Below are 57,347 nucleotides of genomic sequence, written 5' to 3'. Positions count from 1 at the left end.
GACCGGCCTGGCTTCAGACCGGCCCGGCGGCCCGCCCGGCCCGTGAGTGGAGGGGCTCGGCGGCTCACCGGCCTCGGGTGCGGACGCGCCCGGCGGCCCGCCCGACTCGCGGGTGGACGGGCCCGGAGCGCGCCACGCCAGGGGCGGACGGGCCTGCCGGTCCCCCCGGCCCGCTGGTCCCCGGCCCGGGGGCGACGGGCCCGGCGTCGGAACGGCCCGGCGTCGGAACGGCCCGGCGTCGGAACGGCCCGGCGTCGGAACGGTCCGGCCTCCCGCCCCGGCGCGGGCGGGCCTGGCCCACCCGCCCACCGGGGGTCATGGGGCCCGGTCTCGGACCGGCTAGCTGGTTCGCTGGCCTCGGGGCCGCCGTCGGTCAGTGCGCGGGGGGTACCGCCACCCCCATCACCTCCCGAGCGTGGCGGCTCGGCACCATGCCCAGCCGCCACGCCTGCCAGCCCGCGTCCAGGTTCACGCCCCGCTCCAGCAGGAGCCGGTAGGCGTCGACGTACTCGTCGAGCTTCTCGTCGCGCAGCCGGTGGCCCGTGCGGGACAGCTCGGCGAGCTCTTCCTGAGCGACCGCCGTGCCGACCTCCACCCCGCCCGGGGCCGCGTACGGGAGCAGCGTGCAGCGCAGGAAGCGGGCCCAGTCCTCCCCGCGCCGGTCGCCGTACGAGACGAACAGCCCGGCCGCCTCGTCGCACAGGCCCAGCGCCTGCTGCGTCCGCGCGTTGCCCGCGTCCACCACCGCCAGCTCCAGACACGTCCACGCCTCACCGTGCGCCACCCCGATGCGCTGGAAGTCGGCCCGCGCGTCCACCAGGAGCTGACGGGCGAAGCCCGAGTTACGCAACGACCCCGTCTGCGCCGCGCGCAGGTCACGGGTCACCCGCGCCGAGTGGTGCCGGGCGCAGGCCAGCCCGTACACGTCCCGCATCCGCGAGAACATCGTGCGCGAGCGCTCCAGCTCGCGCACGGCCAGGTCCAGGTTCCCCGTCTCCTCCAGCGCCTGGCCCAGGTAGTACACCGTCCAGGCCTCGCCGCGCGCGTCCTCGTTCTCCCGGTGGCAGGCCGCCGCCCCGCGCAGCCCGTCCACCGCGGGGGACGGGTCGCCGGCCACCAGCCGGGCGCGGGCCAGCTGGGTCATCGCCCAGGCCTCGCCGCGGGCGTCGCGGGTGCGGCCGTACCGGTCGAGGGCCGCGCGCAGCTCCGACTCCGCGCGCGGCACGTCGCCCCGGCGCAGGGAGAGCTGGCCGAGCTGGAAGTGCGCCCACGCCTCGCCGTGCACGGACTCGCCCGCGCCGTGCAGGACCAGGGACTCGGTGAGCAGCTCCAGCGCATCCGCCAGCCGGCCGCGGTCGCGCTCGACCGCCGCCAGCGCGTGCATCGTCCACGCGCGGTCCGTCGCCAGCTCGGGCGGCGCCTGCAGCTCCAGCGCCTCGCGCAGCTTCGCCGCGGCCTCGGTGAGGTTGCCCTGGTGGTGGAACGTGATGCCGAGCGAGCACAGGGCGCGGGCGGCACCCGCGTCGTGGTGGGCGTCCCGGTACAGGTCGACCACCGACGCCAGCGTCGTGCGCGCCTTGTCCAGCTCGCCCAGCTGGCGGGCCGCGATGCCGGTGCGCCACTGCACCGAGCGGACCAGCAGACCCTGGTCCACCTCCTGCGCCAGTTCGCTGATCTCGCCCAGGCGGTACAGGTCGCCGCGCAGCAGGCAGTAGTCGCACAGCGCCCCGAGCAGGTTCAGCACCGCCCCCTGGTCCACGCCCTCCGTGTGCCGCAGGGTGGCCGTGATGAAGCTCGACTCGTCGTCCAGCCAGCGCAGCGCCTCGTCCAGGGACGTGAAGCCGTGCGGGCTGAAGCGGTCGGAGCGGGTCGACATGTTGCCGTCGACCAGACGCAGCACCGAGTCCGCGAGCTCGGCGTAGTTCACGATCAGGCGCTCCTGGGCCGCCGTACGCTCGGCCGGGTCCTCCTCGTCCATGAGGCGGGCCTGCGCGAAGGCGCGCACCAGGTCGTGCAGGCGGTAGCGGCTGCCGCGCACGTGGTCGATCAGGCCCGCGCGGGAGAGCGCGGTCAGCTGACGGGTCGCCTCCGCCTCGTCCGTCGCGAGCAGGGCGGCCGCCGCGGCCGCGCCCAGCGAGGCGCGGCCCGCCAGGGCGAGCCGGCGCAGCAGACGGCGCGCCGGCTCGGACTGGTCGGTGTAACTCAGCCACAGCACCCGCTCGACCGGCGCGACCGGACCGTACGCCTCCAGGTCCGCCGCGAGCCGGCGCGGTGAGCGCGGGCCCAGCGTCGAGCCCGCGACGCGCAGCGCCAGCGGCAGCCCGCCGCACAACTCCCGGATCCGCTCGGCGGACTCGGCGTCGTACGGCCCCGAACTGTCCTGCGCCGCCGCGCCCAGCAGCTCCTCGGCGCCGGCCGCGTCCAGCGCCCGCACCGGCAGCTGGTACACCTGGGCGTGGAGACCGGCGGGCAGGTCGAGCGGGTGCCGGGCGGTGACCAGGACCAGGCTGTCGGAGCGCTCGGGGACGAGCAGGCCGACCTGCCCGGGGTCGGCGGCGTCGTCCAGGACGACCGTGACCGGCACGCCCGTCAGATGCTGCTGGTACAGCTCGCTCAGCCGCTTGACCTGCTGGTCGGGCGAGGAACGCTCGCGGAACAGCAACTGCTCGCGGGGCGCGCCGAGCCGGTTGAGCAGGTGCAGCAGGGCGTCGCGGCTCGGCAGCGGCGGCTCCTCGGGGCTGCCGCCGCGCAGGTCCACCACGCACGCGCCGCGGAAGTAGTCCTTCAGGTCGTGCGCGGCACGCACCGCGAGCGCCGTACGGCCGCTGCCGGGCTCGCCGTGCAGCACCACGACCGTCGGCCGGGTCTCGGCACTCGCCCGCGAGGCCTGCACCCACTGCCGGATCCGCGCCGTCTCCGGCCGGCGACCGGCGAACGGGCCGGCCGCCTCCGGGAGCTGGCCGAAGGACTGGGCCAGTACGCTGCGGCCGCGGGCCGCCGCGCTCTTGTCCGCGCCCCGCAGCTGCGGACCCGCCTTCTTCGGGCCCGTGGAGGCGGCGCGTACGCGCTGCTGGTCGAGGAAGGGACGGATGCCGCGCACCTCCAGAGCGGTCAGCCACTGCAGCCGCAGCTGCTCCGGCCCGCCCGGCTGACTCACGGCGCCGGCGCGGTGGTGCGCGGCGGGCAGATGGGAACCGGCCACCTTCACGACCGTCGCCGCCGCGCCCGCCACGCCCACGGTGGCGCCCGCGCCCAGGGCCGTCCCCGTGCCGGTGCCGAGGGCCAGGTCGGCCGCACAGGCGGCCAGCGCGGCGACGGCGGCCACCAGCAGCGGGGTCCCCGAAGCCTCTCTGGCGTATCTCTGCGCGAAGGTGAGCCGGCCGGCCTCGGCCTCGTCCAGCGCGCGGGTGTACGTCTCGTACTCCTCGGCGGCCGTCTGCGCCATCGCGTCCAGCGCCCCGCGCGCCCGCGACAGCAGCACGCCCCCGTCGACCCGCCCGCCCGACCGCCGCACCTCCTCCTCCACGGCCCGGGCCAGCAGCCGTTCGGCCTCCGCGCGATGACTCTCCCGCATGCCACGTCCCCCTCCGGCGGCAACTCCTTTGCCTACGAGTGTCCTTCGGGCCGCGTGACAGCGCGAGAGGGCGGCGATCACTCACAGGAGGGAGTTCACGGGAGGGAGTTCACGGGAGGGAACTCACGGGAGGGAACTCACCGGAGGCGCTCGCCGGAGGGCGCTCGCGAGAGGGAGCGCCGCGCCGGGCACGCTTCCACGCGGCGCCCGAGCCCGTGGGAGAGTGGAACGGTGAACCGACTGGCCCATGAGACGTCCCCGTACCTGCTTCAGCACGCCGACAACCCCGTCGACTGGTGGCCCTGGTCGGAGGAGGCCTTCGCGGAGGCCCGCAGGACCAGCAGACCGGTGCTGCTCAGCGTCGGCTATTCGAGTTGCCACTGGTGTCATGTCATGGCTCACGAGTCGTTCGAGGACCAGGCCACCGCCGAGTTCCTGAACGAGCACTTCGTCAGCGTCAAGGTGGACCGTGAGGAGCGGCCCGATGTGGACGCCGTCTACATGGAGGCCGTGCAGGCCGCCACCGGGCAGGGCGGCTGGCCCATGACGGTGTTCCTCACGCCGGACGCCGAGCCCTTCTACTTCGGCACCTACTTCCCGCCCGAGCCCCGCCACGGCACGCCGTCGTTCCGGCAGGTGCTGGAGGGGGTGCGGGCCGCCTGGGCGGACCGGCCGGGGGAGGTGGCGGAGGTCGCCGGGAAGATCGTGCGCGACCTGGCCGGCCGGGAGATCGGCTTCGGCGGCACGCAGGCGCCCGGCGAGGCGGAGATCGCCCAGGCGCTGCTCGGCCTGACCCGGGAGTACGACGCGCAGCGCGGCGGGTTCGGCGGCGCGCCGAAGTTCCCGCCGTCCATGGTGCTGGAGTTCCTGCTGCGCCACCACGCCCGCACCGGCGCCGAGGGCGCCCTGCAGATGGCCCAGGACACCTGCGAGCGGATGGCGCGCGGCGGGATCTACGACCAGCTCGGGGGCGGCTTCGCGCGCTACGCCGTGGACCGCGACTGGGTGGTCCCGCACTTCGAGAAGATGCTGTACGACAACGCGCTGCTGTGCCGGGTCTACACCCACCTGTGGCGCGCCACCGGCTCGGAGACGGCCCGCCGGGTCGCCCTGGAGACGGCCGACTTCATGGTGCGCGAACTGCGCACCGCCGAGGGCGGGTTCGCCTCCGCGCTGGACGCGGACAGCGACGACGGCAGCGGCCGGCACGTCGAGGGCGCGTACTACGTGTGGGATCCGGCGCAGTTGCGGGAGGTGCTCGGCGACGACGACGCCGAACTCGCCGCCCGGTACTTCGGGGTGACCGAGGAGGGCACCTTCGAGCACGGCCGTTCAGTGCTGCGACTGCCGCAGCAGGAGGGCGTGTTCGACGCGGAGAGGGTGGAGTCGGTCCGCGGCCGGCTGTTCGCCGCGCGCTCCGGGCGGCCCGCCCCGGGCCGGGACGACAAGGTCGTCGCCGCCTGGAACGGTCTGGCCATCGCCGCGCTCGCCGAGACCGGCGCCTGCTTCGACCGTCCGGACCTGGTCGAGGCCGCGGCCGGCGCCGCCGATCTCCTCGTACGGCTGCATCTGGACGAGCATGGTCGGCTCACCCGCACCAGCAAGGACGGGCGGGCCGGCGCCAACGCGGGGGTTCTGGAGGACTACGCCGACGTCGCCGAGGGCTTCCTCGCGCTCGCGTCCGTCACCGGCGAGGGCGTGTGGCTGGAATTCGCCGGGCTGCTGCTCGACCACGTCCTCGCCCGCTTCGTGGACGCCGGCACGGGCGCGCTGTACGACACCGCGGACGACGCGGAGAAGCTGATCCGCCGGCCGCAGGACCCGACCGACAACGCCACGCCGTCCGGCTGGAGCGCGGCCGCGGGCGCCCTGCTGGGCTATGCCGCGCACACCGGTTCCGAGCCTCATCGGACGGCCGCGGAGCGGGCGTTGGGGGTGGTGAAGGCGCTGGGGCCGCGGGTGCCCCGGTTCATCGGCTGGGGGCTGGCCGTCGCCGAGGCGTGGCTGGACGGGCCGCGCGAGGTCGCGGTCGTCGGTCCGTCCCTGGACGACGAGGCGACGCGGACCCTGCACCGTACGGCGCTCCTGGGCACCGCCCCGGGGGCGGTCGTCGCGGTCGGGGCGGTGGACGGTGACGAGTTCCCGCTGCTCGAAGGGCGCCCGCTGATCGACGGAGGGGCCGCCGCCTACGTCTGCCGCAACTTCACCTGCGACGCCCCGACGACCGACCCTGAGCGGCTGCGCACCGCGCTGAACAGCTGAAACGGCCCAGAACGCGGCACCGCGACGCAGCCGATGCTGGAATTGCTCACTCTGGGACCCGTTGTGACGAAACGCGCTCTTCACTGAAAGGCCCTGCGCGCTTCACGGTTCCCCCCTAATCTCTGCACAGTGGCGCGAGAAGGGCAACACCTTTTCACGCCAGGGGGCTTCAGGGGTCTGGGGGGATCTTGCTTACGTCTTTACTCATCGCTGCCGTTTCGCTTGCCCTGTTCTGGATGGCGGCGTTCACCCTGTGGTGGCAGATGCACGCGTGGCGCACGCCCGAGGTGCTCGCCTCCACCCGGTTCAGCAGACCCGACGGGGACGAGCACGTCTCCTTCTCGCTGCTGCTCCCGGCGCGGCACGAGCAGGCCGTGCTGGACCACACCATCCAGCGGCTGCTGGAGTCCACGCACACCGACTTCGAGATCATCGTGATCGTCGGACACGACGATCCGGAGACCACGGCCGTCGCCGAGCGGGCGGCCGGGCGCGACCCGCGCGTGCGGGTCGTCGTGGACACCCACGAGAAGAAGAACAAGCCGAAGGCCATGAACACGGCGCTGCCGCACTGCCGCGGCGACGTCGTCGGGGTCTTCGACGCCGAGGACCAAGTCCATCCGGAGCTGCTCGCGCACGTCGACCACGCCTTCCGCACCACCGGGGCGGACGTCGTCCAGGGCGGCGTCCAGCTGATCAACTTCCACTCCAGCTGGTACAGCCTGCGCAACTGCCTGGAGTACTTCTTCTGGTTCCGCTCCCGCCTGCACCTGCACGCCCAGAAGGGGTTCATCCCGCTCGGCGGCAACACCGTCTTCGTGCGGACCGGCGTGCTCCGGGAAGCCGGCGGCTGGGACCCCGACTGCCTCGCCGAGGACTGCGACCTGGGCGTGCGCCTGTCCAGCGTCGGCAAGAAGGTCGTCGTCGCCTACGACTCCGACATGGTCACCCGGGAGGAGACCCCGGACACCCTGATGTCGCTGCTGAAGCAGCGCACCCGCTGGAACCAGGGCTTCCTCCAGGTGTACCGGAAGAAGGACTGGAAGCAGCTCCCCGGCTTCGGGCAGCGGCTGCTCGCCCGGTACACGCTCATGACGCCGTTCCTGCAGGCGTTCTCCGGCGCCGTCATCCCGCTCAACGCGGCCGTCGCGCTGTTCCTCGACGTGCCCGTCGGGATCGCGTTCCTCACCTTCCTGCCCCTGGTCACCGCGGCGGTCACATTCGTCTTCGAGGTCGTCGGACTGCATGACTTCGGCAGGCAGTACGGGCTGCGGGTCCGCTTCGTCCACTACCTCAAGCTCATCGTGGGCGGCCCGTTCTACCAGGTCCTCCTCGCCGGGGCCGCGATCCGCGCCGTCTGGCGCGAGCAACGCGGCCGCAACGACTGGGAGCTGACGACCCATGTCGGCGCGCATCTCGCCGAAGCCGAAGTGAACCGCGACCTCCGAGAGGACGTCCCCGCGTGACCTCAACCCTCCCCGCGGTGACCGCCGTCCAGGTCGCCGCGCAGCGGAAGCCTGCGCCGGAAACCGGTCCGGCCGGCCGGACGAGCCCGCCGCGGCGGCTGCGTTCCTCCCGGCCCGACCTCCTGCTGTGCGGCGCGCTCCTCGTCGCGATCCTCGTCGTGCAGGGCTGGAACATCGCCGCCTACCCGGCCCTCAGCGACGACGAGGGCACCTACCTCGCCCAGGCCTGGGCGGTCCAGCAGGGCCGGGGGCTCGCCCACTACACCTACTGGTACGACCACCCGCCGCTGGGCTGGATCCAGATCGCCCTGCTGACCTGGATCCCGTCGCTGGTCAGCCCCGGCGCGATGACCGTGGCCGGCATGCGCGGCGCGATGCTGGTGATCAGCGCGGTCAGCGCCGTCCTCGTCTACGTCGTCGCCCGCCGCCTGTCGCTGCCGCGCTGGGCCGCCGGGCTCGCGATGGCGCTGTTCGGGCTCTCGCCGCTGTCGGTGGTCCTGCAGCGGGAGATCTTCCTCGACAACATCGCGGTGATGTGGACGTTGCTCGCGTTCGCCCTCGCCGCCTCCCCGAGCCGCCACCTGTGGCACCACTTCGGCGCGGGACTGGCGGCCGCCACGGCCGTCCTCACCAAGGAGACGATGCTCCTCGTCCTGCCGGCCGTGCTGCTGACCATGTGGCGGCACAGCCACCGCGACACCCGCAAGTTCGCCCTCACCGGCGCCGTCACCGCCTGCGCGCTGATCGGCCTCTCCTACCCCCTCTTCGCCCTGCTCAAGGGCGAGCTGATCCCCGGCGACGGGCACGTCTCGCTGCTCGAAGGCCTCAACTACCAGATGACCAGGCCCGGTTCGGGATTCATCCTGAACCCCGGCTCCGGCTCGTACGGGGTGCTGCACTCGTGGCTGTACTACGACCGCGTGCTGATCGTCGGCGGCCTCGCGGGAGCCCTGCTGCTCCTGGTCACCTGGCGGTGGTCGGTCACCGCCCGGGCGCTGGCCGGACCGTCGCTCGCGGTGGCGGTCCTGGCCCTGGTCGCCCTGCGTCCGACCGGCTACCTGCCCGCGATGTACGTCATCCAGGCCCTGCCCTTCCTGGCCCTGGTGCTCGCCGGAGGCGCCGCCTCCGTCGCCCACGCCGTGCTGCGCAGACGCCGTTCGGCGGGCGAGAGCCGGTACGTCACCGGCGGCCGGTACGCGCTCGCCGCCGTCCTCGCCGTCGCCGCCGGCTCCTACGTCGTGCCGCGCTGGTACGACGGCGACCGCACCGCCGTCACCACCGACGCCAACGCCTCCTACCGGGCCGCCTCGCACTGGCTGGCCACCGAGGTCGAGGACCCGCAGGACACCCGCGTCCTCGTCGACGACGCCCTCTGGCTGGACCTGGTGCACCAGGGCTACCGGCCCGGGCTCGGCGTCATCTGGTTCTACAAGGCCGACCTCGACCCGGCCGTGACGAAGACGATGCCGCGCGGCTGGCGGGACCTCGACTACGTCGTCGCCTCCCCGACCGTGCGGCGGGACGCGGTCGACCTGCCCAACGTCAAGGCCGCCATCGAGCACTCGACGCCGGTCGCCACCTTCGGCACCGGGCCCGACCGCATCGAGATCCGGCAGATCCAGACGACCTCCGGAGGCGTCCGATGACCCCCGAGTACACCGCCCCCGGAGAACTGCACGACCCCGCCGCGCGGGCCGTCGAGGTCCCCGAACCCGGCGCCGTCACCATCGTCGTACCGACGTTCAACGAGTCGGCGAACGTCCGCCGGCTGCTGCACCAGATCACCGAGTCGGTGCCGTCCCGGCTGCCCTGCGAGGTGGTCTTCGTCGACGACTCCACCGACGACACCCCGCAGGTCATCCGCGAGGCGGCCGAGGACTGCCCGTTCCCGGTGACCGTCCTGCACCGGGAGGAACCGGTCGGCGGGCTCGGCGGCGCGGTCGTCGAGGGCATGAAGGCGGCCGGGTCGGACTGGATCGTCGTCATGGACGGCGACTGCCAGCACCCGCCGTCCCTGGTGCCGGAGCTGGTGGCCACCGGCGAACGGGCGAACGCCGGCCTGGTGGTCGCCTCCCGCTACCTCAAGGGCGGCAGCCGGGCCGGGCTGGCCGGCGGCTACCGGGTGGCCGTCTCGCGCGGCGCCACCTGGCTGGCCAAGGCCCTCTTCCCGCGCAGGCTGCGCGGCATCAGCGACCCGATGAGCGGCTTCTTCGCCGTCCGGCGCGGCGACATCGCCGCGGGCGCCCTCAAGCCCCTCGGCTACAAGATCCTCCTGGAGCTGGCGGTCCGCAGCCGTCCGCGCGCGGTCACCGAGGTGCCGTTCGTCTTCCAGGACCGGTTCGCCGGTGAGTCCAAGTCGACGGCGCGGGAGGGTTTCCGCTTCCTGCGCCACCTGATCGGCCTGCGCACCGCCTCACCTCTCGCCCGGATGCTGGCGTTCGGCCTGATCGGCGCGAGCGGCTTCGTGCCGAACCTGCTCGGCCTGTGGGCCCTGACCCAGGCCGGGATGCACTACGTGCCGGCGGAGATCCTCGCCAACCAGTTCGGCGTCGCCTGGAACTTCCTGCTCATCGAGCACCTGCTGTTCCGCGACCGCCGCCGGCACCGCAGCGGGTGGGACCGCGTCGGCCGGTTCGCGCTGCTCGCCAACGCCGACCTGGTGCTGCGCATCCCGCTGATCGCGGTGCTGGTCCACCGGTTCGGGCTGGGCGCGCTGCCCGCCACCGCGCTCGCGCTGGTGACGACGTTCGTCCTGCGCTTCATGGGCACCGAAGCGCTCGTCTACCTCCCGCGCAGGAAGCCGCGTGCCGGGAAGGACAGCAGCCGCACCGCAGCAAGGAGAGCCGTGTGAACAAGCGCCGAAGAAGGACCGCACTGGTCGGGGTGGGGGCCCTGACCGCCGGTCTCCTCCTCACCTCGCCCCAGTCCGCCCAGGCCGCCAACCTGGTCAAGAACCCCGGCTTCGAGACGGCCGGCACCGACGGGATGCCGTACTGCTGGGAGAAGTCCGGCTGGGGCGACAACGACTTCACGTTCGAGACGACGACGGACGCGCACAGCGGCTCGGCGGCCATGAAGGTGTCGCTGACCCGCCGGGCCGACGGCGACCGCAAGGCGCTGATCACCGAGTCGGCGGAGTGCGCGCCGGTGGTGACCGCGGGCAAGCAGTACGACCTCGGGCTCTGGTACAAGACGACCACGCCCGACGCCAACGTCACCCTCTTCCGGCACGACACCACCGCCGGCTGGCAGTACTGGACCGACCTCAAGACGCTGGAGATGCAGTCGGCCTGGACCCAGGCCACCGTCCGCACGCCCGAGGTTCCGGCCGGCACCGACCGCATCACCTGGGGCGTGTCCGTCTACGGCACCGGCTCGGCGACCACCGACGACTACACCATGGAGCAGGTCCCCGACACCCTCCCGCCGGCGACCTGCACCGCCACCGCCGACGAGTGCGCCAACGGCCGCTGGGACGTGCTGCCGACGCAGAACCCGGTGCGCTCCATGCACTCCGTCGTGCTCAACAACGGCAAGGTGCTGCTGATCGCGGGCTCCGGCAACAGCGAGGAGAACTTCGCCGCGGGCACCTTCACGTCGGCGGTCTACAACCCGGCCGACGGCAGCTACAAGATCATCCCCACGCCGAAGGACATGTTCTGCGCCGGGCACGTCCAGCTGCAGGACGGCCGGGTGCTGGTGATGAGCGGCAACAAGGCGTTCCCGGCGGCGGACGGCTCGCACGGCTACGAGGGCTTCAAGGACTCGTACGTCTTCGACCCGGTCACCGAGACCTACAGCAAGACCAACGACCTCAACGACGGCCACTGGTACCCGTCGGCGACCGAGCTCGGCAACGGCGACGTCATCTCCTTCGGCGGCCTGCGCGAGGACTCGACCGGCTCGGTGACCGCCGAGTACTGGTCCGACGCGCAGCAGAAGTGGCTGCCGCTGTGGCAGGTCAACCAGACCTGGTCGTACTGGGGCCTGTACCCGTCGATGATCCTCATGCAGGACGGCCGCCTGTTCTACTCGGGCAGCCACGTCTTCGGCAACAACATCCCGGGCACCGGCAGCGCCATCTACGACTACGCCGCCAACACCATCACGCAGGTCCCCGGCCTGCAGAACAAGGACCAGCGCGACCAGTCGGCGAGCGTGCTGCTGCCGCCCGCGCAGGACCAGAAGGTGCTCACCCTGGGCGGCGGCAACATCGACTCCAACCCGGACGCGAACCGGCTCACCGACGTCATCGACCTCAAGCAGGCCGACCCGTCCTACGTCGCCGGCCCGCCGATCCCGCAGGGCACGGTCGACCTGGGCGCAGGCAAGGTCGCCGAGACCGGCGGCCAGGGCAAGATGTACGTCTCCGCCGTGCTGCTGCCCGACGGCAAGGTGCTGGAGACCGGCGGCGCGCTGCACAACCGCGCCGATCCGGTCTACGAGTCCTCGATCTACGACCCTGCGACCAACACCTTCGACCCGGTGACCGCCGACCCCCAGGCGCGCGGCTACCACTCGTCCGCGTTCCTGCTGCCCGACGGCCGCGTGATGGCCACCGGCGACAACCCGGGCAACGGCACCTGGAACCACAACGTGTCGATCTACACGCCGCCCTACCTGCTCAAGGGCACGCGGCCGGCCATCACCTCGGTGATCGACACCGAGTGGAACTACGGCGACACCCAGCGGATCACGGTCGACCGGCCCATCGCCAAGGCCGAGTTGATCCGCCCGGCCGCCGTCACCCACTCCTCCGACCCCAACCAGCGGTTCGTGGACCTGCCGCTGTCGGTGGACGGAAACAACGTCGATCTGAACGTCACGAGCAACCCCAACCTGGCCCCGCCCGGCTGGTACATGCTCTTCGCGGTCGACGCCAACGGGGTGCCGTCGGTGGCCAAGTGGGTGCACCTGCAAGGCCCGCAGGCGCTGAGCGCGACCGACGCCTCCGCGCACGTCCACTCCTTCGCCGACTCGCTGTCGGGCAAGGTCGCCGGGCCCGGCACGAAGCGCGCCTCGCAGAAGGTCAGCGCCTTCGTCGCGGGCTGCGACCGGCACTACGGCTCGGTCAACGTGTGCGTGCCGACCGCCTTCCCGCCCGGGGTGAGGAAGTCGGCGGCCGCGCGGTGCGACTGGCTGAAGAAGAACGACTACGGCCGGCTGAAGCTCAACGGCCGCGACGACCCGCTCGGCCTGGACCGGAACAAGGACGGGACGGCCTGCGGAAAGGGCGACGTGAAGAAGAAGAGGTGACCTACGGGCTGACCCCGGGCCGGTTCGGGCCGGTTCGGGTCAGCCCGCGAATTCGGCGAGGGCGCGCTCCACGATGGCCACCAGCTGGTCGTGGTGCGCGCCCTGCCAGTACGCGCGCCCGCAGTCCAGGCACTGCGCGAAGACGTCGTACGTCCGCTGCGTGCCGCCCTCCAGCTGATGCGCCACCTCGTCCTTGCGGGCCTCCCGCAGCAGCCCGTTGCAGGCGGTGCACCGGGTCCAGGGCCGCAGTTCGGGCCGGAACCGGTCCAGGACGTCCCGGAGCTGGTCCTCGGGCCGGGTGCTGTAGACGTACGCGCCGGCCCACAGTTCGCGGCGGCGCAGCAGGCCCCGGTCGCGGCTGAGCATGACCCGCTGTTCGGCGGCCGAGCGGGCGGCGAGGGCGGGGTCGCCGATGTCGGTCGACTCGTAGGCGGTGTCCACGCCGAGCAGGCGCAGACGGCGGGCGAGGGTGCCGAGGTGGACGTCGAGCAGGAAGCGCAGGGGCGCGCCGGGCACCTGCTGGGGGCGCTCGACGGGCCGGACCGAGACGCGGTCGCCGGCCGCGGGGACGTACGAGGGCGGCACCTCAAGGCCGTTCACCCACAGCGACCCGACCTCGGTCAGCGGGACGCCGGCCGACTCCACGACGTGGCCGAGGGAGGAGACGCCGTCGGTGGTCAGGGCGGTGGCGGCGCCGCGGCGGCCGTGCGGGACGAACAGGGCCAGGCCGGGGGCGAATTCGACGTGGATCTCGGGACCGTTCACCCGGTCAGGATGTCATGGGAGAAGGGTCCGGTCTCAGGGCTTTTCGGTGGGCAGGCCGTGCTCCAGGACGTCCAGGGCGCGGTGCACGAGGTCCCCGAGGTCGCCCGTGAAGTCGTGCTCCGCCCAGTACATGTTGACCTCCATGAGGCCGCCGATGAGGGACATCGCGTAGACGCGGACCTCGAGGCTGTCCGGGTCCAGGCCGAAGCGCTCGGCTATGGCCCCGCGCATCAGGCGCGCGGTCTGCGACATGCTCTCGAAGATCCGGGAGCGGACGGCGGGGACCCGGACCCCGAGCTGCGCCCGCATCCGGACCACCTCGGGACTCTCCTGCACGAGCAGGTCCAGCGCCTTGTCCATGCTGTGCCGCACCGAATCGATCCACGGCTCGTCGGCGGGCCGTGCGCGCAGCTCCTCCAGCATCACCGGGTCGTACTCGTCCGTGAGGACGATGTCCTCCTTGCCCGGGAAGTACCGGAGGACGGTCGACGGCGACACCTCGGCCCGCTCGGCGATCTGGTCGATCGTCGTGGCGTCGTAGCCCTGCTCCCCGATCAGTTCGAAGGTCGCGGTGCGGATCGCCTCCCGGGTCTTGATCTTCTTGCGTTCGCGCAGGCTCAGCCGCGGGCGGTCGGAGGGGGAGAGGGGGGAGGGTGCGGCCGTCATGGGCCTCATTGTCGGGCATCGGCGGGCTGAACGGCTTGTCCGGGGCCTGCGGCTCGGCCCCGGTGGTGTGCGGCTCGGCCCTGTCGGCCTGCGGCTCGGCTCCGGTGGCGGGCGGCTCGGTTCCGTCGGCGTGCGGCTCGGCTCCGGTGGCGTGCGGCTCGGTTCCGTCGGCGTGCGGCTCGGCTCCGGCGGCACGTGTGCCGGGGAGCAGCGCGCCGGCCAGCAGCGACGCGACGAGCGCGGCGATGCCGCACACCGGCAGTACCAGGCCCATGCCGTGGACGTACGCGTCGTTCGCTGAGGCCGTGAGGCCGGCCGAGTGCGTCCGGCCGGCGACGATGTGCGCGGCGACCACCGATTCCCGGGCGGCGCCGGCGGCGGACGCGGGCACCAGGTGACGTCGAGCCGGTCGCGGATGGCGCCGGAGAGCAGGCTGCCGAGCGCACCGCCGACCTGGAGCAGCGTCATCAGCAGCCTCGCCCCTCCCCCACTGCCTCAAGGGCGTGGGCGGCGTCCGGCCCGGGCGCACGGAAAACGGCCACGGCTCGAAAGCCGTGGCCGTGCGGTGGGGAAGGGGGCCGGTCAGATGTGGGTGTACGCCACCAGTGAGATGCCGACGTAGTGCACGACGAACGCGGCGAGCGTCAGGGTGTGGAACACCTCGTGGAAGCCGAACCAGCGCGGGGAGGGGTTCGGCCGCTTGATGCCGTAGATCACGCCGCCCGCGCTGTAGAGGAGGCCGCCGACGACCACCAGGACCAGGACGGCGATGCCGCCGGTGCGCATGAAGTCGGGCAGGAAGAAGACGGCCGCCCAGCCCATCGCGATGTAGCAGGGCGTGTACAGCCAGCGCGGGGCGCCGACCCAGAGGACCCGGAAGAGGATGCCGGCGGCCGCCGCGGCCCAGATGCCCCACAGCAGCCACTGCCCCTTCGCGCCGGGCAGGAGCAGCAGGGTCAGCGGGGTGTAGGTGCCGGCGATGATCAGGAAGATGTTGGCGTGGTCCAGCCGGCGCAGGATGCCGTCCATGCGGGGGCTCCAGTTCCCCCGGTGGTACAGCGCGCTCACGCCGAACAGCAGGCAGGCGGTGAGGGCGTAGATCCCGCAGGCGATGCGGCCCCTGGCCGAGTCGGCGAGGGCCGTGAGTGTCAGGCCGGCGACCAGTGCGGCCGGGAACATGCCCAGGTGCAGCCAGCCGCGCAGCTTCGGCTTGAGCGGCTCGGTGAGGTGCTGGGCGTGCTGCTTGATCTGGCGGGGCACGGAGTGCGCGGCGGGACCACGGCCGTCGGCCGGCGAGTCCGTGGCCGCGTCGGGGACGGACGCAGTCATACCGGCCATCGTACCTACGCAACCGTAAGTTGTGGGGCGGGCCCGCTCGTTGACCGGGCCGGGAGTCGCCATCGTCTCATGCGGCCCGGTGCGCGTTACGCAAAGAAACCTTCAGGCGAACGCTACGTACATGCAAATAAACGCGGTGAACACGAATCGGACGTGGCAATCCTCACTCCGCTCACCTGTGAGGTCCTCTGGACATATGGGCGGTATGATCGGATGATCAAATGAGTGCGGTCGGCACCGGATGAGCGCTGAAGATCCAGCCGTGAAGCATCCGGGTCGCAGCCCCCACGGGGCCTCCAACAAAAAAATCCCTCATTTAGGAGCAATCGTGGCGCGCGACATCGCGGCTCCCCCCGTCGTCCCCACCAACCACCAGGAACTGATCTCATGGGTGAACGAGATCACCGAACTGACCCAGCCGGACAGCGTGGTCTGGTGTGACGGATCCGAGGCCGAGTACGAGAGGTTGTGCGAGGAGCTCGTAGCGAAGGGCACCTTCAGGAAACTCGACCCGATCAAGCGCCCCAACTCCTACTACGCCGCCTCCGACCCGACCGACGTCGCGCGCGTCGAGGACCGGACCTTCATCTGCTCCGAGCAGGAGCAGGACGCGGGCCCGACCAACCACTGGAAGGCCCCGGCGGAGATGCGGGAGATATTCCAGGGCGAGAACGGCCTGTTCCGCGGCTCGATGCGGGGCCGCACGATGTACGTCGTCCCGTTCTGCATGGGACCGCTCGGCTCGGACCTGTCCGCCATCGGCGTCGAGATCACCGACTCCGCCTACGTCGCCGTGTCGATGCGCACGATGACGCGCATGGGGCAGCCGGTCCTGGACGAGCTGGGCTCCGACGGCTTCTTCGTGAAGGCCGTCCACTCCCTCGGCGCCCCGCTCGAGGAGGGCGAGCAGGACGTTCCGTGGCCCTGCAACCAGACCAAGTACATCTCCCACTTCCCCGAGACCCGCGAGATCTGGTCCTACGGCTCCGGCTACGGCGGCAACGCCCTGCTCGGCAAGAAGTGCTACGCCCTGCGCATCGCCTCCGTCATGGCGCGCGACGAGGGCTGGCTGGCCGAGCACATGCTCATCCTGAAGCTGACCCCGCCCACCGGTGAGTCCAAGTACGTCGCCGCCGCCTTCCCGAGCGCCTGCGGCAAGACCAACCTCGCCATGCTGGAGCCCACGGTCTCCGGCTGGACGGTCGAGACGATCGGCGACGACATCGCCTGGATGCGCTTCGGCGAGGACGGCCGCCTGTACGCCATCAACCCCGAGGCCGGCTTCTTCGGCGTCGCTCCCGGCACCGGCGAGCACACCAACGCCAACGCGATGAAGACCCTGTGGGGCAACTCCGTCTTCACCAACGTCGCCCTCACCGACGACGGCGACGTGTGGTGGGAGGGCATGACCCAGGAGACCCCGGCCCACCTCACGGACTGGAAGGGCCGCGACTGGACCCCGGACTCCGCCGAGCCCGCCGCACACCCCAACGCCCGCTTCACCGTCCCGGCCGCCCAGTGCCCGATCATCGCGCCCGAGTGGGAGGACCCCAAGGGCGTGCCGATCTCGGCGATCCTCTTCGGCGGCCGCCGCGCCAGCGCCGTGCCGCTGGTGACCGAGTCCTTCGACTGGAACCACGGCGTGTTCCTCGGCGCCAACGTGGCGAGCGAGAAGACCGCCGCCGCCGAGGGCAAGGTCGGCGAGCTGCGCCGCGACCCCTTCGCCATGCTCCCCTTCTGCGGCTACAACATGGGCGACTACATGGCCCACTGGATCAACGTGGCCAAGGACAAGGACCAGTCCAAGCTGCCGAAGATCTACTACGTCAACTGGTTCCGCAAGAACGACGAGGGCAAGTTCGTCTGGCCCGGCTTCGGCGAGAACAGCCGCGTCCTGAAGTGGATCGTGGAGCGCCTGGACGGCAAGGCAGACGGCGTCGAGACCCCGATCGGCGTCCTGCCGACGAGGCAGGCCCTCGACACGAACGGCCTGGACCTGTCGGAGTCCGAGCTGGACTTCCTGCTCACGGTCGACAAGGAGGTCTGGCGCGAGGAGGCGTCCCTGGTGCCCGGGCACCTGAACACCTTCGGCGACCACACGCCCAAGGAGCTGTGGGACCAGTACCACGCCCTGGTGGAGCGCCTGGGCTGAGCCCGGGCACCGAACTCCGCGGCCGGTCCGATCTGCCCTGACCAGTGATCGTCACGGCCGGCCGCGGTGACAAGCCGGCGAGGTCCCGCACAACGGCGTGAGGGGCCCTGGGCCTGTCGTCCCGCCCCCCGTCCGCCCCGACGGGAGCACAGGTGACGGCAGGCCTTCGCCTGTCTGTGCACCTTGTCCAGGAGGGTGAGCGGGTGTTCCAGAAGGCGACCAGTCCTCGATATCAAGGGAATGGGGTCGCAGCCATGGCGGAATTTCTCCGCGAATCCCGATCGTCATGGTGCCGTGCGCAGGGTTCAGCGGCGACCATTTCTGTCGCGCCGGCCGCTGGTGAAGCCCTTGGCCTACGGGGCGGTGGGGTCATGGCAGCCGTGCGGTGGATATCGCGGGCGGTCCGGAGCCCGTTGCCCGGGGTGAGTCGGAGATCACCGATTCCCACCGCACCTGCCTGGGAGCCGGAGCTCCGCTACTTCCCCGGGGGGACGGCGAAACGGGTGACAGGTGTAACCGTAATGGCCCAAAAAATGGGCGGATATTCTGCTGATCGGGTGATTTTCACACGCGACACGAATCGACCGTCAGCCCTTCCTTCGCAATAGTCAATATGACATTTGCAGGCGAGGGGCAGGACGGGCGAGTGCGTCGAAAAAATGGAGCGCGCGCCCGTTTTCTTGTCCTCTCCCAATCAGTGAGGAAGGTCGTCTTGAGTCGTAGAACGAGTCGAACAGCGCGCCTGAAGTCCGCCACCCTGGTGTCGGCCGGCGCGGCCGCGGTGGCGCTCAGCGTCGTCCCGAGTACCACGGCGATCGCTGACGCGATGCACAACCCCGGCGACGGCATGGTCCTGAGGCAACTGGGCACGCACGACGTGCCCAGGGCGGCCATCGCCGACGCGATCCACCGGGCCGGCGCGGAAGGCATGGCGACGGTGCACATCCAGGGCTTCGAGCCCTTCGGCCACCAGGGTCCGCAAGGCCCGCAAGGCCCGCAAGGCCCGCAGGGAGCCCAGGGAGCCCAGGGAGCCCAGGGTGCGCAGGGAGCCCAGGGTGCGCAGGGAGCCCAGGGCGCTCAGGGCGCTCAGGGTGCGCAGGGCGCTCAGGGTGCGCAGGGAGCCCAGGGTCAGGGCGCTCAGGGTGCGCAGGGTGCGCAGGGAGCCCAGGGCGCTCAGGGTGCGCAGGGAGCCCAGGGCGCCCAAGGAGCTCAGGGAGCCCAAGGTGCTCAGGGAGCTCAGGGAGCTCAGGGAGCCCAAGGTGCTCAGGGCGCTCAGGGAGCCCAGGGCGCGCAGGGTTCCGTGAGCGGCACCTACGTCAGAACCAACACCGGCCCCGGCACGGCAACCGCGAAGTGCGACGCCGGTGACTTCGCCACCGGCGGCGGGTACCTCGTCGCCGCCAACGGAGCCGCGTCCGAGAACTTCCCGAGCGGCGGTACGCCGCCCACCCAGTGGACCGCCACCGCCCCCGGCGGCCAGTCGGTCGTGGCCTACGTGGTCTGCGCCGACGCGACACCGTAGCCCCGTCCGAGGGTGCCCCGAGACCTCGGGCTCGGGGCACCCTCGGTGTTCCGCCCCGGTACTAGACCGAACTAGACCAGCAGCGGGCCGCCGCAGCGCTCGGCGCCGTCCTTCACCGCGATGAGGTTGGCGACCACGTAAGAGATGTTCTTCTCGCGGTGCCACTCGGACGGGAAGCAGGTGGTCAGCCGCGAGCTCTGGAACCTGGCCTCCAGGTCCGGCACGAACGCGCGGTACTGGTCGTCGGTGTAGTACCAGAACGAGTTCTCGTTGTAGTACGCGACATGACTCGGGTCCTGGTGCGCGCCGCGGCCGTCGGTGCTGGGGGTCGTGGTGAGGAGCATGCCGCCGGGTGCCAGCAGCCGGTACAGCTCGTTGATCAACGGCACCTTCGCGGGCACATGCTCCAGGAAGTTCACGGCCCGCACCAGGCCGACGGAGCTGTCCGGCAGGTCCAGTCTGTCCGGCAGGGCCGCCACGATGTCGACGCCCTCACCCGGCAGCTTGTCCACCCCCACGTAACCGGGCGGCTTGCGGCGGGCCGCGCCGAGGTCCAGGGCGATCAGCCCTCTGCGGTAGGTCCAGGCGAGGGCATTGGCCTCGATGTACTTGTCGTACAGCGCGACCGTCTCGCGCTGGATGTGCGCGTTGATCTCCGGATCGCGCTGGGTGTTCTCGGGATGCATCCGCTGGAGGTAGAGGCAGCGGGGGACGTGGTGGAAGTCGCCGACGTGGAACAGGCGGCACATCAGGTCCTGGTCGTCCAGGACGGTACGGGTGGCGTCGTACCCCCCGGCCTCGTCGTAGGCGTCCTTGCGGAAGGCCCGGACGTGGTTCGGCGCGTACCAGATGTACGAGACGTTGTGCGGGGTCGGGGCCATGGACCTGACCTGGAGCAGTTCGCGGCCGTCGACCCGGACATCCTCGTAGTGCCAGCCGTGCGTCTCGTTGAAACGGCTGTCGTCCCGCTTCCCGTCCTCGGTGATCTGCGCGGTGTTGCTGTAGACCAGGGCGGCCTCGGGGTGCTCGTCGAACGCCGTGCCGAGCTCGGCCAGGCACGCCTTCGCCAGCAGGTCGTCATGGTCGAGTTCGACCAGGATCTCACCGCGGGCCAGTTCACAGGCCCGGCGTTTCGCTGCTCCGACACCGACCGCATCGTCCGCGATCTCCACCCGGACCCGGTCGTCCGGACGCTCCGGGCGCCACCGGGCGCCGTTGTTCAGCAGGACGATCCACTCCCAGTCCGGACAGGTCTGCGCCTGCAGGGTCGTGAGGCACTCGTCGAGGAAACGGGGCCGGTGGCTGGGGGTGAAGACGGAGAATCTCGGGGTGGCGGTCGACGTCATCTGCTGCTCCCTGCTTGCTGGAAGGCTCTCAGGAGGCCGGCGCCGAGAAGACCGTGGGCGTGCCGACGGGGCCGGAGCCGAACCACCGTCACTTCGGCAGACGTTACGAGGGCCGCCGGGCGGCACAGCCGTTCGGCAGGCTGTTGTGGCGCGCAGACCACTCGAATGCCCGCGTCGGAGTGGAGCGGCAGCGGGACGCCGTGGCGGCGGCACTGTCGTGAAGTGATGGCGCCCGGTCCGCGCGTCGCTGCGGGTGCACGCGGACCGGGGCCGTCCGGGGGAGCCCTCGGGGGGCTCAGCGGGACGCGAGTTCGCGCGGCTCCAGGGCCGCCGCGTGGGCGTCCATCTGCTCGGCGGCCAGGATCGCGGCCCCCGTGTCGGCGCGGGAGGCCGCCACGACCAGGGCGCGGCCGGCCAGGGCGTGCGCCCGCCGGTGCAGGGCGGTGGGGTCGGCGCCGGCGGGCGCCGCGGACGTGCGGGCCGGCGGCCGTCCGCCGCGCAGCCGGGCCACCTGGCCGGCGACCCGCTCGGCCGCCTCGTCCCAGGCGGAGCAGGGGCTCAGCGCCCGCAGTTCGTCCGTGACGGCGAGCAGGGCCGCCAGATGGCCGGCGAGCTGGATGTCCAGCTCCTCCTCGCGGGAGCGGTGGGGGAAGTCGGTGTTCGCGTTCGTGTTCCTGCCGGCCATCGCGCTGTGGACGGACCGACTGGACGGAGCAGTGCGGATCGGTTCGTACATGGATAGCCTCCTGTGCGGGGACAGGAAGCCATCCTAGCTTAGATTTCGTCTAAAGTGGCGCCGTTCGGGAAACAGGGCCGTTCGTCCTCTTGCGCGGCCTCAGGGCTGGCTGTAGCCGTCCAGGAAGGTGCCGATCCGGCCCACCGCGTCCCGCAGGTCACCCACCGTGGGCAGGGTCACGACCCGGAAGTGGTCCGGCTCCGGCCAGTTGAACCCGGTGCCCTGGACGACCATGATCTTCTCCTGGCGCAGCAGGTCCAGCACCATCCGCCGGTCGTCCTTGATCTTGAACACCTTGGGGTCGAGGCGCGGGAAGAGGTACAGCGCGCCCTTGGGCCGCACGCAGCTCACCCCCGGGATCTGCGTCAGCAGCTCGTACGCCGTGTCCCGCTGCTCCTTCAGCCGTCCGCCCGGCAGCACCAGGTCGTTGATCGTCTGGCGCCCGCTGAGGGCGGCCACGACCCCGTGCTGGCCCGGCATGTTCGCGCACAGGCGCATGTTCGCCAGGATCGTCAGGCCCTCGATGTAGGACTCGGCGTGCGCGCGCGGACCGGAGATCGCCATCCAGCCGACCCGGTAGCCGGCCACCCGGTACGCCTTGGACATGCCGTTGAAGGTGAGCGTGAGCAGGTCCGGGGCGATCTTCGCGGTGGGCGTGTGGGTGGCGCCGTCGTACAGGATCTTGTCGTAGATCTCGTCCGAGCAGACCAGCAGGTTGTGGCGGCGGGCGATGTCCGTCAGGCCCTTGAGCATCGCCTCTTCGTAGACCGCGCCGGTCGGGTTGTTCGGGTTGATGATGACGATCGCCTTGGTGCGGTCGGTGACCTTCCGCTCCACGTCGGCGAGGTCGGGCATCCAGTCGGACTGCTCGTCGCAGCGGTAGTGCACGGCCGTGCCGCCGGCGAGCGAGACCGCGGCCGTCCACAGCGGGTAGTCGGGCGCGGGTACGAGCACCTCGTCGCCGTCGTCCAGCAGGCCCTGCATCGCCATCACGATCAGCTCGGAGACGCCGTTGCCGATGAAGACGTGCTCGACGTCCGTCTCGATGCCCAGGGTCTGGTTGTGCATGACGACCGCGCGGCGGGCCGCCAGCAGACCCTTGGCGTCGCCGTAGCCGTGGGCCGTGGAGACGTTGCGGAGGATGTCCTCCAGGATCTCCGGCGGGCACTCGAAGCCGAACGCGGCCGGGTTGCCCGTGTTGAGCTTGAGGATGCGGTGGCCGGCCGCCTCCAGGCGCATCGCCTCCTCGAGAACCGGGCCCCGGATCTCGTAACAGACGTTGGCGAGCTTGGTCGACTGGATCACCTGCATGACAGGGAGCTTAGGGCCCGGTAACGCTCTTTGGGCCGTGTTTTCCGCCACGTGAGACGCGGTGGTTTGTACGGTTATCGTCTACGGCTGTCCCGTGGGCCCCACCTGTCCCTACAATGCGCGGCCATGTCCTGGCACCCTCAGCACGTAAACGGGGCGCACGGCGCACAAGCCGCGAACGGCGCGACCGGTGCGCACGGCGGCGACGGCGCGTATCCGGCCATGGACGAGCCCCAGGTGCCGCCGAACGTGTACCAGCCGATCCCTCGTTCGACCCCCCGCTACGAGGAGTACGCCGATCCGGCGGCCGCCCACGGCTGGCAGAACGCGTTCGACCGGACGGCCGAGCTGCCCGTGATCGCCGCCCCGGCGGACGCGTATCCGCCGGACGGGTATCCGCCGGACGGTCACTCGGCCGACGCGTATCCGCCGGACGGGTACGCGGCCGGTCCGGGCGTGCTCGAGCAGTACGAGCAGTGCGTGGGCTACGGCGACCCGGCGCGGCCCGATGGGCACGCGGAGGACGACGGGCCGGCGGTCGTCGGCCGCTCGCGGCGGCACGGACGGCCGACGCGCCGGGTCCCGGTCGCCGTGGGCGGAGCGTGCGTGCTGCTCATCGCCGTCGTCGCCGGCCTCCTCGGCTCCGGCTCGGGCTCGGGCTCGGGCGGCGGACCGCGGCCGGGGACGCAGGGCCAGGAGGAGGGGGCGAAGAAGAAGGACGGGGTGTCCGTCGCGCCCGCCTCGCCGCCGTCCGGCGGTGCCGAATCGCCCGGCTCCGGCGACGCGCACCCGTCCGCGAGTCCGTCGCCCACCGTCGCCACGGAGAAGCCCGCCTCCCCGACCGCCACCGCGGGCGGCGGCGACACCGCGGCCCCCACCACGGCGCCCGCGACCACTCCCGCCGCCACCACGACCGAGCCGGCCCGGGGCAACGGCGGCAAGCCGGGCCGAGGCAGAGGGGCAACCAAGGGCCCCAGGTGAGCCCCCTCCCAGCCACCGCCCGTCCCTCCGTCCGGCCCCACCCCGGAGCCGGCCCGCCGGTGCTTGAGCCGGCCCGCCCGCCCCGACCGGCCCGCCCGCCCCGACCGGCCCGCCCGCCCCGAGCGGCCCGGTCGCCCCGAGCGGGCCGCCCGCCCCGAGCGGCCCGGTCGCCCCGGCGGCAGGTCTGCGCCGAGCCGCCGGCACCGCCCGAACGGCCCGGTGGTCCCGATGGCGGGCCTGTGCGGGTTGGGTGCGGCCGCCCGAGCGGGCTGTCCGTTCCGAGCCGGCGTGTCGGTCCCTCGCGGAGGTCAGCGGCCTGACCGGGGCGCTGTGCCGGGCGGCTGCGTCTGACCGTGGCCCGGTCAACGGTGACGGTCCTGCTGGGCTGCCGCTCGCGCTGTTCGGGCTCGCGCTGTTCGGGCTCGCGCTGTTCGGGCTTGCGCTGTTCGGGCTTGCGCTGTTCGGGCTCGCGCCGCATGGGTGCTGTGTCGGAGGAGTTGTCGCGGCGGCCGGCGCGGAACGGCGCGGTGGGGCGACGATCATTCCGGCCGTGACGCCGAGTTCGTCGAGCGGCTGCAAGCCCTGGGCTCGCGCGTGCGGCGGGCCCCCACCGGGAGCGGGCCGAGCCGGTGCTGGACCCCGACCGGGGGGACCCGCTGGTCTCCGGCCGCCTGCGGCGCGGACTCGACCGGGACGCGGGCGTCAAGGGCCTGGATGACCGGCGCGGCGCGAGCGGTACCTCGGGCCGGCAGCGTCTTTTTCCAGCCGCGTCTCCATGAGCCGCGAGGCGCTGCCGCACCCGTACGTCGTCGACGCGCTGGGCGCGGCGGGGGCGCCGTAGATCCCGCCTGGCCCGGGCGGCCGCCGGGCATCCGGGTGCCGCCCCGAGCGCTCCGAGTGCCGCCCCGGGCGTCGGTGTCGCGGCCGGAAACACCTCCTTGCCCATCCACCCCTCTCCCATCACAATGCACATGACAATTTCGCGGGCGGCCGGAGGATCTCCGGTCGCCCCGTCGCAAGAGGGGACCCCACATGAAGAAGCCTCTCGGCGCCGCGCTCTTCGCCCTGGTGATCGCCGGGGCGGGTGCGGCACCCGCGGTCGCGGCACCGGCGCCCACCGAGCGCGCCGCCGCGCCCACCCTCCAGGCCGTCAACTTCGCCGGCACCGTGTCGCTCAGCAACTGCTCCGGCTCGGTCATCCGCTTCCCGAACTCCGCGGACACCGACCCGGCGCTCGTGCTCACCAACGGCCACTGCCTGGAGACCGGGTTCCCGGCGCCCGGCGAGGTCATCGTCGACCAGGCGTCCAGCCGCAGCTTCGGCCTGCTCAACGCCTCGGCCACCCGGGTCGGCACGCTGCGCGCCAGCAAGGTCGCGTACTCGACGATGACCGACACGGACGTCACGATCTACCAGCTCACCACCACGTACGCGCAGATCAAGAGCACGTACGGGATCAGCCCGCTGACGCTGAACGACACCCACCCGGTCGCCGGCACCGCCATCACGGTCGTCTCCGGCTACTGGAAGAAGACCTACGCCTGCAACATCGACGGCTTCGTCTACCGCCTCAAGGAGGGCGACTGGACCTGGAAGGACTCCGTCCGCTACACCTCCGCCTGCAACACCATCGGCGGCACGTCCGGATCGCCCGTCGTCGACAACGCCACCGGCAAGGTCGTCGCCGTCAACAACACCGGCAACGAGGACGGCCAGACCTGCACCGTGAACAACCCCTGCGAGGTCGACGCGAGCGGCAACGTGACCGTCCGTCAGGGCATCAACTACGCCGAGGAGACCTACCAGATCCCGGCCTGCTTCGGCGCCGGCAACAAGCTCAACCTGAGCGCGAGCGGGTGCACGCTGCCCAAGCCGTAGCGCGTCGACGGCGGGCGGTCACACCGGAGTCCGGCGGACCGCCCGCCCCGCGAGCACGTCCGTGCGCCGGCCGTCCTCGATCACGAACCGCCCGTCGACCAGCACGTACGGAATGCCCGTCGGCAGCCTGCGCGGCTCCTCGAAGGTCGCGCCCGCCGCCACCGTCCGCGGGTCGAACAGGACCAGGTCGGCCCGGAACCCCTCGCGGACCAGCCCCCGGTCCGGCAGCCGCAGCCGGGCCGCCGGGCGCGAGGTGAGGTGGGCCACGCACTCCTCCAGCGACAGCAGGCCCAACTCGCGTACGTAGTGGCCCAGATACCGGGGGAAGGTGCCGTGGGCGCGCGGGTGCGGCCGGGCGCCGTGCAGGACGCCGTCGGAGCCGCCGGTGTGCGCGCGGTGGCGCAGGACGGCCCGCACGTTCTCCTCGTGGCCGACGTGCAGCAGGACCGTCGTGCCGAGGCCGTCCTCCAGCAGCAGGCGGCGGGCGGTCGCCCAGGGGGCCTCGCCGCGCGCGTCCGCCGACTGCCGCACCGTGCGGCCCACGTGGTCCGCCAGCCGAGGGTCGCGCACCCCGGAGACCTCGACCGTGTCCCAGTCGACGGGCACCCCGTGGCAGCCGTCCGAGCCGACGTCCTCCAGCTGGTGCCGGATGCGCTCGGCCGTCTCCCCGTCCGCCAGCCGCTTCAGGGTCTCCCGCGGACCGCCCACGCCCGCCCAGCCCGGCAGCAGCGCCGCGAGGGTCGTGCAGCCCGGGGTGTAGGGGTAGCTGTCGAGGCTGATGTCGGCCCCGGCGTCCAGCGCCGCGTCCAGCAGGGCCAGCAGCTCGGGCGCCCGGGCCTCGTTGACGCCGAAGTTCATGGTGGCGTGCGCCAGGTGCAGCGGGCAGCCCGCCTCCCGGGCCACGGCCACCATCTCCGCGTACGCCTCCAGCGCGCCCGCCCCGTAGGAGCGGTGGTGCGGGCAGAAGTAGCCGCCGTGGAACGCCACCACCCGGCACAGCTCGGTCAGTTCGGCGTCGCTCGCGTACCCGCCGGGCGGGTAGGTCAGCCCCGACGACATGCCGACCGCGCCCTGCTCCAGGCCCTCCGCGACCAGTCGCCGCATCCGGTCCAGCTCCTCCGGCGTGGCCTCGCGGTCCTCCCAGCCGACGGCGAGCGCGCGCACCGTCCCCTGCGGAACCAGGTAGGCGGCGTTGACGGCGATCCCGCGGTCGAGGCGGTCCAGGTACTCGCCGACGGAGCGCCAGTCGAAGTCGACGTCGTCGCCGTGGCCGTTCCAGCCGGCGATCGCGTCGCGCACCTCGGCGAGCGTGCGGTCGTCGACGGGCGCGTACGACAGCCCGTCCTGGCCGATCACCTCCAGGGTCACGCCCTGCGCGGCCTTGGCGCTGTGGTCGGGGCCGCGCAGCAGGGCGAGGTCGCTGTGCGCGTGCATGTCGATGAAGCCGGGGGAGAGGACCAGGCCCTCCGCGTCCAGTTCCCGCACGGCCTCGGGGCGCTGGCAGCCGGCGGCCGCGGCCTCCTTGACGATCGACACGATCCTGCCGTCGTCGATCACCACGTCCGCGCGGTACGACGGTTCACCGCTGCCGTCCACCACATCCGCGTCCCGCACGACGAGGTCCTCCACCGTCGGCTCCCTCCCCGGACTCCTCGCAAGACTCCCCGCACGCCTCAGAAGAACGTACGGATGTACTCGACGACCGTGCCGTCCGCCTCGGCCACCGGGATCAGCGGCCACTTGTCGAACGACGTGCACGGGTGGGACAGGCCCAGGCCCAGCCAGTCCCCGACCTCGAGGTCCGCCTCGGCGGTCGTGCGCAGCCAGGCGTGCTGGTCGGACAGCGCGGTCACCGAGATCCCGGCGGCCGGGCGCTCGGTCCCGTCCCGGCGTACCACCTGGGCGACGGGCAGGTCGAGGTCGTGGGCGGCGTCGCGCTTGCCCGCGTTGACGAACGCCTCGTCGGGGGTGGGGCGCGAGACGACCTGCGCCCACAGGCGGAACGCCGGCTCCAGCGCGCCCTCCCCGGGCACCCGGTTGAACGGGGTGAGCCTGCGGTAGTGGCCGTCGTCGTGCGAGACGTACGCCCCCGAGCGCAGCAGCTTCAGCACCGGCGAGGACAGTCCGGGGATCTCCGCGAACACCTCGGCCACCGCGTCGAACCAGGCGCTGCCGCCCGCGCTGACGACGATCTCGTCGCGCCCGGCGAAGCGCCCGGCCCGGTCGAAGCCGACGGCGAGCGCGACCAGCCGCCGCAGCCACGCGCGCACCCGCTCCGGGTCGGCCCGCCGCACCTCGCCCTCGTACCCGGCGACCCCGGCCAGCCGCAGGGTCCGCGTCGCCGCCACCGCGTCGGCCACGGCCGCGCACTCCGCCTCCGTCCGCACGCCGGTGCGCGCACCGGCGCCGGCCGCCAGCTCGACCACCACCTCCAGCGGGCGGGCCGCCCCGCGCAGGGCGGCGTCCATCAGCTCCACCCCGCGCACGGAGTCGACGTAGCAGATCAGCCGGAAGTCCGGGTCGGCGTCCTGTTCGGCCGCGATCCAGCGCAGGGCGGCCGGGTCGACGACCTCGTTGGCGAGGAAGACCCGCCGCACGCCGAACGCCCGCGCCACGCGCACCTGGTGCGGCACCGCCAGCGTGATGCCCCACGCGCCGCGCTCGGTCTGCCGGTGGAACAGCTGGGGCGCCATCGACGTCTTGCCGTGCGGGGCGAAGGCGAGGCCGTGGCGGGCCGCGTACGCCTCCATCAGCGCCAGGTTGTGCTCCAGACGCTCGGCGGACAGGGCGAGCACGGGTGTGGTGAAACCGCCGGTGAACAGGTTGCGGCGCTGGGCGGCCAGCTCGCCGACGGTCAGGCCGTCGGCGTCCGGCGGGAGGCCCTTGAAGCGGTGGTCGACGCGCTCCCCGGCCAGGCGCGCGAGCGCTTCGGAGGGACTGCCGGCGGTCATGGAGCCTCCCTGATCGGTCGCCACCCGGACCTGGACGGCGCTCGAAACGCTGCTGTCGGGCGCCGGGTTCGCGGTGACGGCGGTGCTGAGCGGTGTTCGTGTAGGCGTCTGATAACGAAGTCGGGGCTGGCTGTCCCCGGCACAGGATCGTCGACCATACTGCCCGCTGTGGAGCAGCGCATAGGTTCGAGCAGCCAGCCCCTGAAGGGCGAGCCCGTGACGGGCGCCGGGTTCGACCCGGCCTTCATCCCCGGGCTCACCTCGCCCGCGACCGGCGAGCCGGAGAAGGCCGAGGACCGGGACGCCGTCGCCGAGGCCGACACCGAGTCCGTCGAGGACACGGCGGAGCCCGAGGCGTCCCAGGCGTCCGTGGAGTCCGATGCGGCCGAGCAGGAGGCCGCCGGCGGAGAGGACACCGCGGACGACGACGAGCCCGCCGACGGCCCCGTCTTCGAGGCCGCCGACCGCCGGGCCCGGATCGTCGCCGACCGCAAGGGAGTCCGCCTCGTCCTGGACGACCAGGAGTGCGAGTTCCGCTGGGACGAGATCGGCGCGGTGGAGACCACGGTCCCCCGCTTCGGCAAGCGGCTCACCATCACGGTGCACACCCCTGACCGGCGCTGGTACCCGATCGAGATCGAGGCGCCGGCCAGGAGCCGTTTCAAGGAGTGGGACGAGCAGCTGGACGCGGTCCTCGACGCCTACTTCGAAGAGGACGCCGAGTAGACGCCGGGCGGGCGCCGGGCGACCGAGCAGCCGGGTGCCCGACTAGCCGCAGTACTGCGCCTGTTTGCCGATCGACCGGTACATGCAGTCGGCGTTCTCCAGCAGTTGCAGCACCGCGTCCCGGTTGCGTGACGTCTCCCGCTCGATCACCTCGTCGGGCGGGTAGAAGCCGCCGCCGGAGGACGACGTGGGGTACATTTCGAAGGTGTACGAGAAGATCCTGTGCACGCCCCACAGGTAGTCGTCGATGGACCCGTCGGTGATGTACAGGTCGCTGGACTGCTCGGCGGTGTACCCGTTGCTGGCGGCCATCTTCTGCCCGACCGCCTTGAAGGCGTTGTAGTCGTCCGCCGTCATCCCGGTCGCGGTGTCGGAGTACGTGTACCCGAACGGCCACAGCACCAGCTCGCTGTAGGTGTGGAAGTCGATCCCCGCGGTGATCTGCTGCTTGCCTCCGACGACCCGGCTGCGTACGAAGTCGGCGACCACCTTCACCTCGGGCGCCGACTCGGCGGCGGCGCCCCGGTACGTCTCCGACGACGTCGAACCCGAAGAGCCGCCGCAGCAGCCCCACTTGTAGTTCCAGTTCCGGTTCAGGTCCGTGCCGACGTAGGAGGAACCGGAGTTGGGCTGGCGGTTCTTGCGCCAGGAGCGGTAGGAACCCGTCGCGATGTCGTACTCGCCGCCGTCCGGGTTGAGGTCCGGGACGATCCAGATCTCCCGGTTGTTCACCATGTCCGTGATCCGCGAGTCGCTGCCGTAGCCCGCCCCGAGTTCGCGCAGCAGGTACAGCGCCATCTCCACGGTCAGGTGCTCGCGCGCGTGCTGGTGGAAGGTGAACAGCACCTCGGGCTCGTTCTCGTCGGTGGCCACGTTGTCGCTGACCTTGATGGCGACGATGTCCCGTCCCTGGTACGACGTGCCGATCACCCGCCGGCTCATGATGGCCGGGTAGGCCGCGAGCCGCTGGTCGATCTCGGCGTTCGTCTCGGCGTAGTTGTGGTACTTCGAGTCGGCCGAGGGGAAGTCGTACAGCCGCGCCTCGCCCTGGGACCTGTCCGGAACGGCGCCCACGGGCGCGACGTCGTACCCTGCCGCCCGCAGCGTGCGGATCTGGTCGGACCGCCCGGAGACGACCACCGTCTCCTCGTCCGCCTCGTCGACGGTCACGCCGGCCGCCGCGATGGCGGTGCGGGTGACCGGCGTGCTGTGGTCGACGTGGATCTCGTACTGGCGGACGTCGTCGGCCGAAGGGGCCCTGCGGTGCGCGCTGTCGGCGGTCGCCGAGACGGGTGCGGCGAGGGCGAGGGCCAGCAGGCCGGCGAGTGCGGCGGTGCGTCTGCCGCCGCGGGCGCCGGTGCCTCGTACACGTAGTCGCATGACATCTCCTTGGTTCTCCGGGGAGTCCGGGGTCGCCGGACGTGGGGAGTGGAGCCGGGGGGTGGTTCAGCGACGTGCTGTGCGGGTGGCGCCATCGTCAATGAATGGCATGGACAGGTCAATAGGGGGCCAAGGGGTGGTGCGGCGGACCCCGCGCGATCCGGCCGTGCCTCGCACGCCCTCTTGCCCGGCCGCCCGCTTTGAGCTTTCTTGACCTTCATGGCGGACACCACGGGAAACACCGAGGAGACCCGGACGGCCGGCGCCCCCGCCCCCGTCCCCCGCGCGTCGCGCTGGAGGCACATCGGCCCGGGCATCGTCGTCGCCGCGACCGGGGTCGGCGCCGGTGACCTGGTGGCCACGCTGATCGCCGGCAGCAACTTCGGCTACACGCTGCTGTGGGCGGCGGTCGTCGGCTGCCTGGTGAAGATCTCCCTCGCCGAGGCGGCGGGCCGCTGGCACCTGTCGACCGGCCGCACCCTCTTCGACGGCTGGGCGAGCCTGGGCCGCTGGACGACGTACTTCTTCGCCGTCTACGCCGTGGTCTGGGGCTTCGTCTACGGCGCGGCGGCGATGTCGTCCAGCGCGCTGCCGCTGCAGGCGCTGTTCCCGGGCGTGACGGACCTGAAGTGGTGGGCGGTCGGCTGCGGGCTGGTGGGCCTGGTCTTCGTCTGGTTCAACAAGTACGCCGTGTTCGAGAAGGTCATGACGGTCCTGGTGGGCGTCATGTTCCTGGTGACGGTGTACCTGGCGGTCAGGGTCGCCCCGAACCTGGCCGACGCCTTCGCGGGCCTGCTGCCGGTCCTGCCGGACGAGAAGGACTCCGTCCTGAACACCCTCGGCCTGATCGGCGGCGTGGGCGGCACCATCACGCTCGCCGCGTACGGCTACTGGGTCAACGCCAAGGGGTGGACCGACACCGGCTGGATGAAGGTCATGCGGCTGGACAACCGCGTCGCCTACGCCACCACGGGCGTCTTCGTCGTCGCCATGCTGTTCGTCGGGGCGGAGCTGCTGCACTCCGCGCACGTGGCCGTCGCGAGCGGCGACAAGGGCCTGATCCAGCTCGGCGACATCCTCGCGGCCGAATACGGCACCGCGACGGCCAAGTTCTTCCTGATCGGCTTCTTCGCCACCTCCTTCACGTCGCTGATCGGCGTCTGGCACGGGGTCAGCCTGATGTTCGCGGACTTCGTCGCGCGCTCCCGCGGGACGGGCACGGCGAGCGGCGAGCAGGTCGCCTCCGGTGCCCGCGAGCGCTCCTGGCCGTTCCGCGCCTACCTGCTGTGGCTCACCTTCCCGCCGATCGTGCTGCTCTTCCAGGGCCAGCCCTTCCGCCTGGTCATCCTCTACGGCGTCCTGGGCGCGGCCTTCCTGCCGTTCCTGGCGCTGACCCTGATGTGGCTGCTCAACTCCTCCCGCACACCGCGGCAGTGGCGCAACGGCCCGCTGAGCAACGCCGCGCTGGCCGTCGCGGGGCTGCTGTTCCTGGTCCTGTGCGGTAAGCAGATCTGGGACCAGCCGTGGTCGGAGTTCTTCTAGTCCCTCCGGCCCGTCGGCTCGCCACATCAGGGTCACGGACTCCGGTGTCTCCGACCGGACTTACGGCAGCGCGTGCACGTGCGGGCCCACCGCGCCGGACCACGCGTTCCCGCTCGCCGCGTCCCAGTTCGTCGACCACGTCATCGCGCCCCGCAGGCCGGGATACGCCTTCGACGGCTTGAAGGAACCGCAGTTGGTCAGCTTCGTCAGGCAGTCCAGGGCGTTGTTCACCACCGTCGGCGACACGTACCCGCTGCCCGCGCCGCGCGTGGAGGCGGGCAGGCCGAGACCCACCTGGGACGGGGCGAGACCGCCCTCGAGCTGGATGCAGGCCAGCGCGGTGAGGAAGTCCACCGAGCCCTGGCCGTAGACCTTGCCGTCGCAGCCGAGCATCGAACCGCTGTTGTAGTACTGCATGTTGACGACCGTGAGGATGTCCTTGACGTTCAGCGCCGTCTGGAAGTACGCGTTGGACGTCGACTGCATGTCGATCGTCTGCGGGGCCATCGTGAGGATCAGCGACGGACCCGCCTTCGCCGACAGCGCCCTGAGCGCCTGCGTCATGTAGGTGGCGTCGAGCCCGTTCTCCAGGTCGATGTCCACGCCGTCGAAGCCGTAGGTCCGCATCAGCGAGTACACCGAGTCCGCGAAGTTCGCCGCCGACGTCGCGTCGCGCACCGAGACCGTGCCGTTCTGGCCGCCCACGGACACCACGACCTTCTTGCCGGCCGCCTGCTTGGCCTTGATGTCCGCCTTGAACTGGTCGACCGTGTACCCGCCGAGCCCGGCCGAGTCCAGGGTGAAGGTCACGGCGCCCGGCGTCGTCGTGGCGTCCGCGAAGGCCACCGCGATGATGTCGTACTGGGACGGCACGTCCGAGATCTTCTGGACGGTCGCGCCGTTGTCGAAGTTCTGCCAGTAGCCCGTGACCGCGTGCGCGGGCAGGGTGCCGCCGCCGGTGCCGGTCGACGCCGCCGTCGTCCCGGTGACCGCGCCGGACTTGGCCGACTCGCCCGCCGCGTTGGTCGCGGTGACCTGGAAGGAGTACGAGGTGGCGGCCGCCAGGCCGGTCACCGTCGCCGACGTGCCGGTCACCGCCGTCACCTTCGTGCCGTCCCGGTAGACGTTGTACCCGGTCGCGCCCGACACGGCGTTCCAGGCCAGGGAGACGGAGGAGGACGTGGTCCCGGAGACCGCGAGGCCGCCCGGCGCCGCCGGGACCGTCGGTGCCGGGTCGCTGCCGCCGCCCCCGTCCGGGCCGTACACCGACACGTCGTCCGCGTAGTAGGCCGCCTGCCCGTACCAGCCGTGCGTGTACACCGTGACCGAGGTGGTCGACGAGCCCGTGGTGAAGGTCGTGGACAGCTGCTTCCAGCTCGTGGAGTCCGGCGTCCACGTCGACACGTCCGTGCTGCCGGTGCCGGTGACGCCCAGGTAGGCGTACCCGCCCTGGACCCAGGCGCTCAGTGTGTACGTCGTGCCCGGCCGCACGGCCACCGTCTGGGCGCACCGGGCGTTGTCCAGCCCGGCCGGCGTCGCCTTGAGCGCGGCGGAGCCGCCGTGGACCGGCGAGGAGACGGTGGTTCCGCTCCCCGCCGAACAGGTCCAGTCGCTCAGGCCGGACTCGAACCCGGAGTTCCTGGCGTTGTTCACGTCCGCTGCGGACGCCTGGCCGGTGCCGGCGAGGCACAGGGCGAGGGCGGCTGTGACGGCTCCTGACCAGAGCCGTGGCGATCGTACCGATCCGATGTATGGGGACATGACAACAAGTTGGTCCAGACCAATCGGCCTGTCAATAGGTCCAGACCAAATCCCTCGCCCCTGGCGGTGCCGGTGGCGGCGGTGCCCTGCCCGGGATGGCAAGGGTCCGGGATGGCGAGGGTCCGGGATGGCGAGGGTCCGGGATGGCAAGGGTCCGGGAAGGCAAGGGGCCGGGGTGGCAAGGGTCCGGGGTGGCAAGGGTCCGGGGCGGAAGTGCCCGGCCCCGAAGTCGCGTGGGCCCGCCGCGTGAGCCCACCGCATGGGCCCGGGGGCCCAAAAGCGGACCCAAATTCGAGACCCGACGGGGCGAGGGGACCGGCGAGATGCTCAACGTGCCCTGGTTTGACATGCCTTGTGAAAGGACAGTTGCCCGTCAGCTACGGAATCGCTGTTCTCCGGCCACGGAGGCGTGGATACAGTGCTGAGGTAGTCACGCAGTGAAGTCATCTCGGTGTACCGGCGTAACCCCGGTGGATCGACAGGCGTAACACGGGGAGCTGCGCGTGCCAACTGCCATTGCCGTGACCAGTGCCGACATGGCGCTGCCACCGCAGGACGAACGGACCCTGCCCGCCGTCGTCCTGGATGACCTGGACCGGCAGCCGCTGGAGCAGGCGCTGGCCGGGATGCAGGGCCTGATCGACCAGCACGGGCACGTCGTCGTCGTGTGCTCGCAGGCCGTCTCCCGCGGCGTGGAGCGACGGCTGCACACGATCCGCTCCCTCCTCGAGAGCGACCGCATCGCCCTGTTCCGGCCCGACCTGCCGCCGCTCGGACTCGCGGTCCTGGCACGCCAGTTACGGCAGCTGGCGTCCTGCGACCTCAGCCCCGGCGTGCTCGCCTCGGCCGGCCGGCTGCTCACCCACTACATCCACGCCGGGGCGCTGCTCGGTTCCGTCGCCCGGCTCGACCGCGTCCCCGTCGGTCTGAAGTCGCACGCCAAGTCCTGGGTGCCGGGCAGCCAGTTCGGCGTGCTGGCCCATCCGGAGCCGCAGCTGGTGAAGATCGGCCCCGGAGCCACCCTGTCCGGACCGGAGTTCGGCACCTGGATGCTCGTCGCCAAGGGCCAGCTCCAGTCCGACTGGGTCGCCGGAACCCTCGCCAAGGACTGGAACGTCCAGGGACTCAGGGAGACCGCCGCGCCGGCCGAGTCCGCGGTCTGGTGGGGGACCGGCAAGCTGATCGAGTTCGCCGCCTACCTGCCCGACCTGTCGGTGCTGTACCAGCTGGTCACGTCGGTGCGGCAGAGCACCTGCCACTGGTGCGGGATCGACGTCATCGGCGACCGGTGCGTCTTCTGCTCCGCCACATCGCCGTACCACGAGCACCAGATCCCCGCCGGGTGAGGTCTGAACACGGGTGCGCCGCACGGGACTCGCGTCCCGCCCGTCCGCTCCCGGACCGGCCGCTCACACCCCGCACGTCATTCGATTCCGCTCGACCGATATCCCCGATGAGGTTGTACGGTTCATGAACTCCCGTCAGCGCCGCGGCGTGCTACTCCTGCTCCTGTCGGTCGTCTGCGCCCTCGGCGCGTTCGCCGGTGTCCTGTCCGTCATCAGCGACGTGAAGTCCAAGGTCGGCCCCGAGGTCACGGCCTACCAGGTCAAGTCCGAGGTGGCGCCCTACACCCAGTTGAACACGGGCCAGTTCGAGAAGATCAAGATGCCCGAACGCTGGCTGTCCGACACCGCGGTCACCGACCTGCGCGACATCCGGGGCAAGATCGCCGTGACGACCCTGCGCGCGGGATCCCTGCTCCAGCGGGACATGATCGTGGACCAGCCCGCCCTGCAGCCGGGGCAGCAGGAGGTCGCCATCATGATCGACGCGGCGACCGGTGTGGCGGGGAAGATCACGCCCGGTTCGACGGTCAACGTGTACGCCACCTTCGCGGGCGAGCGGGACGGTGACCCCGCGCAGTCCAAGATCATCGTAACGAACGCCAAGGTCCTGGACGTCGGCCGGATCACCGCGCTCGATCCCACCGAGAGCAGCAAGAACCGGCAGCCCACCGACGCCGTCCCGATCACCTTCGCGCTCTCCACCCTCGACGCCCAGCGCATCACCTACGCCGAGTCGTTCGCCCAGCGGGTCCGGCTCGCCCTGGTCGCGCCGGGCAGCGACACGACGGTCCCCGACCGGGACCGCACGTACCAGCTCGCGAAGGACAAGTGAGAGGCCCGCATGCCCACGAGGATCCTCCCGGCAGCCGGCGACGCGGACGCCGTCCGGTCCATCACGACCCTGCTCAGCCAGCTCCCGGACGCCGAGCCGGTGGCCCCGGTCGTCGACTCCACCCAGCTCGTCGACACCCTCGCCCGGCTGGCCGCCGAGTCGATCGACGAACTGCCCGAGGTCGTGGTCGTGCACGAGCGGATCGGCCCCGTCCCGGCCCTCGAGCTCATCCGCGAAGTGGCGCTGCGCTTCCCCGCGGTGGGCGTCATCCTGGTCACCTCCGACGCCAGCCCCGGCCTGTTCCAGGCGGCGATGGACTACGGCGCGCGCGGCCTGGTCGCCCTCCCGCTCAGCTACGAGGAACTGGCGAGCCGGGTGCAGGCGGTGGCCCAGTGGTCGGTCGGCGTACGGCGCCATCTGGGCAGCGCCGGCGAGGTGTTCACCGGCGTCGGCGGCACGGTCGTCACCGTCAGCGGCGCCAAGGGCGGCGTCGGGGCGACGCTCGTGGCGATCCAGCTGGCGCTCGCCGCGCAGGCGTCCGGACGCGGCACCGTGCTGGTGGACATGGATCTGCAGACCGGGGACGTGGCGTCGTACCTGGACGTGCAGTTCCGCCGGTCGGTGGTGGACCTGGCCGCCATCACCGACATCTCGCCGCGGGTGCTGGCGGACGCCGTCTTCCGCCACGACACGGGCGTCGCGCTGCTGCTCGCCCCCGGCGAGGGCGAACGCGGCGAGGAGGTCACCGACCGGGCCGCCCGCCAGATCGTCAGCGCCCTGCGCTCCCGCTACGAGGTCGTCGTCATCGACTGCGGCGCCCAACTGGGCGGCGCCGGCGCGGCCGCGGTGGAGATGGCAGACCGGGCCCTGCTCGTGACGACCCCGGACGTGGTCGCCGTCCGCGGCGCCAAGCGGACGGTGCGGATGTGGGACCGGCTGCAGATCCGCAAGGCGGAGGAGACGACGGTGGTCGTCAACCGGCACACCCGCGCCACGGAGATCCAGCCGCCGCTCATCCAGAAGATCACCGGCACGGCGGTCGCCGGGATCGCGATCCCCGCCAACTTCAAGGAACTCCAGGGCGCGGTGGACGCGGGCCGCATCCACGAGCTGGACAGCAAGGGCGCGGTCAAGCAGGCACTGTGGGGCCTGGCCGGCGAACTGGGCCTGGTCAAGCCCGCGGAGGGCGCCCAGCGGGGCGGACGGCTGCGGGGCGACCGGGGGTCGGTGAGCTTCCGGCGCCGCAGGGAGGCAGGGGGATGAGAATGCGGACGGATCCGCGGAGAAGGGGCGCAGCGGGCGGGGCGGACAGAACGGGCGGAGTGAAGGGCTGCGGAAAGGACGGCGGCCAGGTCACCATCGAGTTCCTCGGCATGACGCCGACGATCGTGATCACGCTGGTGGTGCTGTGGCAGCTCGTGCTGGTGGGGTACACGTGGACGCTCGCGGGGAATGCTGCCGACGAAGCGGTACGGGCGGGGACCGCGGCCGAGGGGGACATGCAGGCCAGGTGCGCCGAGGCGGGCCTGAAGGACCTGTCGGGCGCGTGGCAGGGGGGTGCGGACGTGCGGTGCGGCGCCGGGGGCGGCTATGTCACCGCGGATGTCCGTATCGAGGTCCCCATCCTCTTTCCGGGCACGGTCAGCTTCCCGTTCACCGTGAAGGGGCACGCGGGCGCGGTCGAGGAGGCGACGCACTGAGATGCCGTACCGGTCCACGAGAACGCCGCGCCGCCGCACCATCCGCGACCGCGGCCAAGTCGCTCTCGAATACCTGGGCTTCCTGCCCGTACTGCTCATCGTCGGCATGGCGGTCGTGCAGCTCGGTCTGATCGCCTACACCGCCCAGCAGGCGGGGACGGCCGCGCGGGCGGGGGCGCGCAGCGCCTCCCTGGACCGGGGTGCCGACGCGGCCTGCGACCAGGCCGTCAGCGGTTTCCTGGCCGACGACACCAGCTGCGCGTCCGCCTTCGGCGGCGACGAGGTCACCGTCACCGCCACCGTGCACATCCCGTCGATCGTCCCCGGCTGGGACTTCGGCCCGGCCCACAAGACCGCCACCATGCCGCTCGACCACTGAACGAGGACAGCGCGAGGAGCACCGGACCATGAGCCTGCGGGCACGCATCAACTCCCCCGAGGAGAACGGCCACCGGGGCGAGGACGGCCACCTCGTCGCCTCCTACCGGGCCAAGCTGCTGGAGGAGATCGACCTCGCGGAGATGTCGTCGCTGGCCGCGGCGGAGCGCCGCGCCCGCCTGGAGCGCGTCCTCGGGCACATCATCAGCCGCGAGGGCCCGGTGCTGTCGACGGTCGAGCGCTCGCAGCTGATCCGCAGGGTGGTCGACGAGGCGCTCGGCCTCGGCATCCTGGAGCCGCTGCTGGAGGACGCGTCGATCACCGAGATCATGGTGAACGGGCCCGACGCGATCTTCGTCGAGCGCGGCGGCCGGGTCGAGCAGCTCCCGCTGCGCTTCCCCTCCCACGACCAGCTGATGCAGACGATCGAGCGCATCGTCTCCACCGTCAACCGCCGGGTGGACGAGTCCAACCCGATGGTGGACGCGCGCCTGCCGTCCGGCGAGCGCGTCAACGTGATCATCCCGCCGCTGTCCCTGACCGGCGCGACGCTCACCATCCGCCGCTTCCCCCGCTCGTTCACGCTCCAGGAGATGATCGGCTTCGGTTCGCTGGACGAGCACATGCTGTACCTGCTGGCGGGCCTGGTGCAGGCGAAGTTCAACGTGATCGTCTCCGGCGCGACCGGCACCGGAAAGACGACGCTGCTCAACGCCCTCTCCGGCCTGATCCCCGAGGGCGAGCGCATCATCACCATCGAGGACTCCGCCGAGCTCCAGCTCCAGCAGGCCCACGTCATCCGCCTGGAGTCCCGCCCGCCGAACGTCGAGGGCAAGGGCCAGGTCACCATCCGCGACCTGGTCCGCAACTCGCTGCGGATGCGCCCCGACCGCATCGTCGTCGGCGAGGTCCGCGGCGGCGAGTCCCTGGACATGCTCCAGGCGATGTCGACCGGCCACGACGGCTCCCTCGCCACCGTCCACGCCAACAGCGCCGAGGACGCCCTGATGCGCATGAAGACGCTGGCGTCGATGTCGGAGGTGGAGATCCCCTTCGAGGCGCTGCACGACCAGATCAACAGCGCCGTCGACGTGATCATCCAGCTGACCCGTTTCGCCGACGGCGCCCGCCGCATCACCGAGATCGCGATCCTCGACAGCCAGGGCAGCGACCCGTACCGCCTGGCGACGGTCGCCCGCTTCAACGCCCGGCCCATGGCCGCCGACGGCCGCATCTACGGCGCGTTCGAGTACTACCCGCTGCCGCGCCGCACCGCCGACCGCCTCTACATGGCGAGCCAGCCCATCCCCCAGGCCTTCGGCGTCGCCCAGTCCGCAGACCAGCTAGCCACCCGAGAAGCCAGGTAGGACCGACCGATGGATCTGCACACGCTCATCACGCTCACCACCGGCATCACCCTGCTGACCTGCGTCCTGGCAGTCCTGGGCCTGCACGCCTACGCCACCGGCAAGGCGCAGCGCCAGGCGCTCGTCGACCGCCTGTCGGCGACGGGCCAGATCCCGGTGGCCGGCCGGCGTCGCCATTTCCCCGGCCTGGACCGCCGCCTGCGCCGCACCAAGCTGGGCAGGAAGCTGGAACTGCGCCTGGCGGCCACCGGCCTGGACGTCACCCCGGGCGAGTTCTTCGCCGCCATGCTCGCCCTGGTGGCCGGCCTGTGGCTGGTCGGCCAGGCCGCCCTGGCGCCCTTCTTCGGCCCGCTCGCCGGGCTGCTCGGCATCTGGCTGGCGGTCCAGTTCCTCAACTGGCAGCGCCAGAAGCGCATCGAGAAGTTCATCAACCAGCTCCCGGAGATGTCCCGCATCCTGGCCAACGCCACCCAGGCCGGACTGGCGCTGCGCACCGCGATCGGCATGGCCGCCGAGGAGCTGGAGGCCCCGGCCGGCGAGGAACTCGGCAAGGTGGCGAACCAGTTGGCCCTCGGCGCGTCCATGGACGACGCCCTCGGCGAGATGGCGGACCGGCTCCCCTCCCGCGAACTGGTCGTCCTGGTCACCACGCTGGTCCTGTCGAACCGGGCGGGCGGCCAGGTCGTCAGCGCCCTGCGCAACCTCACCGAGACGCTGGAGGAGCGCAAGGAGACCCGCCGTGAGGTCCGCACCCAGCTCTCCCAGGTGAACATGACGTCGTACGCCGTTCCGGTCCTGGGCATCGGCTCGTTGTTCCTCATGAACGGCGTCAAGGACGGAGCACTGGACCGCATGACAGGCTCACCGGTCGGCCAGGGCGCGGTGATCGTCGCCTTCGCGCTCTACGCCGTCGGCTTCGTCCTCATCCGCCGCCTGTCCCGCATCGACGTCTGAGACCCGGAGGGAGGACGACCATGGCACTTCTGCTCGCACTGGTGACGGGCCTCAGCGTGTACGGCGTCTTCGCCGGCATCCGCATGTACCGCGCGGACGCCAAGCTCCCCGGCGACCTGGCCCTGGCGCTGGAGGTGGGCGCCACGCGCACCGGCGCGGTCGACTCGGTGGTGGACCGCCTCGGCATGCGCTACGCGCCCGCGATCCTGCGCCTGATGGGCCCCAAGATGGTCGCCAAGTACCGCCGCAAGATCGACCTGGCGGGCAACCCGGGCGGCCTGACCATCGACCGCTACGCCGCCCGCCGCGCGGTCTACGGCTTCCTGGGCGGCGTCGGCGGCCTGGTGTTCCTGATGAAGGGCAACTTCATCCTGGCCGTCGTCCTGTTCGCCTTCGGCGCGTTCTGGACGGAGGTCGGCATCTGGTCCGCGATCCGCATCCGCAAGGACGTCATCGAGCGGACGCTGCCGGACTTCCTGGACGTGCTGGCGGTCGTGGTCAGCGCGGGCCTCGGCTTCCGCCAGGCCCTGGACCGCGTCGCCGCCAAGTACGAGGGCCCGTGGGCCGACGAACTGCGCATCACCCTGCGCCAGATGGATCTGGGCATGAGCCGCCGCCAGGCGTTCGCGGAACTGCGCCGGCGCAACGAGTCCGAGCAGGTCGCCATGTTCGTGACGGCACTCCAGCAGGGCGAGGAACTGGGCGCGCCGATCGTGGACACCCTGGTGGCCCTGGCGAAGGACATGCGGCGCACGGACGCGCAGAACGCCCGCCGCAAGGCGGCCCGCGCGGTCCCCAAGGCCACCATGATGATCACGACCTTCATGGTCCCGGCCACCATGATCCTCCTCGGCGCCGGCCTGATCCTCGGCTCCGGCACGGACTTCGGCTCGATCACGGGCAAGTAGACGGCGGGCGGGTGTACTGGCGATGACGACGACGAAGGAACGCCTCGGGATCCGGCGGCGCCGCCCGCAGACGCCGGAGATCACCACCCCTCCGGCGGGCACGGTCCTCCCCGCCCACGTCCGCACGGGCGCCCCCGACATCCCGGTGACATCGGTGACCCCGGCACTGCCGCCGGCACTGCCTCCGGGGTGGGAGCGGGCGGACGGGGCTCGGGCGGGGGGCGCGGGGGCGGTGGACGTGCCGGGCGTGGCCATGCCGGCGAATGACTCGGAGCCCGTCGGGGCCGTGGTTCCGGCGCAGCCGGGGGCTCCGCAGCCAGGACTGCCGCGGCCCGGGTCGCCGCGGTCGAAGTCGCCGCATGAGCAGCGCCTGGCGGCGGGCGACGGGCCTGAGCGGACGGCCCCGTCGGCCCCGGCGTCCCCGACGCCCCCCTCGCCGCGAGCGGAAGCAGCCCGCCCCGACCGGTCCCCGCAGACTCCGCCCGCCGCTCCGGCCGCTTCCGCCGCTTCCGCCGCTCCCGCCGCTCCGGCCGCTCCCGCCGCTTCCACCCCTCCCGCCGCTCCCGCCGCTTCCGCCCTCACGCCCGCCGATCCGGCCTCGGTCACCATCCCCATCCAGATCAACGCCCTCCAGGCGATGTGCCGCCAGGTCTTCGGCTTCCGCCTCGCCATGATCGCCCTGGCCGCCCCCTCCGCGCTGCTCAACGCCTCCCCGGGCCTGGCGACCCGTCTGGTGGGCGCGGCGGTGGTCGTCACGTTCATGGGCTCCTACGTCCTGTTCCGCGACTGGGAGCGCTTCGGCCCGCTGCTCCTGCGCCACCCCACCCTCCTGGCGGTGGACACCCTCTTCGGCTCGCTGCTGCTGATCTCCGCGGGCCCCGACACCACCCTGGCCTACGTCAGCGTCTGCACCCCCCTCCTCGCCGGCATCGTCTACGGCTGGCGGGGCGCGGCCGTCTTCGCCTCCCTCCAGTCCCTGATCCTCCTGCTGGTCCACCAGACCGCGAAGGACCTGCACACCAGCCCAGCCGAGTCCCTGCTGCTGCCCGGCCTCTGCATCGTCGCGGGCGCGGTCGGCTCGGCCCTGCGCAACCTGCTGCTCCGCTTCGGCGCCGCCACCCAGGCGCTGACCGCGGTACAGGCGCGGCTGGCGGTCACGGAGGCGGTGAGCGCCGAACGCGCCCGGCTGGCGAGGGAGATGCACGACTCGGTGGCCAAGACCCTGCACGGCGTGGCACTGGCCGCAGACGGCCTGGCCGGCTCCGCGGGCGCCGCCCGCATGGACCCGCAACTGGTCAGGCAGCAGGCCGAACTGGTCGCCCGCTCGGCCCGCCGCGCCGCAGCCGAGTCCCGCGAACTCCTCGCGGACCTGCGCCGCGAGTCGGACCCCGGCCAGGGCACCGACGTACTGGTGGAACTGGCCGCCCGCACCCGCGACTTCAGCGCCCGCACCGGCCTGACCGCCGACTACCGGCCGACCGGCGAGCACGCGGTGCCGCCGATCCCCCCGGCGGTGGCCCGCCAGCTCCTGACCATCGCCTCGGAGGCCATGGAGAACGCCCACCGCCACGCGGACCCGACCCGGGTCGACGTACGCGCCGGCGTGCACGGCGACCTGCTGCGCATCAGCGTGTACGACGACGGCCGCGGCCTGCCCCCCGGCACGAACCTCGAACAACTCCGCAGGGCCGGGCACTTCGGCCTGGTCGGCATGGTCGAGCGGGCCGCCTCGGTGGGCGCCCGCATCCGCATCGGCCGCGGCGGACACCCCCGGGGCACGGAAGTCCGCCTGGAGCTGCCGCTGGCAGCCGTCGCGACAGCAAACACATGAGGCAAAAGCCCCTGACCCGCCGTCACCCCCGAACCCCCGACGACACGAGAGGAGGCCGCCCGATGCCGGACCCGACGACACCGCCCCCCGGCCCTCCGCAGCCGCCGCCCCACCCGTTCGACGGCTTCCCGTCCCCTCCGCCCCCCGCGCCGCTCAGGGTCGTGGTCGCGGACGACAACCCCGTGGTGCGCGCGGGTCTGACGGCCCTCCTGTCCGGCCGCGAGGACATCACCGTGGTCGCGGAGGCCGCGGACGGCCGCCAGGCCTGGGATGCGGCCCAGCAGCACCGTCCCGACGTCGTCCTCCTGGACGTCCGCATGCCCGGCGTGGACGGCATCTCGGCGCTTCCGTACCTGGTGCGGATCGCCCCGGTGGTGATGCTGACCTACAGCCGCGAGTCGGAGATCGTCCAGGAGGCCCTGCGCCGCGGCGCGGGTGGCTACCTGGTGCACGGCGAGTTCACGGCGGACCAACTGGTCTCGGCGGTAAGGGACATCAAGGAAGGGCGGGCCCACTTCACGCCGACGGCGGCGGGAGCACTGCTGGACCAACTGCGGCGGGACGCGAGCCCGAGCACGACACCGCTGCCCGAGGGTTTGGGCGGTGCGGATGCTACTGCATACGCCGGGCCCGCAGCCCCCTCTGTTCACCCGTCAGCCCAACGCCCTTACCCGCTTGGCAACTTCTCGCCCGCCAACGCTACCTCTCCGGCTATTTCTTCAGAAAACCTTTCGCAACTGCAACCGGATGTGGGACAGTCGTCGTCAGCATGGATGAACGGCCGACCGGCCGCTGCTGACAGGTCGCGGTACCAACTGAGCACGAGGGAGGCGGAGATCATGGACCTCATCGCGTCCGGCATGAACAACCAGCAGATCGCCGCCACCTGCTTCATCAGCGAGAAGACGGTCAAGAACCACATCAACCGCATCTTCGCCAAGCTCCACAGCACCAGCCGTTCCGAGGCCGCCGCCAAGTGGCTCGGCACGGCGCCGGGTTCGGGCCGAGGGGTGGGGTGAGGCGTGATGACGTCACGGGGGAGCGTCTGGGTCTCGCGTTGGGCCCGGGATTGGGCCCTGGGACCCTCCGACGGACGGGAAGTCCAGCCGTACGGTTCTCGTGTCGCAAGCGGCACCGGCGGGGAGGAAGCCGGTTACGTCCACGACCCAGAGACGCAGCCGTCGGCCGGTGCCCGGCCGGCCGTACCGGGAGGGGAACACCATGAGCAACTGGATCAACACCACCGTCGCGTACCTGCAGACCCGCGCCGCCCGCAACGACAAGGGCCAGACGGCCGTGGAGTACCTGGGCATCATCGCGGTGGTCGTGGCGATCGTGCTGGCCATCACGGGTACGGACATCGGGCAGTCGATCTTCGACGCGATCAAGAACAAGATCACAGAGGTCACCGGCGGCTGATGCGGCCCCGCAAGTACGGCGACGCAGGGCAGGCCTTCCCCATCTACATCACGGTGGTGGCGGGCCTGCTCTTTCTCGCGTTCGCCTACCTTGCGGTCGGCCAGGCCGCGGCAACCCGGAACGGGGCCCAGACGGCAGCCGACGCGGCTGCCCTCGCGGCGGCGCAGGACCTTCGGGACAAGCTCGCCGGCAAATGGGTGGAGGACGTACTCGACCCGACGAAGTGGCAGGACGTCTTCGACGGGAACGTGACAGGGCTCGAGCCGTCGTGCTGGCGAGCCGACGCACTCGCCGCACATAACGGCGCCCATGTCGAGAGGTGTGCTCCCAAAGGCCCGTTGGGCTACACGGTCGCCGTCAAGACCGACAAGCCGGTGGGGGACACCATCGTGCCCGGTACGGAGGACCAGTACGCGACTGCCTCCGCCATCGCCGTGATCGAACCCCTTTGCACGTTCCAGCTCCCCGGCGAGGGTGCCGAGAAGGACACGTTGCCGAAATTGACGTGCAAGAGCGGGGAGTGGGACCTGAAACCGGATGATCTCACCGACCTGCCGGAACCCCAGGACCTCTTCGATGTCCATCTGGCCGACCAATAAGCGCACGACGAGCGATGAAGGAAGCAGAGGCATGAGCGTTCGGTTCACTACGAAGGCCCGCAGGGGAGTGGTCGCGCTGACCGTTGCGGCCGGTCTGGCCCTCGGTGTAGCCGGTTGCGGCGGTGGGGGTGACGACGAGAAGCCGGAAGCTTCGGCTTCCGCATCCAAGACCGACGGGTCCAATCCGAGCGCTCAGGAAGGCCAGTCGGAGGCTCCCTTGGCCGAACTCAAAGGCCCGCAGAGTCTGCTGCTTCAGATCACCACCGCCAAACGGGATGCCGGTGGGTTCGTGACGATCAACGGCAATCTGAAGAACGACGGATCAAGCACCATCAACGTGCCTTCCAACCTGAGCGGCAACGAGACCGAGATCATTCGCAACGGCAGGTCACTCGGGGGCGCCACGCTGGTGGATTCCAAGGGCAAGAAGCGCTACTACGTTCTACGGGACACGGACGGACGTCCGTTGACCACCACGAACTTCCCTGCGCTGAAGGCCGGGGAAACCATTCCGGTGTTCATGCAGTTCCCCTCTCCGCCCACAGACACCTCTGAGGTCGGCTTCCAACTGCCTGGCTTCGCCACAGCCACCATCACGATCTCCGGGTGAGGCCCGCGATGACCGTCACCCGAACCGCGAACCGAACCGCCCCCCGCCTTGCCGTGACCCTCACCGCGGCATCCCTCATGCTCGCCGCCAACATCGTCGGCGCCGTTGGGGCCCGTGCCGACGACAACCCCAGCGTCCCGCCGGGCACCGAACCCTCCGCCTCCGCACCCGTCAAGGTCGACCCGAACGACCCCGACCTCAAGCTCCCCGAGGGCGCCACCCTCGCCGAGCCCAAGGTGCTGGACATCAAGTCGGTCGTGGAGGACGAGAGCGGCGACGAACGGCGCGAGGACACCAACAGCGACGTGAAGTTCGCGCTGCAGGCGGAGGTCCTGTTCGGCAAGGACAGCGCCAGACTCAGCGCCGACGCCAAGTCCCGCATCGCCGCGATCGCCGACGAGATCAAGAACCAGAACGCGACGAAGATCCGCGTCTTCGGCTTCACGGACAACCTGGGCTCGTCCGCGCACGGCGACGTCCTGTCCCGGCAGCGCGCCAACGCCGTACAGGAGGTCCTGGACGACGAGCTGAACGACCCCGGCATCACCTTCGAGGTTCGTGGCTACGGCGAACAGTATCCGATCGCCGACAACTCGACGGAGGCCGGCCGCAAGAAGAACCGCCGAGTGGAGGTGTCCTTCCCCCGCTCGGACGGCTGAGCGAGCCGAACTCCTGACGCCCAGGCCCGTCCCGTCCCGACCCGAAGGATCAACGACGGGGACGGGCCGACGGCTGCTCGGCTGCTCGGCTGCTCAAGGGACCGTGCTGACGCCGCCGACGATGGAATCCGCCGGCTTCGGGGTCTTCACGGCACCGCCCCTCCCGTCACTTCCCGCGTCGATACGCCATCCACGCCAGCACGGCACCCGCGGCCACCGCCAGCAGAACCCTGCGGTTGTCCCGCGCCGCCCGCGCCCCCTCGGCCGCCTTCTGACGCACCGGCTCGGGCGCCTTCTCCTGGAGGAGGTGTCCGGCCTGGACGGCCTTGGCGCGGGCCTGCTCGGCCGCCTGGAGCGCCTTGTCCTTCACCGGTTCGGGCAGCCGTTCCTGCACCTGGTGCGCGACGTCGGACGCCTTGGCCCGCAACTCCCCGGCCTTGGCGGCGGCCTGCGCCTTGACGTCGGCCGCTCTCTCCTGGGCCTGCGCCCTGACGTCGGCGGCCTTCTCCTGAGCCCGCGCCTTGACGTCGGTCCTGGCCGCCAGCGCCTCGACCGTCTGCCCGAGTTCCTTGCGGGTCTCCTCGACCTGCTCGCGCAGTTCCTCCGTGCTGGACGCGGTCTGCTCGTCGTGAGGCGGCTGGGTCATCGCTGTGCACGCTCCTTGATCTCGGTCATGTCGGACTTCACGCCGGCGATGGCTTGTTCGGGGGCCGGTGGCGCGCCCTCGCGGATCTGCTTCCTCCCGCTCAGTGCCATGAGCCCGGTGATCAGCCCCAGCACAGCCGTGACGATCAGTGCCGCGGCCCACACCGGCAACGGCACCGCGAGCGCGGCGACGGCGGTGGCCACGAGGGCCTGCAGAGTCAGGAAGCCGACGACGCCGGCGCCGCCGAACAGCCCGCCGCCCTTCCCGTACCGTTTGCCCTTCTCCTTCATCTCCGCCTGCGCCAGCCTCAGTTCGCCGCGCACCAGTTCAGTCAGCTGGTGAGCTGCCCGCTGCACCAGTTCGCTGACCGGTTCCGCGCCGGAACCGTCCGGTTCCCCGCCGCGAGGAACGGAGTGCGGTTGCGTACTCGACACGACGATCACCTCCCGTCTTCCTGTTCCTGTTCCTGCTCCTGTTCCTTCTTCTGTTCGCGTTCCTGGTCCTGCCGGCCGGGCGGGGTCCGTGACCGGCCGCCGTCCGATCCGATGGGGGCGCGAGTACCCCGTCACTGGGATAGCGCCGCTCTGCACCCGCTGCACGGCCACCAACGCGGCCGGCACCGCGCACAGGACGCCGGCCGACGGCCACGACGGAGCGACGTGGACGGCACCCGCGCCGCCAGTGCCTGCGTCACACGGCGGTCTGTCTCGTACATCTCAGCCGACCAGCCCATGACGTGCAGGTATCCGCCAGATCACCGGTCACACCCACGACCCGGAGCACGGCGTCGGCGCGGTCGCCGGAACCGTGCGGCCCACGCGGCGGCATTGGGCGCCGATTTGGGCCCACGGGCCCATGCGGCCCAGCCGCCCCCTCCCTACCGTCGACCCATGTCGTGGACCGGCGGCGGGGGAGCGGCGGGGATCCGGGTGACGCTGTCCGCGAGTACGTGAACACCCCCCCGAGCCGCCGGAGTTGACGAGGGGGAGGACATGTCGTCGATCGGGGGACTGCCGGAAGGCGGGGCGGCTGTGTGGCCGTCGGGGGAGCCGGGGAGCGGGCGCCGGAGCATGCCCGCACCGTTGTCGGCCGCCCTCGTCATCGTCCACGCCCTGTTCGCGATCACGATCGTCGGCGGCCTGGGCCTGCTGCTCACCGCGGCCTCCTACGACGCCTTCGACGGCGGCGTCCTGGCCCTGCTCGTCTACGCCGCCGCGCCCGGCGCCCTCGGCTGGTGGCTGGCCCGGCGCAGCTGGGAGGGCGGGCCGCGGGTCCGGCGCGGCCTGATCGCCGTACAGGTCTGGCTGATCCTCACCGGCCTCGCCAACCTCGTCGCCGGATCTGCCCGCGGTGGCGTGCAACTCCTCCTGCCGGCCCTCGTTCTCGTCTTCCTGCTCCGCGGGGAGAGCCGCCAGTGGTACGAGACCCCCGGTCTGGAGCGCGCCGAACGCCGCCCCTTCTCCCTGGCCCGCATGATCCGCTGGCGCCGCGACGAGGGACAGACGGCGGTGGAGTACGCCGGCCTCGTCGCCATCGTCGCCGCGATCATCGTCGCGCTGCTGGTCAGCGGCCTCGGCACCCAGATATACGGCGGCATCCGCGCGAAGGTCTGTGAGGTCACGGGCTCGGCCTGCCCGGCGCCTTCCGGCGGCGGCGGCACGGACGTCCGGGCGGGGGACGACACCGGCAACCCCCAGAAGACCACCGGCGGCACGACGGAAGGCACCAACGGAAGCAACACCGGCACCACGGCCGGCACCGGAAACGACGACCCCACGGACGACGGCAACGACAACGAGCAGAACGCCGACGAGAAGAAGAACGACAACAAGCAGCCCGACGACGAGGAAAAGAAGGAGGAAAAGAAGGAGGAAAAGAAGGACGACGGCTGCTTCAGCGGCTTCGGCGCCTTCCTGAGCTGCGCCGGCGACCAGGTCAAACAGGTCGGCCAGGGCCTCTTCGTCGACGGCGTCTGGGGCGACCTCACCGGCATCTGGGACATGGTCCGCCACCCCGGCGACACCCTTGGCGGCCTCGCCGACTACGGCAAGCAGCTCGGCGACGACTGGCTGAAGAACTCCGAGGGCGCCTCCGGCAAGTGGTCCGAGGGCGACTACCTCGGCGCCCTCTGGGACTGGGGCGGAGCGTCCCTGAAGACCGGCGGCACGGTCCTGTACGACATGTTCATCGGCGACGACGTGGCCGACCAGTGGAACAAGGGCAACAAGACCCGCGCCGTCACGACCGTCATCTGGAACGTCGGCTCCCTCTTCATCCCCGGCTACGACATCGGCAAGGTCGCCGAGAAGGTCGGAGTGCTCGGCAAGCTCGGCAAGCTGGGCCGGCTCGCGGAGAAGGCGGGTGAGGCGGCGGAGGACGCGAAGCGTGCCGCGAAGGCGGGCGACGTCGAGGGCGCCGAGAAGGCGGCGAAGAAGGCCGACGAGGCCGCGGACGAGGCCGAGCGCAAGGCGCGCGAGTCCGGCTGCACCATCGCCGCACCGGCCCGCAGGGTGCCGTACGCGGGCGGACCCGGCACCGGCACGACCGTGCTCGCCTCCGGCCGCGCGGGCTCCCCGTACGTCGTCCTCGCCGAGGAAGGCTGCGACGAGGAGGCCAGGCAGCAGGCCCAGGAGGCCCGCAAGCAGGCCGACGAGGCCGAGCAGGCCGCCGAGGACGCCGCGGGGAAGAACAGGCCGGCGAACGAGTGGAAGGCGCGGGACGACATCCCCGGACCGGCCCGAGGCAAGACCCTCAAGTTCCCGAACAAGCGTCACACCGTCAGCGGAGCGGCGGGCGGCCAGGTCAAGGAGCGCAACACCATCATCCTGCGGGGCAACGAGGACTTGGTCCGCTCCGACATCGAGGGCATCGCCAACGGCCGCGCCACCCTGTCGGCCGACGGCAACACGTATGAGATCAACGGCCGTACGTACGAGGTGGAGGGCAACGGCACGGTCTTCCCCAAGTCCGGCCCCGGCCTGGTCGAACTGGACCGCATCGAGTACGCCGCGCTGAAGGAGATCGCCCGGAACAAGGGCGACCTGAGCAAGTCGCAGCAATTGCAGCGCGACCCCAAGTTCGTCAACAATCCCGCGAAGGTCCAGAAGGCCAAGGAGATCTACGACGGGACGTACAAATGATCGCGAACCTCTTCACCGTCGCGGACGGCGACCCGGCACGTCTCCGGCGAGCCCTGGCGGACCTGCTCGGGCTCCCGGAGGGGTCGGTCGACGTGGCCGACGCGGACGGTGACCAGGAAGGACGGCACTGGGAGGCGCCGGTGCTGTGCACGTACCGCCGGCTGCCCCCGGGCGACCTCGCGCTCGAACTGGACTTAAACGTCACTGTCACCGTGGCCGACGAGACGGCCGGCGACCTGACGGAGCCACGACTGGCGCACGGCCTCGCGGCCGGCCTGGACGGCTCCGTCCTGTACCCGGCCGACCCCGAGGACCTCGATCTGCCGAGCGCCTACTGGGTCGCCGTGCCGGACGGGCGCGCGGTCCGCTGCCGCCTGGAGGCCGTCGACACGGAGGCCGCCGCCGGCACGGCGTACCGGGTCGACGCGGTGGAGGAACAGGTGCCGGACCTGCCACGCGCACCGGTCGAGTTCCTGCCGGAGGTCCTGGACAGGGAACCCGTCCCCACACCCGTGGCCGACGCCTTCCTCACCGGGTACCCGAGGGGTACGACGGAGAGCGTGGAAGGGCGTGTCCACTACAGCCTGCGCGTGTGGGAGAGGCTGGTCCGCCGCCTCGAGGCCGACTGGAACCCCTCGGGGCGTTACCGCGAGGACCTCTTCCAAAGGGATCTGGAGGCCCGGGACGAACTGGGCCGACTGCTTCCCGAGATCGACGAGGCACACGTGGACGCCCTGCGCTCAGCGGTGACACTCCTGGACCGGACCTTCCGGGACCACACCGAGCCCACGCCCACCGAGAACCCCGAACGCTGGTGGCGGCACAGACGCCCAAGCCACACCCCCTGGCGCACCGACGACGAACAACCGGCCGGCTGACCCCGCACTTCCCACCACGCACCTCACACTGCTCCCTCCTCCACCTCGACCCGCACGCCGACCCGGAGCCCCCACTCGGCCATCACCCCGGCCTCGGCCTCCAGCACGTGCCGTGAACGCAGCCGGGGCAACCCCAGCCGCCCCGGCCTCATGGTGCGCACCGCGATGACCCGCAGGCTGCGGTCCAGGTAGGCGACGTCGATGGGGATGCGCATGCGGAAGGTGTGCACGCCGCTGGCGGGCGACAGCAGGATCGCCCCGTCGACGGAGTCCCGCCCCAACAACCCCTTGGTACGGGCCCGATAGGAGGTGGCGATCTCCAGAGGCACGGCGAGCGAGGCCCCCACGCCGCCCTCCCGGTGCACGACCAGCCTGCCCCGCCCGTCCCGCCAACGCCGCCCCACCCCAGGCCCCCTCCCGCCACCACCACGTCCGCCACCACGTCCGCCGACCGAACCTATCCGCCCCGTCCGCGCCCGAATAGGCCCCGCATGGGCCCCCGGACCCATGCGCTGCCGACTGCCGTGCCCGTAGTGTCCCCGCCGTGCGCGTACTCCTGATCGTCGCGGCCGCCCTCTGGGGAGCGGGCACGGGTCTCGTACTGCCCCGCGCCGCCCACCGCTTCTCCGTCGAACCGGACGAGCCCTGGAACTCCCGCTGCCCCGCCGGTCACCCGATCACCGGCGCGTACGGCGGCTGGCTGGGCCGGGCGACCTGCCCCACCCTCGAACCGAACGGCCCCTGCGGCGCGTACGGCCCGCGCACCCTCACGACGTCCACGACGACAGCACTGGTCTCCGCGGCGCTGGCCAGCGCGTCGGGCCCCCACCCGGAGACGGCGGTCTGGCTCCTGCTCACCCCGGTGGCGATCCTGCTCGCCCTGATCGACATCCGGGTTCACCGCCTCCCCGACGTCCTGACACTGTCGCTGGCCGCCACGACCACGCTCCTCCTGGCCGTCGCGGCCCCGCTCCCCGCCGCGGCAGGCTCCTGGCCTACGGCCCTCCTCGGCGGCCTCGCCCTGTGCGCCGCCTACTTCGTCCTCTTCCTCATCAACCCGTCCGGCATGGGCTTCGGCGACGTCAAACTCGCCCTCCCCCTCGGCGCGGCCCTCGGCTGGTACGGCTGGCCGACCCTCCTGACCGGCGCCCTCACAGGCCTCCTCTACGGCGCCCTGTACGGCGCGGCCATGCTCGCGACCCGCCGAGCGACCCGCAAGTCCGCAATCCCCCTGGGCCCGTTCATGCTGACCGGCACGCTGACGGGACTGGTGCTCGGAGCGGTCACAGCGACGTGAAACCCTTTGCGGGTTCGTGAACGGAACGCTCACCTCCCCTGCCACGCCATACCGCGTGTTACGTAACCGTTACTGCTCAAGTGGGCGTTCGAACCGCCGATTTGCTCTCATACGCTCTATCGGTTGACAAGTCTCACGCTGGTGTCACTTCTTGTGCGCCGATAGCGTTGGTTCGCTCGAGAGAAGCCTCGCCTCACCGGGAGCCGACTGTGAACCGCCGCCCAACCCTGCTCGCAGCGATCGCTCTGACCGCCGCTGCGGCCCTGTCGTTGTCCGCGTGCGGGAGCGACGACAGCTCCAAGAACAAGACCAACGACAAGATCGCGGGAGCCGACACGGGAGACAAGGCATCCGCTTCCCCGAGTGGGTCCGCCACGCCGGCGGCTGGTCGACCGAAGATCGAACTTCCGTCGGACTTGAAACTGGTCTTCGAGGACACGGAGACCGGCGACCCGGTCAAGGACGCGGTGCTCGCCGACAGTGCGGAACGCATGCGTGCCGTCGATGCCGCCATTACAGGGACGGACCCCAAAGGCAGCGCACTCGCTTACTACAACACCGGTAAGGCATTGGGGGCTGCGCTCTCCTGGGTCGATCAGTTCAAGGAGGCCGGTGCGACGATCACCGGTGAAGCCCGTTACTACGACCGTGCCGTGACGCTCAAGAGCAAAACGTCCGCCGTTCTCACCTTCTGTGCCGACGAGAGCAAGGGCTACAGCAAGGACAAGAAGACGAACAAGATCGCCAAGACCCCGGCGACGAAGAACAGTTACGTGCTGTACAACACCAGGCTGGACAAGAACGCCGAGGGTGTCTGGCAGACGTCGCAGATCATCTCCGCGCGAGGGGCTGCTCAGTGCCAGCCGTAACGAGAATCATGGTCGGCGCCGTCCTTGTGGCGGGCGTGACGGTGCTCGCCTCAGGCCCGGCGGCTTGGGCCGACTTCGTGCCCGGAGGCAAGGGAACCGGTTCCGAGACCCAGGTCGGGGGCGGGCGGACCGGTCAGGAGGTCACCGCGACGGCAGGCGCTGTCGTCTTCGACCGTTCCAAGAACGGCTCGGGTCAGTCGGCAGGGCCAGTGACGTCCGCGACGACCTGGACCCCACCCGCTTGCTACTACGCGCCGAAGTACACGCCGGAGGAACTCGAGGCGTACCTGAAGCCGATCTGGGAGGCCGGTTCGACGGGCTACGAGTGGGACGCGAAACAGCGCGACCACTACGTCGAGGGTCATCCTTACAAGGACTTCAACAAGGAGAAGGCCGGTAAGGGCTATTGGTGGGACTCCTACGTCACGCCCGGCCGCGAGGGCGACCTCGCGTCACTCGACTGCACCAAGCCCATCTTCTGGGTGGACGACAACGACGACCCGCCGGCCGACATCCCCCAGGCGGTGACCCCGGAAGTCCTCGCGCAGCTCGCCTACGCGGAGGTCCGTGTCCCTTCCACGAAGGTGGACCTGGCCCCGCAGAACACCACGAAGGTGAATCTCCCGACGTGGGCGTGGCTGGACGCGGCGAAGTTCAAGCCGGTGTCCGTCACCGCTGGCGTCCCGCTGCTCGGCATCTCCGCCACCACCACCGCCGAGCCGGTGTCCGTGAAGATCGACCCGGGCACGGAGGACGCCGTCACCTTCCCGGCCTCCGGCGTGTGCGGGATACACGACGGCCGTATCGGCGAGCCCTATGCCAAGGGCAAGGCCGACGAGATCCCGCCCTGCGGGGTGAGGTACCTGCGCTCCTCGGGCGACGGTTCATACCCGCTCAAGGCCACCGTCACCTGGAAGATCCACTGGACGGGCTCCGGCGGTGCGGGCGGCGACCTTCCCGACTGCACCTTCGGCGCGACGCAGGACGTCGTCGTCCAGGAGATCCAGGCCGTCAACCGCTGACGCAGAACGTGAAGCCGGGCAAGACATGAACAGGGGCCACACGTGGCTGAACGGCTCAGAGTCGACGGAACCGAGCTGGAGAGGTTCTTCAAGGATCTGAAAAAGGCGAAGAACTCCTTCGTCGCCCTGCAGAAGGTGCTGCACGACTCGGGCGTCAGCGGGCTCGGCACGGATGACCTCGACAAGGCCTGCGACGGATTCCAGAAAGACTGGCATTACGGGGCCAAGGAGATCGCTGAGCAGATCGAGGAACTCACGGACATCACGAAGAAGGCCAGGAACGACTTCCGCGAGGTGGACATCGCCTTGGAGAAGGCCTTGGAAAAGGCGAGACGGAAAGGCGGGGAGAAGTGACAGAGCCCGCCGCGGACGCCGACCGGCCACAGGGGTTGAAGTCTGACCCGGGCGTGACAAACCCGTACCCGCATCTCGGCTTCAATCCGGCCCCCGGCAGCACCGACTTGGTACGGGACATCCACCACAGGCTGACGGGCTGTGCGAAGGAGATGGAGAAAGCCCACTCCAAAGTGACCGCACTGATGGACGGAAGTTACTGGGAGGGGGATGCGGCGGTAGCGTTCCGTGATCAGCTCGAGGGTGGCCCCTTGCCGCTCAACCTGAAAAACGGCGCTCACTCCGTCAGAAAGGCCGCCAAGCAACTGCAGCTCTGGGTAATCGAGTTGGAGGAATTCCAGCGACGGGCGAAGAAGCTGGACGGTGAGGCCAAGCACGCGCGAGAGGCGCTGGAACGGGCTCGGGGGCGCGCGGTCAAGGGCGAGAACCAGGCCGACGACGCCGCCGACTCGGCGCTCACCAGAGCCAACGCCGCGGCGGCGACGGCACAGGAGGACTTGAACGACGTACTCCGTCGTGCACGCGCCCTCGCGACCGAGCATGAGGACGCGGCCCGCAAGAGAGCACGGCACATCGGCGACGCCACGCACAAGCTTGCGCCGCACGAGCCGAACGCCTGGGACAAGTTGACCAATTGGGCGGCGGACAACCTGCCGGACATCCTCAGCGCGTGTGCGGCCGTGCTCGGCGTGATCGCCCTGCTGGGCCTCACCGTTGTCGCGCCATGGGTGTTGTTCCTTGCGGCCGGCCTGCTGAGCGGAGCGGCCTTCAGCCTTCGCGTCACCGACCCGGAGTCCATGTCCTCTCTGAAAGACGGTTTCCTTCACGGCGAGTTGGATGCCGAGTTCTGGAGCAACACGCTCGGGGTCGCGGGGGACTTTCTGGGGATGCTGCCTGGGCTGGGAGCGGTACTCAAAGGCGGTTACCTGGGTTTCCGCGCCATCGGGGAGTCCGGCGAGTTGCTCTCCCTCGCAGGACAGGCCGACGAGGTGCTGACTTTCAATCAGAAGCTCGCGAGACTCGGAACCAACGCGATGACATCGGGGAGGACGGTGGGGAGTTCGATCAGGACGGAGGCCGCCGCGACCGAAGGCGCGGTGAACATTCTGGCCAAGCCCTGGGTGTTCGGCGGCCGGCTCGCACCGGCGGTCGAGGCGGTCGACAAACCGGCGACTTACCTGGGGGCCGGCACAGCCGCCTACGGCGTCGTCAGCAGCGCAGTGGACAGCCTCGACAGTGATACGGCCACGACTGCCACCAACCTCCTCGACGGGCCCAGAACTCTCGGCGTCGACATCCCGGCGACGCTGGGTGTCCTGCACTTCTTCGTCGTCGGAGCAGGTGAAGCGTCATGAGCAGCGCCTCATATGTGATCGACGTCTCGGCCCGGAGCCAGGACGCCGATGTCTGGTTCGCATTGCCCCCGGGCTTTGTTCCGCTCCCGCTGCGAGAACTGGCGGAGGCCGAAGACAGCTCTGGCAAGGCGGGTTCAGGGAGTACCCCGGGTCTCCTGCCGGCCGCGCTGCCCGACGCCATGGCCCGGCGACAGTCGCCGACGGATCTCGGTCCGGTCCTCCGGCTGGCTCAGCTGTTCCTGGAGGCCGGCACTGTGCTCTGCTGCCTTGGAGTGCACGCGGACGACGAGGGGGACGGCAGGATGCTGCTGTCCCTGTTCACCCTTGCGTCACGACCCAGCGACTGGGCCCCGCGCAGTGTCCTCGCCGCTCGCGCCGCCGCCGGCGCGCAGGATGCCGAGCACATCGAGACACTCGATCTGCCGTGTGGTCCGGGTTCGCTCGTGCAGCGCCGCCTGTCTGTGCCACCGGAGAACGGAAAAGGCACCCAGCGCGAGCTGCTCCAGGCCACGGCCTATGTTCCGTGCCCCGACGGTCGGCGGATCGCGATCCTCGCGCTGGCCACGACAGCAGTGAATCGAGCACGTCACTACCGCGCCCTTCTCGAGGACGTCGTCCGCACTGTCAGCTTCGACAACCCACTCCGAGACGTATTCGACGACGCATCCGGCAAGGATTGACATGCCCCCCACCCACCACGCCACGGCATGGGACGACCCGGCGACTCGGCGTGCCTGGGCGAGACTTCTTACCGGGACCGCCCTCGGTCAGATCCTTTGGCCTGCCGCTTGGGCGGGCCTCCTGGCGTGGTACGTAGGCATGTCGATCACGTGGACCCTCTGGCTCTTCTTCGTCCCGATGGCCTACACGTTCTACCGGACGTTCCTCCAGTGGGCTTACTGGAGAGGGGCGTTTCGCGCGCGGCGCCTCCTGCGTCAGTACCCCTGGCAGGTCCACGAGGCCCTGGAAAGCGGCATCGGCAACATCCCGGGTGTACGCAGTGGTTACGCCTGGCTGAAGTTCCCCGACCCCGGAACGCCGGGTGATCAGGTGACGATGGTCATGCACTCTCACGTGCGTTCCGTCTGGTGGGGTGGACGTCTTGGCAAGCGCGCCAAACCCGAGCGCAAGGCAGAGGTACGGGAGGTCCTCTTCGCCGGCGACCCACGCTCCGCCGGTGTGATCGCCGTCCCGGGCCCACGCCACCTCTATGTGATCCACCAGCGCCCGAGCCGCAACCCGGGCATGCCCACCGAAGCCAGCGGGGACGGACCGGACCGCAGTGAGCGGCCCACGGACAGCAGCTCGGCCCACCACCGGGGAAGTGAGTCATGAGGAAGATCGTGTTGATGATGTCCGTCTCCCTCGACGGCTACTTCGAGGGGCCCGGGCACGACATCTCCTGGCACCGCGTCGACGACGAGGTGCACCGGCACCTCAACGACACCGTCCGGCGGTTCGGGGGGCTGCTCAGCGGGCGGCGGACCTATGAGCTCATGGCCGGTTACTGGCCCACCGCCGACGCCGATCCGGACGCCCCCGCGGCGATCGTCGAGTTCGCCGGGATCTG

51 protein-coding genes and 1 pseudogene (1 of these 52 cut by a window edge) are annotated in these 57,347 nt (G+C 71.3%); 36 read left to right on the top strand and 16 right to left on the bottom strand.

The window, feature by feature from the left end; genetic code table 11:
• Positions 1–373: 373 nt before the first annotated feature.
• Complete coding sequence (locus AB0G63_RS01170) at positions 374–3,574, bottom strand: tetratricopeptide repeat protein (RefSeq protein WP_360742230.1); 3,201 nt, start codon at positions 3,572–3,574, stop codon at positions 374–376.
• Between the two features lie 231 nt (positions 3,575–3,805).
• On the opposite strand from AB0G63_RS01170, the gene AB0G63_RS01165 reads away from it, so the two are divergent.
• From AB0G63_RS01165 to AB0G63_RS01145, 5 genes are all read left to right on the top strand, one after another.
• Positions 3,806–5,836 carry a thioredoxin domain-containing protein gene (locus tag AB0G63_RS01165; RefSeq protein ID WP_360742227.1) on the top strand — a complete coding sequence of 677 codons (2,031 nt, stop codon included), beginning with the start codon at positions 3,806–3,808 and terminating at the stop codon, positions 5,834–5,836.
• A gap of 188 nt (positions 5,837–6,024) precedes the next feature.
• Positions 6,025–7,302 (top strand): glycosyltransferase, encoded by a 1,278-nt coding sequence (locus AB0G63_RS01160; RefSeq protein ID WP_360742224.1) that lies wholly within the window; start codon positions 6,025–6,027, stop codon positions 7,300–7,302.
• On the top strand, positions 7,299–8,948 hold the full coding sequence (locus AB0G63_RS01155; protein WP_360742221.1) for a phospholipid carrier-dependent glycosyltransferase: 1,650 nt from the start codon (positions 7,299–7,301) through the stop codon (positions 8,946–8,948). The genes AB0G63_RS01160 and AB0G63_RS01155 overlap by 4 nt, the downstream gene beginning before the upstream one ends.
• Positions 8,945–10,153, top strand: coding sequence for a glycosyltransferase family 2 protein (locus AB0G63_RS01150; protein ID WP_360742218.1), 1,209 nt, complete (start codon positions 8,945–8,947; stop codon positions 10,151–10,153). The genes AB0G63_RS01155 and AB0G63_RS01150 overlap by 4 nt, the downstream gene beginning before the upstream one ends.
• Entirely contained in the window at positions 10,150–12,558 is a 2,409-nt protein-coding gene (locus AB0G63_RS01145) for a galactose oxidase early set domain-containing protein (protein WP_360742215.1), read from the top strand. The genes AB0G63_RS01150 and AB0G63_RS01145 overlap by 4 nt, the downstream gene beginning before the upstream one ends.
• A gap of 39 nt (positions 12,559–12,597) precedes the next feature.
• Here AB0G63_RS01145 and AB0G63_RS01140 read toward each other — a convergent pair whose 3' ends face one another.
• Complete coding sequence (locus AB0G63_RS01140; RefSeq protein ID WP_360742212.1) at positions 12,598–13,323, bottom strand: Mut7-C RNAse domain-containing protein; 726 nt, start codon at positions 13,321–13,323, stop codon at positions 12,598–12,600.
• Between the two features lie 33 nt (positions 13,324–13,356).
• Positions 13,357–13,998: a TetR family transcriptional regulator gene (locus AB0G63_RS01135; protein ID WP_360742209.1), complete on the bottom strand. Its 642-nt coding sequence runs from the start codon at positions 13,996–13,998 to the stop codon at positions 13,357–13,359.
• Here AB0G63_RS01135 and AB0G63_RS01130 point away from each other — a divergent pair.
• Positions 13,988–14,290, top strand: coding sequence for a hypothetical protein (locus AB0G63_RS01130; protein ID WP_360742206.1), 303 nt, complete (start codon positions 13,988–13,990; stop codon positions 14,288–14,290). The genes AB0G63_RS01135 and AB0G63_RS01130 overlap by 11 nt on opposite strands.
• Here the strand turns inward: AB0G63_RS01130 and AB0G63_RS01125 are convergent.
• Positions 14,186–14,484: pseudogene (locus tag AB0G63_RS01125) on the bottom strand (MFS transporter); the annotation flags it as partial. The gene AB0G63_RS01130 and the pseudogene AB0G63_RS01125 overlap by 105 nt on opposite strands.
• Positions 14,485–14,571: 87 nt before the next feature.
• Complete coding sequence (locus AB0G63_RS01120) at positions 14,572–15,318, bottom strand: hemolysin III family protein (RefSeq protein WP_360742203.1); 747 nt, start codon at positions 15,316–15,318, stop codon at positions 14,572–14,574.
• A 337-nt stretch (positions 15,319–15,655) separates the two neighbouring features.
• On the opposite strand from AB0G63_RS01120, the gene AB0G63_RS01115 reads away from it, so the two are divergent.
• Positions 15,656–17,479 (top strand): phosphoenolpyruvate carboxykinase (GTP), encoded by a 1,824-nt coding sequence (locus tag AB0G63_RS01115; RefSeq protein ID WP_360742200.1) that lies wholly within the window; start codon positions 15,656–15,658, stop codon positions 17,477–17,479.
• Positions 17,480–18,173: 694 nt separating this feature from the next.
• Here the strand turns inward: AB0G63_RS01115 and AB0G63_RS01110 are convergent.
• A complete protein-coding gene (locus AB0G63_RS01110) occupies positions 18,174–18,683 on the bottom strand; it encodes a hypothetical protein (RefSeq protein WP_360742197.1) in 510 nt (169 codons plus the stop codon).
• Positions 18,684–18,779: 96 nt separating this feature from the next.
• Between AB0G63_RS01110 and AB0G63_RS01105 the strand changes: the two genes are divergently transcribed.
• Positions 18,780–19,001 carry a hypothetical protein gene (locus AB0G63_RS01105; protein WP_360742194.1) on the top strand — a complete coding sequence of 74 codons (222 nt, stop codon included), beginning with the start codon at positions 18,780–18,782 and terminating at the stop codon, positions 18,999–19,001.
• A 71-nt stretch (positions 19,002–19,072) separates the two neighbouring features.
• Here AB0G63_RS01105 and AB0G63_RS01100 read toward each other — a convergent pair whose 3' ends face one another.
• The 3 genes from AB0G63_RS01100 to AB0G63_RS01090 form a co-directional block, all read right to left on the bottom strand.
• A complete protein-coding gene (locus tag AB0G63_RS01100; RefSeq protein ID WP_360742191.1) occupies positions 19,073–20,347 on the bottom strand; it encodes a glycosyltransferase in 1,275 nt (424 codons plus the stop codon).
• A 295-nt stretch (positions 20,348–20,642) separates the two neighbouring features.
• Entirely contained in the window at positions 20,643–21,083 is a 441-nt protein-coding gene (locus tag AB0G63_RS01095; protein WP_360742188.1) for a hypothetical protein, read from the bottom strand.
• Positions 21,084–21,182: 99 nt separating this feature from the next.
• A complete protein-coding gene (locus tag AB0G63_RS01090) occupies positions 21,183–22,394 on the bottom strand; it encodes a pyridoxal phosphate-dependent aminotransferase (RefSeq protein ID WP_360742185.1) in 1,212 nt (403 codons plus the stop codon).
• Positions 22,395–22,520: 126 nt separating this feature from the next.
• Here AB0G63_RS01090 and AB0G63_RS01085 point away from each other — a divergent pair, with 126 nt between their 5' ends.
• On the top strand, positions 22,521–23,375 hold the full coding sequence (locus tag AB0G63_RS01085) for a hypothetical protein (protein ID WP_360742182.1): 855 nt from the start codon (positions 22,521–22,523) through the stop codon (positions 23,373–23,375).
• A gap of 1,032 nt (positions 23,376–24,407) precedes the next feature.
• Positions 24,408–25,253, top strand: a complete 846-nt coding sequence (locus tag AB0G63_RS01080; RefSeq protein WP_360742179.1) for a serine protease — start codon at positions 24,408–24,410, stop codon at positions 25,251–25,253.
• An 18-nt stretch (positions 25,254–25,271) separates the two neighbouring features.
• Here AB0G63_RS01080 and AB0G63_RS01075 read toward each other — a convergent pair whose 3' ends face one another.
• Together AB0G63_RS01075 and AB0G63_RS01070 are read right to left on the bottom strand one after the other, a co-directional pair.
• Complete coding sequence (locus AB0G63_RS01075) at positions 25,272–26,882, bottom strand: D-aminoacylase (protein WP_360742177.1); 1,611 nt, start codon at positions 26,880–26,882, stop codon at positions 25,272–25,274.
• Positions 26,883–26,926: 44 nt separating this feature from the next.
• Positions 26,927–28,204, bottom strand: a complete 1,278-nt coding sequence (locus AB0G63_RS01070) for an amino acid deaminase (protein WP_360742174.1) — start codon at positions 28,202–28,204, stop codon at positions 26,927–26,929.
• A gap of 168 nt (positions 28,205–28,372) precedes the next feature.
• Here AB0G63_RS01070 and AB0G63_RS01065 point away from each other — a divergent pair, with 168 nt between their 5' ends.
• A complete protein-coding gene (locus AB0G63_RS01065) occupies positions 28,373–28,930 on the top strand; it encodes a hypothetical protein (protein ID WP_360742171.1) in 558 nt (185 codons plus the stop codon).
• A 42-nt stretch (positions 28,931–28,972) separates the two neighbouring features.
• Here the strand turns inward: AB0G63_RS01065 and AB0G63_RS01060 are convergent, their stop codons facing one another.
• A complete protein-coding gene (locus AB0G63_RS01060) occupies positions 28,973–30,310 on the bottom strand; it encodes a M14 family metallopeptidase (RefSeq protein WP_360742168.1) in 1,338 nt (445 codons plus the stop codon).
• A 219-nt stretch (positions 30,311–30,529) separates the two neighbouring features.
• Here AB0G63_RS01060 and AB0G63_RS01055 point away from each other — a divergent pair, with 219 nt between their 5' ends.
• Positions 30,530–31,852, top strand: a complete 1,323-nt coding sequence (locus tag AB0G63_RS01055; protein ID WP_360742165.1) for an Nramp family divalent metal transporter — start codon at positions 30,530–30,532, stop codon at positions 31,850–31,852.
• Positions 31,853–31,912: 60 nt separating this feature from the next.
• Here AB0G63_RS01055 and AB0G63_RS01050 read toward each other — a convergent pair whose 3' ends face one another.
• On the bottom strand, positions 31,913–33,613 hold the full coding sequence (locus AB0G63_RS01050; protein WP_360742162.1) for a glycoside hydrolase family 18 protein: 1,701 nt from the start codon (positions 33,611–33,613) through the stop codon (positions 31,913–31,915).
• A gap of 503 nt (positions 33,614–34,116) precedes the next feature.
• Between AB0G63_RS01050 and AB0G63_RS01045 the strand changes: the two genes are divergently transcribed.
• From AB0G63_RS01045 to AB0G63_RS00980, 14 genes are all read left to right on the top strand, one after another.
• A complete protein-coding gene (locus tag AB0G63_RS01045) occupies positions 34,117–34,959 on the top strand; it encodes a hypothetical protein (protein ID WP_360742159.1) in 843 nt (280 codons plus the stop codon).
• Between the two features lie 124 nt (positions 34,960–35,083).
• The gene (gene cpaB / locus AB0G63_RS01040; RefSeq protein ID WP_360742156.1) at positions 35,084–35,791 is read left to right on the top strand and encodes a Flp pilus assembly protein CpaB; all 708 of its coding nucleotides are present in this window, start codon (positions 35,084–35,086) and stop codon (positions 35,789–35,791) included.
• Positions 35,792–35,800: 9 nt separating this feature from the next.
• Positions 35,801–37,054 carry an AAA family ATPase gene (locus AB0G63_RS01035; RefSeq protein WP_360742153.1) on the top strand — a complete coding sequence of 418 codons (1,254 nt, stop codon included), beginning with the start codon at positions 35,801–35,803 and terminating at the stop codon, positions 37,052–37,054.
• 110 nt (positions 37,055–37,164) lie between these two features.
• Positions 37,165–37,491: a pilus assembly protein gene (locus AB0G63_RS01030; RefSeq protein ID WP_360742381.1), complete on the top strand. Its 327-nt coding sequence runs from the start codon at positions 37,165–37,167 to the stop codon at positions 37,489–37,491.
• A 1-nt stretch (position 37,492) separates the two neighbouring features.
• Entirely contained in the window at positions 37,493–37,870 is a 378-nt protein-coding gene (locus AB0G63_RS01025) for a TadE/TadG family type IV pilus assembly protein (protein ID WP_360742150.1), read from the top strand.
• 28 nt (positions 37,871–37,898) lie between these two features.
• A complete protein-coding gene (locus AB0G63_RS01020) occupies positions 37,899–39,236 on the top strand; it encodes a CpaF family protein (RefSeq protein WP_360742147.1) in 1,338 nt (445 codons plus the stop codon).
• Between the two features lie 9 nt (positions 39,237–39,245).
• Complete coding sequence (locus tag AB0G63_RS01015; RefSeq protein WP_360742144.1) at positions 39,246–40,190, top strand: type II secretion system F family protein; 945 nt, start codon at positions 39,246–39,248, stop codon at positions 40,188–40,190.
• Between the two features lie 20 nt (positions 40,191–40,210).
• Positions 40,211–41,098: a DUF5936 domain-containing protein gene (locus AB0G63_RS01010; RefSeq protein WP_351894440.1), complete on the top strand. Its 888-nt coding sequence runs from the start codon at positions 40,211–40,213 to the stop codon at positions 41,096–41,098.
• Positions 41,099–41,468: 370 nt separating this feature from the next.
• Positions 41,469–42,929 carry a histidine kinase gene (locus tag AB0G63_RS01005; protein ID WP_360742378.1) on the top strand — a complete coding sequence of 487 codons (1,461 nt, stop codon included), beginning with the start codon at positions 41,469–41,471 and terminating at the stop codon, positions 42,927–42,929.
• 62 nt (positions 42,930–42,991) lie between these two features.
• Positions 42,992–43,948, top strand: a complete 957-nt coding sequence (locus tag AB0G63_RS01000; protein WP_360742141.1) for a response regulator transcription factor — start codon at positions 42,992–42,994, stop codon at positions 43,946–43,948.
• Between the two features lie 202 nt (positions 43,949–44,150).
• On the top strand, positions 44,151–44,348 hold the full coding sequence (locus tag AB0G63_RS00995) for a hypothetical protein (RefSeq protein ID WP_351894436.1): 198 nt from the start codon (positions 44,151–44,153) through the stop codon (positions 44,346–44,348).
• Positions 44,348–44,947 carry a pilus assembly protein TadG-related protein gene (locus tag AB0G63_RS00990; RefSeq protein ID WP_360742138.1) on the top strand — a complete coding sequence of 200 codons (600 nt, stop codon included), beginning with the start codon at positions 44,348–44,350 and terminating at the stop codon, positions 44,945–44,947. Before AB0G63_RS00995 ends, AB0G63_RS00990 begins: the two co-directional genes overlap by 1 nt.
• Positions 44,948–44,978: 31 nt before the next feature.
• Positions 44,979–45,557, top strand: coding sequence for a hypothetical protein (locus tag AB0G63_RS00985; protein WP_360742135.1), 579 nt, complete (start codon positions 44,979–44,981; stop codon positions 45,555–45,557).
• 8 nt (positions 45,558–45,565) lie between these two features.
• Positions 45,566–46,216, top strand: a complete 651-nt coding sequence (locus AB0G63_RS00980; protein WP_360742132.1) for an OmpA family protein — start codon at positions 45,566–45,568, stop codon at positions 46,214–46,216.
• A gap of 166 nt (positions 46,217–46,382) precedes the next feature.
• On the opposite strand, the gene AB0G63_RS00975 is transcribed toward AB0G63_RS00980, so the two are convergent.
• Together AB0G63_RS00975 and AB0G63_RS00970 are read right to left on the bottom strand one after the other, a co-directional pair.
• A complete protein-coding gene (locus AB0G63_RS00975; RefSeq protein ID WP_360742129.1) occupies positions 46,383–46,862 on the bottom strand; it encodes a DUF3618 domain-containing protein in 480 nt (159 codons plus the stop codon).
• Positions 46,859–47,221, bottom strand: coding sequence for a phage holin family protein (locus tag AB0G63_RS00970; RefSeq protein ID WP_360742375.1), 363 nt, complete (start codon positions 47,219–47,221; stop codon positions 46,859–46,861). Before AB0G63_RS00970 ends, AB0G63_RS00975 begins: the two co-directional genes overlap by 4 nt.
• Positions 47,222–47,932: 711 nt before the next feature.
• Here AB0G63_RS00970 and AB0G63_RS00965 point away from each other — a divergent pair.
• Complete coding sequence (locus tag AB0G63_RS00965; RefSeq protein ID WP_360742126.1) at positions 47,933–50,002, top strand: hypothetical protein; 2,070 nt, start codon at positions 47,933–47,935, stop codon at positions 50,000–50,002.
• Positions 49,999–50,880, top strand: a complete 882-nt coding sequence (locus AB0G63_RS00960; protein WP_360742123.1) for a hypothetical protein — start codon at positions 49,999–50,001, stop codon at positions 50,878–50,880. Before AB0G63_RS00965 ends, AB0G63_RS00960 begins: the two co-directional genes overlap by 4 nt.
• A 23-nt stretch (positions 50,881–50,903) precedes the next feature.
• Here AB0G63_RS00960 and AB0G63_RS00955 read toward each other — a convergent pair whose 3' ends face one another.
• Positions 50,904–51,284, bottom strand: a complete 381-nt coding sequence (locus tag AB0G63_RS00955; protein WP_360742120.1) for a DUF192 domain-containing protein — start codon at positions 51,282–51,284, stop codon at positions 50,904–50,906.
• Positions 51,285–51,424: 140 nt separating this feature from the next.
• On the opposite strand from AB0G63_RS00955, the gene AB0G63_RS00950 reads away from it, so the two are divergent.
• The 8 genes from AB0G63_RS00950 to AB0G63_RS00915 all read left to right on the top strand — a co-directional run.
• Entirely contained in the window at positions 51,425–52,177 is a 753-nt protein-coding gene (locus AB0G63_RS00950) for an A24 family peptidase (RefSeq protein WP_360742117.1), read from the top strand.
• Positions 52,178–52,386: 209 nt separating this feature from the next.
• Positions 52,387–53,046, top strand: a complete 660-nt coding sequence (locus AB0G63_RS00945; RefSeq protein ID WP_360742115.1) for a hypothetical protein — start codon at positions 52,387–52,389, stop codon at positions 53,044–53,046.
• A gap of 8 nt (positions 53,047–53,054) precedes the next feature.
• Entirely contained in the window at positions 53,055–54,068 is a 1,014-nt protein-coding gene (locus tag AB0G63_RS00940) for a hypothetical protein (RefSeq protein WP_360742112.1), read from the top strand.
• Positions 54,069–54,110: 42 nt separating this feature from the next.
• Entirely contained in the window at positions 54,111–54,422 is a 312-nt protein-coding gene (locus AB0G63_RS00935; RefSeq protein WP_360742110.1) for a hypothetical protein, read from the top strand.
• Positions 54,419–55,777 carry a hypothetical protein gene (locus AB0G63_RS00930; RefSeq protein ID WP_360742107.1) on the top strand — a complete coding sequence of 453 codons (1,359 nt, stop codon included), beginning with the start codon at positions 54,419–54,421 and terminating at the stop codon, positions 55,775–55,777. The genes AB0G63_RS00935 and AB0G63_RS00930 overlap by 4 nt, the downstream gene beginning before the upstream one ends.
• Entirely contained in the window at positions 55,774–56,457 is a 684-nt protein-coding gene (locus AB0G63_RS00925; protein ID WP_360742105.1) for a hypothetical protein, read from the top strand. Before AB0G63_RS00930 ends, AB0G63_RS00925 begins: the two co-directional genes overlap by 4 nt.
• Positions 56,458–56,596: 139 nt before the next feature.
• Complete coding sequence (locus AB0G63_RS00920) at positions 56,597–57,112, top strand: hypothetical protein (RefSeq protein WP_360742102.1); 516 nt, start codon at positions 56,597–56,599, stop codon at positions 57,110–57,112.
• Positions 57,109–57,347, top strand: the 5' end (the start) of a protein-coding gene (locus AB0G63_RS00915) for a dihydrofolate reductase family protein (protein ID WP_360742099.1). It continues 364 nt past the right edge of the window; only the first 239 of its 603 coding nucleotides appear in the window; the start codon lies at positions 57,109–57,111; the stop codon falls past the right edge of the window. The genes AB0G63_RS00920 and AB0G63_RS00915 overlap by 4 nt, the downstream gene beginning before the upstream one ends.

Origin of the sequence: Streptomyces sp. NPDC020996 (genome assembly GCF_040641355.1) — a bacterium.
Lineage (GTDB): Bacteria > Actinomycetota > Actinomycetes > Streptomycetales > Streptomycetaceae > Streptomyces.
Note: the sequence above shows the minus strand (reverse complement) of the source record. Positions and strands in the feature narration are given on the sequence as shown.

Coding starts and splice junctions, on each gene's coding strand:
- AB0G63_RS01170 (WP_360742230.1), bottom strand. CDS start 3,574: ATGCGGGAGAGTCATCGCGCGGAGGCCGAACGGCTGCTGGCCCGGGCC.
- AB0G63_RS01150 (WP_360742218.1), top strand. CDS start 8,945: ATGACCCCCGAGTACACCGCCCCCGGAGAACTGCACGACCCCGCCGCG.
- AB0G63_RS01130 (WP_360742206.1), top strand. CDS start 13,988: ATGGGCCTCATTGTCGGGCATCGGCGGGCTGAACGGCTTGTCCGGGGC.
- AB0G63_RS01135 (WP_360742209.1), bottom strand. CDS start 13,998: ATGAGGCCCATGACGGCCGCACCCTCCCCCCTCTCCCCCTCCGACCGC.
- AB0G63_RS01120 (WP_360742203.1), bottom strand. CDS start 15,318: ATGACTGCGTCCGTCCCCGACGCGGCCACGGACTCGCCGGCCGACGGC.
- AB0G63_RS01100 (WP_360742191.1), bottom strand. CDS start 20,347: ATGACGTCGACCGCCACCCCGAGATTCTCCGTCTTCACCCCCAGCCAC.
- AB0G63_RS01095 (WP_360742188.1), bottom strand. CDS start 21,083: ATGTACGAACCGATCCGCACTGCTCCGTCCAGTCGGTCCGTCCACAGC.
- AB0G63_RS01090 (WP_360742185.1), bottom strand. CDS start 22,394: ATGCAGGTGATCCAGTCGACCAAGCTCGCCAACGTCTGTTACGAGATC.
- AB0G63_RS01085 (WP_360742182.1), top strand. CDS start 22,521: ATGTCCTGGCACCCTCAGCACGTAAACGGGGCGCACGGCGCACAAGCC.
- AB0G63_RS01080 (WP_360742179.1), top strand. CDS start 24,408: ATGAAGAAGCCTCTCGGCGCCGCGCTCTTCGCCCTGGTGATCGCCGGG.
- AB0G63_RS01070 (WP_360742174.1), bottom strand. CDS start 28,204: ATGACCGCCGGCAGTCCCTCCGAAGCGCTCGCGCGCCTGGCCGGGGAG.
- AB0G63_RS01060 (WP_360742168.1), bottom strand. CDS start 30,310: ATGCGACTACGTGTACGAGGCACCGGCGCCCGCGGCGGCAGACGCACC.
- AB0G63_RS01055 (WP_360742165.1), top strand. CDS start 30,530: ATGGCGGACACCACGGGAAACACCGAGGAGACCCGGACGGCCGGCGCC.
- AB0G63_RS01050 (WP_360742162.1), bottom strand. CDS start 33,613: ATGTCCCCATACATCGGATCGGTACGATCGCCACGGCTCTGGTCAGGA.
- cpaB (WP_360742156.1), top strand. CDS start 35,084: ATGAACTCCCGTCAGCGCCGCGGCGTGCTACTCCTGCTCCTGTCGGTC.
- AB0G63_RS01035 (WP_360742153.1), top strand. CDS start 35,801: ATGCCCACGAGGATCCTCCCGGCAGCCGGCGACGCGGACGCCGTCCGG.
- AB0G63_RS01030 (WP_360742381.1), top strand. CDS start 37,165: ATGACGCCGACGATCGTGATCACGCTGGTGGTGCTGTGGCAGCTCGTG.
- AB0G63_RS01025 (WP_360742150.1), top strand. CDS start 37,493: ATGCCGTACCGGTCCACGAGAACGCCGCGCCGCCGCACCATCCGCGAC.
- AB0G63_RS01020 (WP_360742147.1), top strand. CDS start 37,899: ATGAGCCTGCGGGCACGCATCAACTCCCCCGAGGAGAACGGCCACCGG.
- AB0G63_RS01015 (WP_360742144.1), top strand. CDS start 39,246: ATGGATCTGCACACGCTCATCACGCTCACCACCGGCATCACCCTGCTG.
- AB0G63_RS01010 (WP_351894440.1), top strand. CDS start 40,211: ATGGCACTTCTGCTCGCACTGGTGACGGGCCTCAGCGTGTACGGCGTC.
- AB0G63_RS01000 (WP_360742141.1), top strand. CDS start 42,992: ATGCCGGACCCGACGACACCGCCCCCCGGCCCTCCGCAGCCGCCGCCC.
- AB0G63_RS00995 (WP_351894436.1), top strand. CDS start 44,151: ATGAGCAACTGGATCAACACCACCGTCGCGTACCTGCAGACCCGCGCC.
- AB0G63_RS00990 (WP_360742138.1), top strand. CDS start 44,348: ATGCGGCCCCGCAAGTACGGCGACGCAGGGCAGGCCTTCCCCATCTAC.
- AB0G63_RS00985 (WP_360742135.1), top strand. CDS start 44,979: ATGAGCGTTCGGTTCACTACGAAGGCCCGCAGGGGAGTGGTCGCGCTG.
- AB0G63_RS00980 (WP_360742132.1), top strand. CDS start 45,566: ATGACCGTCACCCGAACCGCGAACCGAACCGCCCCCCGCCTTGCCGTG.
- AB0G63_RS00975 (WP_360742129.1), bottom strand. CDS start 46,862: ATGACCCAGCCGCCTCACGACGAGCAGACCGCGTCCAGCACGGAGGAA.
- AB0G63_RS00965 (WP_360742126.1), top strand. CDS start 47,933: ATGCCCGCACCGTTGTCGGCCGCCCTCGTCATCGTCCACGCCCTGTTC.
- AB0G63_RS00960 (WP_360742123.1), top strand. CDS start 49,999: ATGATCGCGAACCTCTTCACCGTCGCGGACGGCGACCCGGCACGTCTC.
- AB0G63_RS00940 (WP_360742112.1), top strand. CDS start 53,055: ATGGTCGGCGCCGTCCTTGTGGCGGGCGTGACGGTGCTCGCCTCAGGC.
- AB0G63_RS00925 (WP_360742105.1), top strand. CDS start 55,774: ATGAGCAGCGCCTCATATGTGATCGACGTCTCGGCCCGGAGCCAGGAC.
- AB0G63_RS00920 (WP_360742102.1), top strand. CDS start 56,597: ATGTCGATCACGTGGACCCTCTGGCTCTTCTTCGTCCCGATGGCCTAC.